Genomic DNA, 54,599 nt, shown 5'->3' with positions numbered 1-54,599 from the left:
CTACCGACTGAGCTAGCAAGACATTTGTTTAAAAAAGAATTGAGATTATACAAAAAACATTATTACATGTCAAGAAACAAGAAAAATATCTAATATTTTCTACAATAAATACTGATTATATAAGATTATTCCAAATTATAAAAAAGAATGGTGCGGATGAAAGGATTTGAACCTTCACGCCGTGGGGCACCAGATCCTAAGTCTGGCGTGTCTGCCAATTTCACCACATCCGCACAACAATAATAAAGTGGTACGCCCATCAGGATTCGAACCTGAGGCCTACGGCTTAGAAGGCCGTTGCTCTATCCAGCTGAGCTATGAGCGCATAAAGTATTTTAAGTGGCGCGCCCGATAGGAGTCGAACCCATAACCTACAGATCCGAAGTCTGTCGCTCTATCCAATTGAGCTACGAGCGCCCAAAATGGGGTGAGTGATGGGAATCGAACCCACGACCCTCAGGACCACAATCTGATGCTCTAACCAACTGAGCTACACTCACCATTTAACATGGTCGGGGTGAAAGGATTCGAACCTTCGGCCCTCTGGTCCCAAACCAGATGCGCTAACCAGACTGCGCTACACCCCGCCTGAGTCGTGTTTGTAAGTTTATGCCACTACCTCATTAAAAAGTCGCATTTTAACTTGTTTTTTTTATAAAGTCAATTAAAAAACACTTAAATTAGTAGAAATTATATATAAAAAATAATTCGATCAAAAATATTAATTAGCACTTTACTAAATACATAATCTTTTAAACGAGCTAGCTTTCTATGCTTCTATATTTTGCTATCTACTACAAATTTAACCTTTATTTCACGGATTTTTTAGTAGCTTGATAAGAATATTTTACACTGATATTACAACGAAACAAACATCAATCTATTGTCTATTATGCATTTTATGCTTATCAAAATTTTTACCTTCAAATTTCAACAGATTTATCTTTTCGGGCTAAAATTTTTTGATTAACATTTTATCCATCATATCATTAGCTTTTCATCGGCGTAAAAATATTATTTAGCTGACATTTTCTTTTTAGCATAGATATTTATACTTTCCACTGCCAATGAAAATGCCATCGCAAAATATATATATCCCTTTGGAATATGAAATCCTAATCCTTCGGCAACTAGCGTCATACCCACAAGCACCAAAAATGCAAGTGCTAAAATTTTTATAGTCGGGTTATTATCTACAAAATTAGAAATACCTTTTGATGCCACCATCATTACACCAACTGCTAAAATAACAGCTATGATCATTATCTCTATATGCTCAGCCATTCCAACAGCCGTGATAACACTATCAAGAGAAAAAACAATATCCAAAACAGCTATCTCGCTTACAATAACCAAAAAATTTGCATGTGATTTTTTGCTATTTTTATGCTCTTCACCTTCACCAGAAACACTAGAATGTATTTCAAGTGTTGATTTTACAAGTAAAAATAGACCACCTAGTATAAGCACCAAATCTCGGCCGCTTATGCTAAATTCTGCGATAGTAAAGAGTGGCTTTGTTAGCTTCATAATCCAAAACAATGAAAGCAAAAGTAAAATTCTAGTCACCATAGCTAGCCCTAAGCCAACAATCCTACCACTGCCGCGCTGCTCTGGAGGTAACTTACCTACCAAAATAGCGATAAATATAATGTTATCTATGCCTAAAACTATCTCTAAGCCAGTTAACGTAAGTAGCGATATCCACGCTTCTGGCGAACTAAACCATTCAAACATTTGCTTCCTTTGTTAAAATTTTTATTATGCTATCAGGCAAAATTTCATGCTCTATCGCATGGATTTTGCTCTCCCAATCCTCTAAACTCATATCGTCCTCTCGTTCAAACGCCCTTTGTGCGATGAGTTTACCTCCGTCAAGCTCCTCGCTCACGTAGTGCACGCTCACGCCGCCAAGCATCATGTCACTCTCAAAGCTCTCTTTTATCGCATGAGCGCCTTTAAAAAGTGGCAATATGGAAGGATGTAAATTTATGGCTTTTATCTTTGATGTAAAAACAGGAGTTAATATCCTCATAAATCCAGCAAGCACCGTTAGTTCAGCGCCACTTTTTAAAATTTGCTCCACAACTGTAGCGTCAAATTCTTCTCTATTTGCAAATTTGGCACTCTCTATTATCGTCGTATCAAGCCCAAATTTCTTAGCACGCTCTATACCGTATGCGCCTGGCTTGTTGCAGACACAAAGGCAAACTTCAATTTTTACGCCATTAAAAATTTGATTATGAACTTTTTTAAGTATCGCTTCTAAATTTGAGCCACTACCGCTAAAAAGTACGGCTATTTTTTTCGTAAGCATTTTACTCCTTTTATAATGTCTGTTGGCTCGAGCGCGTAGCTGTTTTTGCCAAAATTTCTAAGGCTAAGCGCATGAGCTAGTGTAGCCGAGATGGCAGCATCTAGAGGCTCGTAGCCTTGAGCTAAAAGGGCAAGTACGAGTCCGCTTAGCACGTCACCGCTACCACCTTTTGCAAGCGTATTTTTACCATAAGGCATGATATAAATTTCTCCATCTTTAGCGATTATCGTATTTGCGCCTTTTAGAACAAGTACTGCCTTAAATTTCTCGCTCCAAGACTTAGCATAGGCAAATCTATTTTCTTGTAATGTTTTTACGTCGATATCTGCTATATTACAAAGATTTAAAAGTGAACAAAACTCCTTTGGATGGGGCGTTAAGACACAGTTTTCATTTAGTAGATCAAGTACTTTTGGGCTGTAAAAGATATCAGCGTCAAGCACTAGCTTTTTGCCTTTTAAAATTTGCACCTCAAGCTCTTCTATACCCTTTTTGCCAAGCCCCATGCCAATGGCTCCAGCGTTCATTTTATCGCTTATCTTACTTGCTTGCATGATATGCGTTGGTAAATTTAACCCCTGCTCTCCTATCACGCTGACTAGCCCAGCCCCAAAGGCAAATGCCGCCTTTGCACAAAGCTTGCTAGCTCCTATGTGCTCGCCAGATATGATAAATGCGTGGCCAAAGTCGCCCTTATTTACGCACTCATTTTTTCTATTTGGAAGCACAAGGTCGCATTTTTCAAGCAAATGATAGTCGCTTTCGCACTCATAGTTTTGAGCACTTATGCCAAGAGTAGCGAGCTTTACCTTGCCAACAAAGTCTTTTGCCACGTCGCTATAAAGCCCAAGCTTTCTAGCTCCCATCGTGATTGTAGTATCTGCTTTTACGCAAGCACCTAGCACCTTGCCATCACTACTTAGTCCACTTGGCATATCGCAAGCGATGGTGTAGACAGAGCTTTTGTTTATCTTTGAGATAAGCTCTATGTGCTTTTTGTCTAAATTTCTATTTAAACCAGAGCCAAAAAGTCCATCTATGACACAGTTCGTTTCTTTTAAACTAATGTCTATATCATGGCTTTCGTGCACATTAGCTAGTTTTGCACGTTCAAGCTGCTTGCTCGCAAGTGGCTTTAAATTTTGGCTAACCAGGATAAATTCACACTCAAACTCACCCTCAAGCATTCTTAACGCACAAAGTACGTCAGCACCGTTATTTCCACCACCGCAAATGCCAAGCACCCTCTCGCCTTTTTTAAATTTTTTACGTACAAAATTTGCTATGCCAGCGGCGGCGTTTTCCATTAAATTTTCTTCGCTAAGGTTAAATTTCTCACTCGCCCTCTCATCCAAAACTCTCGTGTCTAAATATAAATTTTTCATTCTATGCCCTAAAACTAAGCGCCTCTAAGATGTGGGGCTTTAAAATTTGCTCGCTCTCATCAAGATCAGCAATACTTCTAGCCACTCTAAGTGTCCTTTTTATGCCTCTTTGAGAAAGATTGTATCTCGAGGCTGCCTTTTGTAAAATTTCTCTTGCTTCATTATTCAGTAGACAAAATTTTTCTACTTGTGCATCATTTAGCTTGCCGTTTAGCTCATTTTGATCGCGCTTTTTTTGAAACATAAACGCCTTTAAAACCATATCGCTCATCTGCTGCGAGCTTAAACTTGACCTATCATTTGGCGAGCTCTCGTCCATCGCTACTTTTAGGTCTATGCGGTCAAGCACTGGAGCTGAAATTCTTGATTTATAGTTTTTTATCTCGTTTTCGCTGCATTTGCAATTTAGATTGCGAGAGAATAAATGTCCACAAGGACATGGATTTTGAGCGGCTACGAAGATAAATTTAGTCTCATAAGTCACTTTTGAATTCACTCTTGAGATGTGGATTTGATTGTCCTCTAGCGGCTCTCTAAGGCTTTCAATCACCTGCTTTGAAAAGTGAGGAAACTCGTCAAAAAAAAGCACACCACCATTTGCAAGTGCGATCTCACCGATCTTTGCGACATTTGAGCCTCCTCCAAAGATAGAGCTTTTAGTCGAGGTGTGGTGCGGCGAGCGAAAGGCTCTAGTGCTTGTAAATTCGCTATCTTGCAAATTTAGCGAGCGGTAGGCGGCGGACTTTAGCACCTCTTCTAAGCTTTGTGGTGCCATGATGTAAACTAGGCGTTTTGCACACATGCTTTTGCCGCTACCTGGGCTGCCTTCAAATAAAATATTATGCATACCAACAGCTGCGATGATGCAGGCTCTTTTAGCTCTTTCTTGACCTAAAACGTCCTTAAAATCAAGCTCGAAGTTTAAATTTGGAACATATCTTTTACCAGAAATTTCTATCACGTTTGAAAACAGCTCATGCGTAGCGTTAAAACGTATGCTTTTTGCAAATTCTGCGTCATTAAAAAACCTAATCGCTTCCTCTAGAGTACTAACCGCATAAACCTCTAAATTTGGGATCATTGAAGCTTTTTGTGCTATCTCTTTTGGCACTAAGACTTTTACGTTTTTTACTTGTGTGCTTAAAAAAAGAAGGATTGAGAATAAATTTGCTGTACTTTTTACGCTTCCATCAAGCCCAAGCTCGCCAAAAACAAAAATTTTCTCTAAGCTTTTTGCCTTTTGAAGAGCTATAAGAAGAGCGATAGCTAGGTCAAAATGTGAGCCACTCTTTGGCAGATCTGAAGGGGATAAATTTATGGTTATCTTTTGTGCTGGAAAGGAAAAATCAAGTGCTAGAAGTGCTGCTTTTACGCGTTCTGTGCTCTCTTTTATACTTGTGCTTGCAAGCCCAACGATGCTAAAACCAGGAAGCCCACGAGAGAAGATAGACTCAACGTCAATTATCTTTAGTCCATCGCCGTAAGTAGCACATCTTAAAGACTTCATGAAGCTTTTTCTTTTTTTTGCTTTTTGTATTCCTTATCAAATTTTTTACGTTTATTAAAGCCGATTTTTTCTATAAAAAGATGTCCATCTAAATGATCATTTTCATGCTGGATAGCAATAGCTAAAAGCCCATCAGCCTTTAAGCTTTGCTCTTTGCCAAAGCGGTCTTGATATTTGATAGCCACAACCTCATTTCTTTTTACATCTTCATAATATCCAGGCACGCTAAGGCAACCCTCTTGATAGACACACTCACCCTCACGTAGCTCAAACTTTGGATTTATGATCTCGATTAAATTTTCTTTATCTTGCACGCCCTCGTCATTGGCTAGATTTATAATAAAAATTCTTTTTGCAACACCTATCTGAATAGCAGCAAGGCCGATGCCTTCTTTTGCAATCATCGTATCATACATATCATCAAGTAGTTTGTGAAGTTCCTCGTCAAAAATTTTAACCTCTTTTGAGACTTCATAAAGCTTTTTATTTGGATAAGATAAAACCTCTAAGATCAAGCTCAAACTCCTACTTATTCACCTAAAAATATAGGCTGCTCATCATCTTGTGTTAGTATTAGTTGATCTAACGAGTAAGAGATTAATTCTTCAGCACTTCTTGTTTTTGTTATCATGCTTGAAACCACTTGGATATCAAGCTTGCACTCTTCACCATCTATCTTCCAAGGTATAGATGAAAGCATATTTAAAATTCTGCTACCAGCTTGTTTAGTGCCATTTTCATCAGTATATTTCATAACCATAGCAAAACAGCCATCACCGTAATGAGCTACTATATCGCTTCTTCTAGAAGTTCTTAAAAGAAGCTGCGATATAGCTTTATACATATTGTTTCGCTCTTTTAAATTTTTTACACGATTTGTAAATCTGTCTTTTGCTCTTACTAGTAAAAACGATGCGTTATAGCCATATCTTTTAACGGCTTCTACTTCACTTTGCACTGTGGCTACTAAAAATTTTTTATTATAAACGTCATATGTCGTATCATAAATCGACTGCTCTTCAATAGATTTAAGCATTTTAGCTACTTCGTCATAGCTTACTTTAATGACATCAAGATGCTTATCCATAAGGCTGTTTAATTTTATTAGGTCATGATTAAATGCACTTAAAACATTTTGAAGAGCTAGGATATTTGTATTATTTTTGAGTGCATCCATGCGCTTTTGCACTAGGCCTCTCATGATGCCTAAATTTTTATAGATTAGCACCACGGCTTGAAGCATACTTTTTATCTGGATAAATCCTTGCTTTATCTCTTTTTCAATAGAGATATTACTGCCTGATGGTACTGAGATCTCGGAATTTATGACTATCATATCACCGATCTCTTTTCTAAATTCATCAGGCTGTCCATCAAGCATTTTCTCAAAATAAATAGAGTAATTGTTTGGCGTAGATGGAACATTATCGTCGCTTAATTCATGCAAAACATTTTCTGAAAATTTGTAGATATCTACCTTTTCTTTTTCTAGAATATGTTTTACCTCAACCGCTTTTTTCTTAGGGTCTGGTGCATTATCTATCTTTATCACTTTGGGCCTTATTTAAAACTTTTCTCCAAAATTTTATCAACAAGTCCGTACTCTTTGGCTTCGGCCGAACTCATAAAGAAATCACGTTCAGTATCTTTTACGATCTTACTTAGCTTCTGACCTGTATTTTTGGCCAAAATTCCATTTAAAATTTCTTTCATACGCAAAATTTCACGAGCTTGTATCTCGATATCAGTCGCTTGTCCTCTAGCACCACCAAGTGGTTGGTGTATCATGATGCGAGAATTTGGTAGTGCATATCTTTTACCAGGTGCGCCACAGCTTAATAAAAATGCACCCATACTAGCAGCTTGGCCGATGCAGATCGTGCAAACATCTGGTTTTATGTAGTTCATCGTATCATAGATGCTAAAACCACTTGTTATCACGCCACCTGGTGAGTTTATATATAGATAGATATCTTTATCTGGATCCTCAGCCTCTAAAAATAGCAGCTGAGCGACGATAGAAGCAGCCATGCCGTCTTCTATCTCGCCACTTAGCATAACGATCCTGTCTTTTAAAAGACGGGAATATATATCATAGCTTCGCTCACCTCTACTAGTTCTTTCAACTACGACAGGAACGTAATAGCTCATTACTCAGCCTTCTCTTTTTTGCTTACTTTTTTCTCGTCTTTTTCTTTGTTAAAGAGCTCGCCAAATAGCTTCTCTTCGATCATTGACATCTTTATAGCTGGAAGCATGCCTTGGTTGCGGTACATCTCAAGGTGTGCTTTTGGATCTTGACCGCTTCTATACGCCTCAAAATAGATCGCTTGAACAACCTCTTGATCGCTTACTTTTACGCCTCTTACACGAGCTAGTTCATCGATGATAAAAGTTAAACGAACACTATTTTCAGCGTCTTTTCTAAACTCGTCACGTTTTTTAGAAAGAGCATCTTTGTCCTCTCTAAATTTTTTCATATCATCTGGAGTAAATGAGCTCCATGCGTTTCTAAACTGCATATCGATCTCTTGCTCGACAATATTTTTTGGCACGTCAAATTTAAATTTCTCAACCGCAGCTTCAGCAAATTTTGGCTTAAGCTCATCATTTATAAGTTTATAAATTTTCTCTTGGCGGATTTGCTCTTTTATACGCTCATCAAGTAACTCTTCAGTTGGTTTTTCTTCATTTGGAAGTAGAGTTTTTAACATCTCTTCATCTAGTTTTTCAGGAATTTTTCTCTCTTGAATTTCATGAAGTTTGACTTTAAAGATAGCGTCTTTGCCAGCTAAATGTGCAGCGCCATAGTTTTCTGGGAATTTAACCTCGATATCTTTTTCGCCACCAGCTTTTATACCTACCATACCATCTTCAAAGCCTGGGATAAATTGATTTGAACCGATCTCAAGCACATAGTTTTCAGCTTTGCCACCATCAAATGCAACGCCATCAACAAAGCCTTCAAAGTCAAATTTAGCAAAATCGCCTACTTTTAGGCCTCTTTTGCCATCAATTTTTTCAAGTGGAGCTATCATTTTTAAAAGTTCAGTTTTCTTCTCATCGATATCTTTTTTCAAAACACGTGGATTTGAAAACTCAGGTATTAAACTCTCATAGCCGCTCACATCGACACTTGGTTTAAATGAAACTGTTAGCTCAACGTCGATCTTGCCATCTTTTCTGTCAAATTTTGAAACGATAGGCTCGCCGATAAGATCATCATTTTTCTTGCCTGCTTGTTTTATAGCCTCATCAACAACATCTCTTAAGACATCTTGCTCAGCATCGTTTGTTAGCTCTTTCTCGTAGCGTTTTAGCACAATAGCAACTGGCACATGACCTTGTCTAAAGCCATCTACTTTCATAGTTTTTGCTGCTTTTTTTGCTAGTTTCTCTACGCTAGATTTTATAGCATCTGCACTTATAGTCGTGCTTGCTAAGGTATTTACGCTATCTAGAGCTTTTGTTTTGATTTCCATCTAATTCCTTTATGAATACAAATTTTTAGCCCAAAATATAGCAGAATTTTCCTTATTTCATTGTAAATTTGTAAATTTTTATAGATATAAAAGGCGTTTTAACGTAGAATCTAGCAATAAAATTATGGAGAAAATTTATGCAAGAGAGTTTTGAAAATTCGGTTAAAAATATGCTAACGATTATAGGCGAGGATCCAAATAGAGAAGGCCTTATAAAGACGCCTGAGCGTGTCTTTAAAGCATTTAAATTTCTAACTAGCGGATATGATGAAGATCCAAAAGAGGTTCTTGGTGACGCACTTTTTACTAGCTCAAATAACGAAATGGTTCTGATGCGAAACATCGAGTTTTATAGCCTTTGCGAGCACCATTTGTTGCCTATTATCGGCCGCGTGCATGTAGCATACATCCCAAATGGCAAGGTCGTTGGCCTTAGTAAAATTCCACGTATGGTAAATATCTATGCAAGACGCCTACAAATTCAAGAGCAAATGACTGAGCAGATCGCGAAAGCACTTGAGGACGTAATCGCTCCAAAAGGCGTTGGAGTCGTCGTCGAGGCTAGACATATGTGCGTTGAGATGAGGGGTGTGCAAAAGATAAACTCAACCACTACGACCTCGGCTCTTAGGGGCTGCTTTATCAAAAACGCAGACACGAGGCGGGAGTTTTTCTCGCTTATAAATTCTCCTAGGGAAACGCATTTTTGAGCTTAGAGCATATAAATTTAAAGCTTAAAGAGGGTGTGAAACTCTCAAATACCTTTGGCATCATAACTAAAATCACAGCTACGACTATCGAGATCACTGGACTTCGTCCAAGCATTGGCGACATCGTGCGTATAGTTGCAAAAGATAAGAGCAAAAATGGTCTTGGCATGGTTACGCAAATAAAGACAGATGGCGCTTATATAAGCCCATTTGGCTTTGTAGAAGGTTTTAGGATAGGCGACTTTGTCTACGAGAGCGATCAAGGTATGAATATACCTGTGGGGCCAAATTTGCTAGGCCGAGTGGTCGATCCATTTATGAAACCCATTGATGGCAAAGGAGCGATCGATACGACCGAGTACATGCCGATCATGAGAGCGCCGATAGATGCAATGAAAAGGGGGCTCATAAATGAGCCATTTAGCGTTGGTATAAAGACGATAGATGGACTGCTTACTTGTGGTAAAGGACAAAAGCTGGGAATTTTTGCAGGCTCAGGTGTTGGCAAATCAACCCTCATGGGCATGATCGTAAAAAACACACTGGCACCAATAAAAGTAGTCGCACTAATAGGCGAGCGTGGTCGCGAGGTACCTGAATTTATAGAAAAAAACCTAGGTGGCGACCTGGAGGGCACCGTGATCATCGTAGCGACCAGTGATGACAGCTCGCTCATGCGAAAGTATGGCGCATTTTGTGCGATGAGCGTGGCTGAATACTTCAAACAACAAGGCAATGACGTGCTCTTCATCATGGATAGCGTCACACGTTTTGCGATGGCGCAGCGTGAGATCGGCCTTGCACTTGGCGAGCCACCGACCTCAAAAGGCTATCCGCCAAGTTCGCTCACACTCTTGCCTCAGCTAATGGAGCGTGCTGGTAAAGAGGAGGGCAAGGGCAGCATCACGGCATTTTTCACAGTGCTCGTCGAAGGCGATGACATGAGCGATCCGATAGCTGACCAAAGCCGCTCTATCCTAGACGGACACATCGTACTAAGCCGGGAGCTAACAGACTTTGGAATTTACCCACCCATCAATATCCAAAACTCGGCCTCTCGTGTCATGGGCGATGTGATCAGCAAAGAGCACAAGCTAAATGCGATGAAATTTAAGCGTCTTTACTCGCTTTTAAAAGAAAACGAGGTCTTGCTTCGTATCGGTGCTTATCAAAAGGGTAGCGACAAGGAGCTTGATCTTGCGATCTCAAAGAAAGAATTTATGGAAAATTTCTTGAAACAAAGCTCAGAAGAGACCTTTGCGCTCGAAGAGGTCGAAGAGCTGCTTGATAAGATCAATCAATAAATTTCTAAAATTTGCAAGCCTTTTGACAAATTTCGCTACTAAAATTTTTATAGCTTCTCGAGTCTTGCCAAAAATATAATCAATTTTTTATACTAATTGCTAAAGTGATCACGCATTACTTCTTTACTTCGGATGTAAAAATCGCACTCAAAGACCTATAAATTTCTATTTTCTCATCTCTTTTTTGATTTCAAAAAGTGCTACTACAAACATCGTGAAAGAGAAATTGAAATTTATGGGACTTTTTATTTTAAACTTAGTGAGAACGATTTTTGTGTTATACAAAACGACAAAGTATTAAAAACTATTTCTAAGCACAATACGCATCCCAAACAGCGATCACAAAGTGTGCAAATTCTAAAATTTGGGATTTTTTGACAAAAATTACTTATTTGCAAACTCTGCAGTAGTGAATTTGAGACAAGTGAGCAAGTTAAATTTATACTAAGTGATTATGCGCTGATATCTGTTTTGCTGTAAATTTTGATAGCAATCATGGCGTAAATTTAACTATGAAAGTAAAATTTTACATTTAGATCAGTAATCTCTGGCACTTTAAACTTCACCTCGCAACAAAAAGCATATGCTACATGAGATAGTAAATTTTGAAAGAGATTAAGGGCCAAGACCTATTTTTCTCATCAAAACTTGAGTTTAGCTTATACTTTCCCTGACTTTGGCGGCGGCAAACGTGTAAATTCTAATTAGGTAAAAGCAAATTTCTTGCCAATGTCAGAGGCTCTTGCTATTTTTATATTTGTTTAAATTTATACAAACAATGAAATCAAGAGAGAAGGCTTAAGAGCCAAATCCCATCTTTTTATCCTCGCCAAAGCTAGAGTTTAGCTCGCGCTCTATCGTCGTTTTGAAGTCCTCAAAGGTAAAAATTCCATCATCTTTTATAGCAACTTTTAGTGCGGTATTTTTTAGCGCAAGGACGATCTGAGCGCCGCTTAGGTTAAACTCAGCCAGCCTTTCAACGCTAAAGCCATCTTCAAAGCTCGCGTTCTCAGGCAAAATTTTACGCCAAATGGCAAGCCTGCCGTTAAAATCAGGCTTTTTAAACTCGATCTTATAATCAAACCTTCTAGAAAACGCCACATCAAGGCTTTGCAAGAAATTTGTCGTGGCGATCAGCACGCCTTCAAAACGCTCGATCTGCTCTAAGAAGATATTTTGCATTTGATTATGCATCTTTTCAGCCCCGCTCGAGCTCTCTACTCTTGTGCTTAAAAACTGATCGGCCTCGTTTAGCAAGAGCACTGGCTCACTACCACTTTTTTTGCAAATTTCTTTGTAAGTATCAAAAATTTTCCTTACATTTTGCTCGCTCTCGCCGACATATTTGCTTAAAATTTTTGAGCAGTCAAAGCTTAGAATTTGCTTCTTTAGGCTCTTTGCAAGCCCAACGGCGCTCATAGTCTTACCAGTGCCAGGCTCGCCGTAAAAGATGATCTTGGCGTCTATATTTTTCCTAGTTTTTATGCCCCAGCTGCTAAGTCTAGCAAGCACTTTTTTATCGACTTGCTTTAGTATTGTGCTTAAAAGCTGCTTTGTCTTTTCGTTTAGCACGACGTCTTCTAGGCTCGTTACTGGCTCTATTAGCTCAAAAATTTCTTGCTCTTTTACTAGGCTTTCGATCTTGATTTTTTTGCTATTTTTATCGTTTTTTGGGTGCATTATGCTTTGCAAAATTTCTTCGTTTATAAAAAAGCTCTTGCTAACGTTGCCGTAAGCATTTAAAACCTCGTCGTAGTCAATGAGTGCGCCCTCTATGAGCCTTGAGCCATCCTCTAAAAGAGTGCGATTTTTGATGCGCTCAAGCTCGTCTTTGCTTATTAGCCCAACTAGTGTGTTTAGGTCGCGACCATTTTCAAAGTCGCCCGCGTACTCCTCTTTTAAAAGGGCCAAAAATATGATCTGCTCTTTTTCATAGAGCGAGTTTTCTTTAAAAATTTGCTCTATCTTTAGGCTGATCTTACTTAGTTTTACGCGCTCATTTATGCGTTTTGTAAGCTCAGAAATTTGTTCATTTATGCGCTTTTTTGCATCACTTGAACCATCGCCAAAAATAGCAGCCTTTGAGTAAAGCTCCACCTTTAAAAACTGATCTTTTAAATACTCCAAATGATCCTCATATGGCGTAAGCTCTGGTAGGTTTATATCAGCGTTGCCATCTTCAAGAATTTTTAAAAATGTGGCTGATAGAGAAATTTCAGAATGAAGCAACGAAAGAAGCCCTTGAGCTGAAGCCCTTTGCGTGCTCTCAGGTATTTTAAAAAGACTATAATTTTGTACAATCCAACCGCTATCAAGCAAATTTTTTATAAATTTTAGATACAAAAGCTGCTTATCATTTTGTGTGCCAAAGACTGCTCCAAGTAGCTCAAAAACGCTCATATTAGCTGTTCCTTGCACATAAGCCTTACTTAGATATTTTAAAATTTCTCCCTCTTCATCGCCGCACTTTATCAGCTCGTAAATTTTGCTTTTTTTGAGGTCCTGGTTTAAAAAATCAAGCAAGTATTTCACTAAAATTTATCCTTCATCTGCTCTATTTGTTCTTTTAATACACGTTTTAGCACCTTACCAGTAGCATTTCTAGGCAACTCTTCGGCAAAATAGATACTCTTTGGTATCTTGAAATTCGCTAAATTTTTCTTTAAATGCTCTCTTACTGTCTTTTCATCAAGATCCATGCCCTCTTTTACCTGAATAAACGCCACAACCTCTTCATCTGCATGCACGTCTTTTACGCCGATTACCGCTGTTGCTTCAACTGCTTCAAGTTTGTAAATAACCTCTTCGATCTCGCGCGGATAGATGTTAATGCCCTTTGATATGATAAGATCTTTTTTACGATCAACGATATAGATAAAGCCCTCTTCATCGACTTTTCCAAGATCTCCGGTCTTTAACCAGCCGTTTATTATGGTCTCATCAGTGATGCTTGGCATACCATAATAGCCTTGCATTACGCAATCACCCTTTATGATGATCTCACCGATCTGGCCAACTGGAAGCTCCATCATCTCATCATTTACTATCTTTACCTCATAGCCATCAAGCACAGGCCCTACACTTAAAAGCTTTTGTTTATCATATAAATTTGCAGCTACGACTGGCGAGCATTCGCTAAGGCCATATCCCTCGACGAGTGTTGCACGTGGGAATTTCACTCTAAAGTCATCTATCGTCTGTTTTGCAAGCGGAGCTGCACCACTTACAAATAATCTAATGCGGTTAAACCATCTAAAATACCAAGGAATTTTTGCCTTACCAATAGCTGTATAGATGGCTGGGATTCCTAAAAATACAGTTACACGCTTTAGCAAAGTTTGCTTTAACACATTTGAAAATGGGAATACCGACTTTACAAGAACCATCGAAGCGCTCGCAAATATCGGAAGCAACACCATTGCAGTTAGCGTAAAACTATGAAACATCGGCAAAAATACAATAAACCTATCACTCGTTTTAACAATAAAACGATCATGAGCTCCAATTAAATTTGAAAAGATATTTTTATAGCTTATCATCGCACCTTTTGGCTTGCCAGTAGTGCCTGAAGTGTAAATTATATGCATTAAATCATCTATTACCGGATACTTTGTGATACTAAGAGCGTATTTGTGATTTAGAGTTTCTGTAAAATTTATATTTTTAACAAGGCCATTATTTTCATAGCCCTTGCTCATATCCTCTTTTGAAATTTGAGGTGTTGAAGTAAGATACGCGCTCTCGCCATACTCTTCGTCAGTGTCTATATATTCATCTTTTGAAGCACTTTGAAGCTTCTTTGGTATTGCTCCGATCCAGATTATCTTTCTTAAAATTTCAAGCTCATTTAATGCGATTAACTCTTTTGCAAGCGAGCTAGACGCAAAAAGCACCTTTGCACCGCAATCATTTATGATATATTTAAACTCGTTTGCTTTTAAAAAAGTATTCATAGGCACTGCGATACCGCCTATTGCAGTTATCGCAAGGTATGAGATGATAAATTCTTTCGAGTTTGTAACCGCCATAGCTACTTTATCACCAAATTTTACTCCAGCAAGTTGCAAATAAGCTGCCACTTTATCGACATTTTGCTTTAATTCGCGATATTTTAGCTTCTCTTTTTCTTCAAAAAGAACTACTTGATTTGGATTTTCCTTTGCTACTTTGGTTAAAATTTCATAAAAATTATTATAAGAGTATCGCATTATTGACCCTAACTAAAATGTATATTTAAAAGTCGTACCAAGGATTTGGATCGTACCAGTATCAAATTCCCCTGACATTTTTGTAGCAATACTGTTGGTAATACCTGTCGCACGCTTCTTATCACGGTGTTGATAAACATATCCAAGTGCCATTTCAAGATTTGGTGTAAATTTATAATTTACTCCAAAAGAATATACCTTAGATTTGGTATTTGGAAGCTCTAATCCAGTATGCTTGCTACTTGTAATGTCTTCATCATAAGCAAAGCCAGCCATTAGCCTAAATTTTTCATTTACATCATAGGCAATGCCTAGTCTATATGTATTTGTATCTTTTGCATTTTTAACAACTGGATCGTCCATAAATCTTGCAAAAGCTGGATGCGAGTGAGCTGGGCCTTTATCCATGTATTCAAAGTCATAGCCTTTAAATTTAGACCAATACGTCCTCTCAAAAGCTAGTAAAAGAGTAAAATCGCTAAATTTATAGCCAGCAGCAAGCACAAGCTGAGCAGGAAGTGGGATCTCAACTTTTGTTTTGCCATGGTAGCTTATAGGTAGGTTATAAAAATCAGCATCTGTATGGCCTTTAAGTTCTAAATTTACATTTGAGCGGTAAGTAACGGCAAAGCTTAAATCCTCAATAGGTCTATAAGTAAGTGCAACATTATAGCCATAGCCCATACCATCGCCTTTTATCTCTCTGTAGCCTATTCGTCCAAAGTCACTTGCTATCTTACCTTTGGTGTAAACACCTCTAGCACCAAGAGCAATGGCAAGTTTATCGTTTATGCGGTAAGCTACGGTTGGATTTAACTCAACAACTTGTAGCTTAAACCTTTTAGCGGTAAATGCAGTAGCTGGATCCTCCCATGATACACCAACAGCAGCAGGAACGGCAAGAGCTAAACCAAATTTCCAGTTTTCATAAATTTCTGGCGTTACAAAACTAAATGTACCAGCTAGCGAGTCAAATTTTTCTGATCTATAGCTTTTGCCACTATCACTTTTAAACTCAAGCTTATTTATATGAAACCAGCCAAGGGTACTTTCTATGTGATGGCGTCCATCTAAAAACATCATATTTGCAGGGTTAAAATACGCCGCATCAGCCCCAAAACTAAAGGCTACGTTACTAGCAGCAAGCCCTAAAGAATCAGCACTTTGCTCAGGGACCTTATAACCTCCAGCATTTAGCAAAGTAGATGCCATAATAATGCTTAATAGCACTTTTTTCATAGTTTTTCCTTTTCGAAATTTCTTAAAATTTTTATCTCGTCTTCCCAAATACTCTCGTCAATCGTCTCTAATATTAAAGGAATTTCGCCTATTTTATCATCATTTATTATATTTTTAAAAGCACTAAATCCAAGCTCACCCTTGCCAAGACTCTCGTGTCTATCTTTTTTCGAGCCAAGTCCAAATTTTGCATCATTTAAATGCATGCCGGATAAAAATTTATAGCCAATGATCGCATCAAATTCCCCCATCGTCTTGGCGTAGGCCTCTTTACTTCTTAGATCATATCCAGCAGCAAATGCGTGACAGGTATCAAAGCAAACACCAACTCTGTTCTCATCGTCTACTCGCTCTATCAAATAAGCAAGCTGCTTAAAACTAAAGCCTAAATTTGAGCCTTGTGCAGCTGTATTTTCGATGACTAGCTTTACACCGCTTGTGCGTTTAAGTGCCACGTTCATGCAGTTTGCGATATTATCTAGGCACTCTTTTTCGCTTATTTGTTTTAGATGTGAGCCTGGATGAAAATTTAAAAGCTCTAGCCCAAGCTTACTGGTGCGATCTATCTCATCTATAAAGGCTTCAAGCGACTTTGCTCTTGCCTCCTCATCTGGATGGCCTAAATTTATCAAGTAACTGCTGTGTGGCAAAACATGCTTTGTGCTTATGCCAGAAATTTTTAGATTTTCTTTAAACTGCTCTATTTCGCTAGCACTTAGCTCTTTTGCATTCCACTGGCGTTGATTTTTTGTAAAAAGCGCAAAAGCATTTGCTCCTATTTTTGCAGCATTTAACGGAGCGTTAAACACGCCTCCAGCCGCACTTACGTGAGCTCCGATGTATCTCATTTTAACTCTTTTATTATAACTCTTATTTTGTTTTTGCTATCTATAAATTTGACGTAGTTGTCGCAAACCTCGTATTTTATAAAATATGAACTTAGATCTTGACTAAAACCACACTCCGTATTTATCAAGCCTTTGCCTTCATAAATCTTTTCTTTTTGCAAAATTTCTTCAAAAAGGCTCTCATAATGCGGGGCTAGAAAAAATTTCTCATTAAACTCAGTCTTGTTAAAACAAGCGCTATTTATGCAAATTTTATCTCTTATGCTTATGTTTGCGGTGTTTACGCCAGAACTATAAATTTGCAAATTTAGCTCATTTTTATATTTATGGAAAAATCCAACGTCATTTATCTTGATCATCGGAGAAAATAAAGTAACTTGAAAAGCTTGTGAATTTTGCGGCGTTTTGGTAGCCACGCAACCTGTAAAAATAAAAACAGACAACAAAATAAATAAAATTTTTTTCAAAAATTTTTCCTTATTAATCTAAAATTAAGTATAAAAGAAATATAATCCCAACTTCATAACCGACATGTGGCCCATTCGTCTAGCGGTTAGGACATCGCCCTTTCACGGCGGTAACACGAGTTCGAGTCTCGTATGGGTCACCACTTCTAAAAATCAAAATCTTATCCATATAAGCTTTAAAATATAGTTAATCTTAAATATTATTTTTAATTGTTATTTTAAATTTTTATTGAACTGTGCCGTTCTCAATTAAATGCGTTATTAAAATTTTAAAACCTAGAAAAATTAATATCGCTCCTCCCAAAAAGAGCGCCTTTTTTTCTAAAATTTCACCCATAAATTTACCTATATAAAAAGCAATCAAACTTAATGCAAAGCAGACTACACCGATGATGAGCGAGCTTTGAAAGATATTTATCTCTTCAAAGCTAAGTGTGACGCCAACGGCAAGAGCGTCTATACTAGTGGCAAATGCCCCATACAAAATGGTCTTAAATCCTATCTTAAGATACTCACACTCCTCTTTGCTACAGGCTTCTTTAAACATTCTAAAACCAAGAAAGCAAAGTATAAAAAATGCAATGAAATGATCAACCGAGCTTATAAATTTTGCAAAACTAACACCTAAAAGATAGCCAAGAAGCGGCATAAGAAACTGAAAAAAACCAAGTATAAAAGCAATAAATAAAATTTTATTAAGAGCTAAATTTTTATACCTTGCGCCGTTTGCCATATTTAGAGCCGCGCTATCCATGCTAAGAGCGAAGCTAAGAAGTAAAAGCTGCATAAATTCCCTTTAAAAAAAGAGCAAATTTTAGTGCAAAAATATTAAATTTATTTTAAGCGTTTAGATATTTTTTGTATGATTTTGCTTTAAATTTAAAAAAGGAGAGAAGATGAAAAGATCTCTTGTTATTCTTTGTGGCGCGCTTGCTTTAAATTTACAAGCTGCAAGCATGGATGATATGATAAATAAAGGCGTTAAAATCGCCACTCACGCATCAAGCGGCGACTATAAAAGCTTAGTTAGCGAGGCACTAAATGCCGCTGTTAGCGAGCTTTCAAAAGAGGGCTTTATAAATAACGCCACAGCTAAAATCCCACTCCCAAAAAGCCTTGAGATGGCGTCAAATTTAGCCAAAAAAGTGGGCGGCGAGAAGTGGGCGCAAGACCTTAGCAAGTCGATAAACAACGCTGCAACCACGGCCGTGCCAAAGGCTGCTGAAATTTTTAGCGAGAGCATAAAAAATATGAACGAAGCAGATGTCAAAAAGCTCTTTAATGGCGGCAGCGACAGCGTTACGAAGTATTTAGAGAAAAGCTCTAGCCAAAAGCTAAAGGCGGCTTTTACTCCGATAATTGAGAAAATGATGAGTGATAATAGCTTTGCGACCGCATATAATGGGCTAAATTCTTTTATCGGCGGCTCAGCAAAAAATAACGAAACGATAAAATCAGTCAAAAGTCTAGCTAAAAATTTAGGTGCAAGCGAATATATGCCAGATGAGGGCGAGGATCTAAACGCATATATCACAAGAAAGACGTTAGATGGGCTATTTAACGTAATGAGCGAGAAAGAAAAGGGGCTAAGAAGCGGCTTTAGCCTAGATAGCGGCAAAAAGGTACTTGACTCAATCTTTAAATGAAAAATTTAAGCGCGCAAAATAGAGCCGACATCGCACTCATTGTAGTTGCCATCGTTTGGGGAGCTACGTTTTTACCTATGGCAAATGCACTAAGAACAAATAGTGTCTTTGTCATGCTCTTTTGTAGATTTTTTATTTCCGCTATCTTTATGAGCTTTGTCGTGCTTAAATTTGCTAAGAAATTTGACAAAAAGAGCGTCATTTATGGGCTTATCCTTGGTATAGTTCTCTTTAGCTCATTTGTTGCTCAAACTTACGCTCTAAAACTTACTTTTAGCTCAAGTGTTGCCTTTATTACAGGGCTTGAGTGTGTGATCGTGCCTTTTATGACAGCACTCATTTTTAAAAATAAAATAACTATTTTTGCTATTTTTGGTGCACTTATTGCTATTTTTGGGCTTTGGCTCTTAAGTGGAGCCACTCTTGCCTTAGGAGCTGGCGAGGCACTTGCCCTACTTTGTGCCATATTTTATGCACTTTACACGAGCTTAAATGGCCACTTTGTAAGAAAATGCGAGCTTTATCTACTCGTATTTGTAGTATTTCTCACTGTCTCTTTACTCTCATTTGTCTTTGCGTTTACTGAAGGTGGTGTCGTGCCAAATTACGATAGGGAATTTTTTATAGCAATTTTTATCACTGCATTTATTGGTACCATTTTTTGCTACTTTGTACAAACCATCGCTCAAAGATATACAACGGCTAGCAAAGCAGCTTTATTTTTCTGTCTTGAGCCAGTTTCTGCTGGCTTTATCGGCTATTTTTTCGCTGGTGAAAAGCTAACTCTCATACAAATTTTTGGCGCGATCTTAATAATCTTTGGAGTTATTTTTAGCGAATTTGGTAAAAAATTTTTCTCTAGATCAAAACTAGCTTAAAAGACAAAAAGCTTCATCTGCGACTCTATCTTTTCATCTATAAACTCGCCGTCAAATCTCTCTTTTAACATCGCTAAAACCGCTTTTTCATCGTAGTTTTTAGCTCCATTTATCTCAAGGTGCCAGCAGATATTTTCAGCAGCTTCTTGCACACTTCGTCTAGCGATCCTTGTTTCGTTTAAAATTTCACTCTTATAAGCGATCCCTTGCTCATTTAGCCACGCTTCAAGCCTATTTACAACATTTTTTTGAGAGAGAGTGCGTCCAAATTTTTCAAAAAATGGCTCAATCAAATCAGAGCTTCTAGGCTTATCCCAGCCAAGGTAGAGTTTTTGCTTTGCGATATTATGAAATTTAGCAAAATCTTCATCGCTAGCTATCGCTGGACTCATCGTGCAAATGGCGATATCAAAGTGCTTTGCGGGCTTAAATTCTCTCCACGAGCAAACCTTGCTAGTTAAATTTGTCACGCCAAATCTTTTGGCATCTTCATTTAAAATTTCTATCATATTTTTTGAGCTATCGATACCTGTTATATTTTTTGCAGTTTTTGACAAAAATATCGTCCAAACACCGGTGCCACAGCCTATATCTAGAATTTCTTTACCGCTAAAATCAACTCCCCAAGCTAAGGATTTAGCAAAAATTTGTTGCTGAATAGCACTTACTTTGCCATCAAACCTTTGATAATTTGACGCCTTTTTATCCCATAAATTTTGCATTTTAGCTCCTTATTTTTGGTTATAATTCTAGCAAAAAAGGCTAGAAATGAAAGATTTTATCTACAAAGTAATAATCCCACCACAAGCCATTGATATGCACGGACACATGAATAATGTCTATTATTTCACTCTTATGCAAGAGGCTGCATTTGCGCACTCTGCCGCGGTTGGCGATACGGTCGAGGCGCAGTATAAAAGAGGCGAGATCTGGCTCATTAGAAAAAATGAAGCCAAATATATAAAAAGCGCAAAATTAATGGATGAGATAGAAATTTACACTTACACACAAGCTGAGGGCAAAGCGACTTCTTGTAGATATTTTGAGTTTAAAAAAGATGACGAGCTAATAGCAACTGGCAAGACTGAGTTTGTCTATATCGATCTAAAAACGAATCGCCCAAAAGCCATTCCGGCTGAGATAATCGCTCTTTACTCGTGATCACACTCATCACAAACGCCTTTTATCACGGCGCTTTTTATATTTTTAGCGACGTTTAGATGAGGCATGTCGATGTTTGTAACTTTATGACAGACATCGCAGATAAAGTACGCTTTTGCCTCATTTGCTAGTTCGTAGTAGCTTTTATGATTATTTTCGGTTTTTATGACAAGGCCCTTTTTTTCAAAAATTTCTATGCTTCTATAAAAAGTAGTTTTATTTGCATTAAGGCTTTCTAAAATTTCATCATAGCTTAATGGAGTTTTGGCATTTTGCAAAATTTCAACGAGCTTTATGCGAAAAGTAGTTGCTTTGATACTATGCTCTTCTAAGAAATTTCTTGCATTCATCCTTGCCCTTTTTATTTTTTGTATATTAACGCTAAAAGTTTTAAATTTCATTTAAAAAGCACTATATTTAGGCTTTCGTTCTTTAAGTTGCAACCAAGTTGCAATCTGCTAAACTTCCGCAATATTTTTTCAAACAAAGGAGAGATGGTGAGAAAGATTTTTGTTTTTTTAGCAGTTTGCGCTTTGTCACTTTTTGCAAAGCCAGTTGTTACGACTAGTATATTGCCTACAAAATTTTTTGTTGAGCAAATCGCTGGTGATACACTAAGCGTAAATACAATGGTTGGCAAAGGTGCTGATCCGCACACTTATGAGCCAAAGCCAAAACAGATGAAGGAGCTTGAAAAGAGTGAGCTTTACTTTGCTATTGGCATTGAGTTTGAAGATACTTGGCTAGAGCGTTTTTCAAAATCTTTTAAAAATTTACACATTGTAAAAACACAAGAAGGCATCGAAAAGATCGCTATGAGTGATGAACACGAGCATCATGAACACCATGAACATCACGAGCACAAGCATGAGGGTGAGCATAAACATGAGCATCACGAGCACCATGACCATGACCACGAAGCTGGCGAGCATCATCACCATCATGATGGCCTTGATCCGCACATTTGGCTTGATCCAGTTTTAGTAAAAACCCAAGCTGATAATATTGCTAAGGCATTAATAGAGAAATTCCCGCAAAATGCAAAGCTCTATGAGGAAAATTTAGCTAAATTTAAAGCTAATCTTGACGAGCTTGATAGCTTTATCAAAAATACTCTAAAAGATGTTAAAACTCGCGAATTTATCGTATATCACCCATCTTGGGGATATTTTGCAAAACGTTATAATTTAGAGCAAATCGCTATCGAGATAGAGGGCAAAGAGCCAAAGCCAGCTGAGCTAAAAGAGCTCATAGAAGAAGCTAAAGAGCACGGTGTAAAGGTCATTTTCGTGGCTCCGCAGTTTCCAACAAAGGCTGCAAATTTAGTAGCAAAAGAGACTGGCTCAAAGGTCATAAGCATTGATCAGCTCCCAGAAAATTGGCTAGATGAGATGAAAAAAACAGCAGAAATTTTTGCTAAGAGTCTATAAAAAATGTTAGCACGCCTGATTGTCATTTGCTTATTTGCTATAAATGCCTTCGGGTGTGCTCTTTGCTCGCTTTATAGCCCGACCGCTCACGTGAGCGTAAAATTTGACTCAAACGAAAACAATATCACTACAATTGCTTTTTCATGGACATTTTCACAAAATTTCTCAGAGCTCATGAGGCAAAATTTTGACCTAAATCAGGATGAAAAGATAGATGAAAGCGAGATCAAAAAGATCCGCTTAAATTTACTTGATTATCTTGTGCCAAGGCACTATTTAACAAACATTGAGTACTTTTACAAAGATGAAAATGCTACAAAGCTTGAGCTAAATTTAAAAAAGTATAAACTCTATTTTGATGAGGGTAGATTAAAATTTGACGTTAGTTTTAAGACAAATTTGCTTATCAAAGATGGCTTTGTGGTGTCTGTTGAAATGGACGATAAAGAGGGATATTTTAATTTTAAATTTACACAAAACAACGCATTTTTGGTATCAGATCAGTTTTGGACGATACCAAATCCAAATGCAAATTTAATATTTTTTACATTTTCAAGTAAGACTGCAGCCAAAGCTCATAATGAAAAGCCTGCATTAAAAGAGCTTCTAAAAGAGCCAAACTCAGTAAATTTTGAAGATGAAAATTTAAGCCAGATCGATAAAATCGATGAGGCTAAGTTTGATCTTGTTTCTAAAACAAGTCTAAATATGCTTGATAGATTAAAGCAAATTCTAAGAAATTTTGATCAAAAAAGTCCGCTAACTCTGCTATTTTTAGCGCTCATATCATTTGGTTATGGCTTTTTGCACGCTGCATCTGCGGGACATGGCAAGGTGCTTACAAGCTCCTATTTTGCCGCAACTGGTGGAAGCTACGCCAAAGCCTTTTTCTTCTCTTTAAAGATCGGATTTTTACATGTTGTGGGTGCTTTTATCTTTGTGCTTGCTAGTTTTATGATATTGCGTGAGATTAGTAGCGATCTAACAAAAGATACAGCAAGCGTTATGACAGCATTTTCTGGCATTATTATCTTTTTTGTAGCGATTTTTATGCTTTATAAAAAGGTCAAAATTTATCTTTCAAGCAAAAAAGAGTTAAATAAATTTTATATTTTTAGCTCAAGTTTAAGCCAAAATTTGAGTAAAAATACAAAATTTACTAGCGACTGTGGCTGTAATATCTGTACTACAAAAAAACCAAAAAGCAAAGAAGAATGGCTAGTAGCAGCTGCTGCGGCACTTATTCCTTGTCCTGGCACAATACTTGTCTTTGTACTGGCAAATGAGCTAGGTAGCTACTTTGCAGGCGTTATAAGTGGCGTATTTATGGCGCTTGGCATGAGCGCAGTGATATTTTTAGCGGCTATTTTTGGGGCCAAGATAAACGAGAGCACAAATATTAAGCTAAAAAAGTTTAAAATCTATGCCGAATTTATGGCTCTTAGCGTTATGCTTTGGCTTGGACTTTTTATTTTTACTACGACATTTACACAAAAGAGTCTGTTTTGAAAGAAATTATAAAAATTAAAAATTTAAACTTTAGCTACGATAAGCAAGTGGTTTTAGAAGGTATCAATTTAGATTATAGTAGCGATGAGTTTTTAGCCATCATCGGTCCAAATGGTGGTGGCAAAAGCACACTTTTAAAGCTTATTTTAGGACTACTTAAGCCTCAAAGTGGCGAGATAAAACTCTTTGGAAAAGAGCCAAGCGAAGTCAGTAAATTTATAGGTTATGTGCCTCAAAATTTTCTCTCAAATCAAAGCTTTCCAATGATGGTTTTAGAAGTAGTTTTAATGGGGCTAATAGATAAAAAAATTTTTGGTTTTTACTCGCGAGATGAGAAGCAAATGGCTCTTGCTGCCCTTGAGAAAGTTGGCATGAAAGAATTTGCAAGCGCTAGAATTGGTGAGCTAAGCGGTGGCCAAAGACAGCGTGTATATATCGCAAGAGCGCTTTGTGCAAATGCAAAGGTCCTCGTTTTAGACGAGCCAACAGCCAGTATCGATACAAAGGGTCAGGCTGAAATTTATGAAATTTTAAAAAATATAAATGCAAGTGGTGTTGGTGTAGTTTTGGTAAGTCACGATCTAAATATCGTGCTAAATTATGCTACAAAAATCGCCTACGTGAGTAAAAATTTACATATCCATAAAACTCATGAAGATACTGCAAAAAGAGAATTTATAGAGCATTTAGCAAAATCTCATAGCCATTTTTGCGATGTCGAGATCGCACTTGGCGAATGTGAGTGCAAAATCAAAAGTAATGTTTTTAAGCTAAAGAGATAAAATGAGTGAAATTTTAGAGTTAAATTTTATGCAAAACGCCTTTATTGCTGGCATTTTAGTTAGTATCATTTGTGGGCTCATAGGCTCGCTCGTTGTTATAAATAAAATGACTTTTATCGCTGGCGGTATCGCGCACGGAGCATATGGCGGCATAGGACTTGCCTTTTTCTTCTCGCTCGAACCACTTCTTGGAGCTAGCATATTCTCACTCTTTTTAGCCCTTATAATCGCAACTATCACGCTAAAAGATAAAACCAACATCGACTCAGTTATCGGTGCTATTTGGGCATTTGGCATGGCTATTGGTATCATTTTTATCGATTTAACTCCAGGATACAATGCCGATCTTATGAGCTATCTTTTTGGCTCTATCTTAGCAGTGAGTGGGCAAGATATAACATTTATGAGTATTTTAGATATCTTATTTTTAGCACTCATTGCCCTTTTTTACCGTCAATTTGTAGCTATTAGCTTTGATGCAGAGTTTGCAAAGTTGCGCGGTGTAAATACAACATTTTTTCACTATTTATTAGTGTGCATGATGGCACTTTGTGTGGTGGCTACGATTCGTGTTGTTGGGCTGATTCTAGTCATCGCCCTTCTTACTATACCGCCATATTTAGCACAAATTTTTGCCAAAAGACTTGGGCTGATGATGCTAATCTCTACTATCTTTTCAGTCGTTTTTTGTTTTAGCGGTCTATTTATTAGCTTTTATTTTAACCTAACAGGCGGAGCTAGCATAATCTTAGTTGCTTCACTTTGCTTTTTTGCATTTTGTTTTAAATTTAAAAGCTTACGTCAGTAGCCATTCTTAACTGATAAAGCGTCCAAAAGACGAAACAAATGGCTGTGAGATAGACGCTAAAAAATAGGGCCAGCCATATAAATTTTATCTCAAGACCAAAATAGAAGACTACCACGTAAAAAAGTGATCCTTGAAGCACAAATTGCCTAAATCCATTTAGCAAAAAGATGGCCACTGGGCGTTTTACGGCCTGAAGAGTGCTGCCTGAGACATTTATCGTGCCATAAGCTACGTAAGCAAGAGAATTTATACCAAGATAAAGCCCTGCTATCTCCAAAACTGCCGGCGTATCATCAAAAATTCTTATCATATCTTCACTAAAAAATCTAATAAAAACGCAAGCAAATGCACAATAAATAAGTAAAAAAAGAAGCGAAATTTTATAGCATTGTTTAGCTCTTTTAAAATTTTTAGCGCCATAGTTTCTTGAAACGATACTTAAAACTGCTGCAGCCATACCAATGGTCGGCAATACCAAAATTTGCTCTATCCTTAAAGCTATACCATATCCTGCTACGGCATTTACGCCATAGTAGCTTATAAATTTTAAAAGTACAAGTGAGCCAAGCGACATCGATAGATAGTTCAAGCAAGCTGGTAGAGCTTGTTTTGTAATCTTTGCCCAAATGCTAAAATTTGGCACAAAATAGCTTAAATTTCTTGGCTCGATCATCTTAGCTTTTTTAACTTTTGCAAAAAGGTAGATCATGCCCAAAAGCTGAACACTAGCCGTTGCTAGAGCAAGTCCTTTTACGCCAAAACCCAAAATGAATGCAAAAAAGTAGCAAAAAAATGCGTTGATAAAAAGGCCATAAAATAGCCAATCGCGGTAACTTTTTGTATCTCCAAGTGCCACGAGTACGCCGTTTAGAGATTTGATAATCAAGAAAAATGGTGCAGCAAGAAAGATAACACCCGCATAATCAAGCGCCTCTTTTAAATAGTGATGATTAGCTCCTAAAAGAGTGAGCAAGTTTGGTGCTAAAAAATAGCCACAAAACCCCATAAAAATAGCAAATACTAGCACAAAGATAATTCCATTTGCCGCATAAAATTTGGCCATTTTTATCTTTCCTGCTCCAAGGCTATTGCCTATTAGCGCAGTTAGTGCTGAGCCAAAACCAAGCCCAATGCCTACGATACTTAGATAAAGCAAAAAGCTCATAGCCATACCAGCTACGGCAAGAGTAGAAATTTTTGCTGCAAAAAATGTGCCAGTAACGTTATAAAGAGTATTAAACATCATTGCGGTGCCAGCTGGAAGTGAGAGCGAGATGATGAGCTTATTTAGCGGGTCTTTTAGTAAATCCATGGTTTGATTTTACGTTTTTTATCTTTAAAATTTGTAAAGGACAAAATCAATTAAATTTAATAAAAAGCCATTGCCTATTAGTATAGTTAGGATTGATACTTTTTGGCAACGCATTAAATCTTAGAAAGCTTATTTTTATGTATATAAATTATTTGTGTAAAAATTTGTATTTCTATCAGTCTTTGTTATATTAAAAATTTAGTAAGCCAAATATCATAAAAAGCAAGGAAAAACCTTGCTAAAAATTTTATTTATATTTTATGCCCATGCCGCCAAATTTAAGCGTATTAGCTGTCTTATTGTCGCTACTTTCGATTAGAGCTTTAACATCTACTAGTCCTGGCAATCCCCAAACTTGTTCACAAAGACCACCTGTTTTTATAGTAATGCCTATTTCACCACTAGTATTATTTCCAGGACGTACCTCTAAACACTCATCATTTTTTGCTTTTACTGGTATTTTTACATTTGACATTTTTTTGACAGCTTCTTTAATATCCGAATTACTAGCAAATTCGCCTTGTGAAGTGTAGTAAGAACCCAAATCAGCAATAAGTGTTTGTATATTTGTAGCAGTTTTTGCTATCTCTGCATCATCCCTTGTTGCAGCTAGTTTTGGTATAGCAACCGCGGCTAATATACCCAATATAACGATCACGAAGATCAACTCAATCATCGTAAAGCCTTTTTTCATGACTTCTCCTCCCTGAAATATAAATATTTTCTAAATCGAGCGAATTGTATCATAAATTTCAAAAAAACAATAAAATAATGTACTATATAAAAAATCAAAAATTTGCCGATATAAAAAAGAAAATTAAAATTTAGGGGCGTTATGAAGGGCGTTATACTTTGTCTATTTATCATCACGATTTCATTTTGTAAATATGAATCCTACAAACCTCTTACGGTAGTAAAATATAATGAAGAAAAGGCTCTACTTGGCAAAAAACTCTTTTTTGACAAAAGGCTAAGCCCAAATGAAAACTACTCTTGTCAAACTTGTCACAACTTGTATTGGAATTTAAGTGGAAGCAACCAAGATAGCATGGAAAAAGGCACTTTAAATCCTCCAACCATATTAAATGCTGCAGCAAACTATCTATTTTATAGCGATGCAAAGATTAGCAATTTAAATGATCAAGTAAAAGAGTCCATAACCTCTAGAATAGAACTAAACTCAGATAACGACAAGATAGTGGACTCTGTAAATAATATCTCTGAGTACAAAATTTTATTTAAAAAAATTTATAATGACGGCATTAATTTTGATAATATTGCAGATGCAATAGCTGAGTTTGAAAAGGCTGTCTTAAGTGTTGATTCGCCATTTGATCGTTTTATATCAGGTGATAACAACGCCATAGACGATAGTGCAAAGAAAGGATTTGAGATATTTAATAATATAGGCTGTGCCGCTTGTCACAATGGTAGAAATTTAGGAGGAAATTTGACACAAGATATTGGCCGAGAAAAAATTTCTGCCTTAGATACAAGCAAAAGATTAAGAAGAGTGCCATCACTAAGAAATATTACAAAAACTGCTCCATATTTATCTCATGGAGAGATAAATGATCTAAAAGAGGCTATAAGCTTTATTGGTAACTACCAGCTAGGATACGTTCTTAGCAAAGATGAAATTGATGCTTTATACTCATTTTTTCTGACATTAAATGGTAAAAAGCCTAGGATACTAAATGAGTACTAAACGAATAAAAACCATACTTAGCGTCTTAACAGCTATATTTTTCATTAGTGCATTTTTTATATATAAAGCAAATATAGCTATTGGTGCAGCTCATAAATTTGATGATGGAATTTTAAATCTAAAATTTATAGACAATGAGATAACTTTTTCTTTAAATAATATTTATGATATCTCAAACTACGACAAACTCAATGCTGACATAAATTCTTTTGATACAAATTTGAGCAACCTATCAATGCTTAGTGATGAGATGTTGTTATTTCATCAAAATGAAATAACAAAAGATCTACAAAACATAAGAGATGTATTTAGTAAAAAAGTATTTTTTTTACAAAGATCAGCTTATGTAAACTCATCTATAGATTCTTATATCCAAATAAGTCAATATGAAATACAAAATCTCGCACTTCCAAATAAGCTTGAGCCTATATTTTATGCGATAAAAGGTGCTTTGATGCTTAGTCCTGAAGCAATAGATGATATTTCAAAGCAAATAAAAATGTATAAAAACGAGTATAAAGATAACCAAAAAGCTCAAAATGTATTAGACAAGATACTTTATGCAACTCAAGCTACAAAAACTTTACGTACAATCTCAAATAGTGTAAAAGAGCTACATCTTGATAATCTGATAGAAAATTTTAGAAACAAAATCCTAGAATTTCACTCTGATGAGGTGAATAACGCAAAAATAGCTCAAACAATTTGCTTACTTGCATTTATAATATTTTGTGCATTTGGCCTATATCAAATTAAAATGGCCTCAGAGCGTTTAAGGCAAATAAAACTCTTAAGATCCACGGTTGAAAACGATCATAGCTCTGTTGTCTATTGCGATAAATACAATAGAATTTCATATGTAAATAAAACCTTTGAAGAAAAAACTGGCTACAAGCTAAAAGAATTAATTGGCAAAAATCCTAGAATACTAAAATCATATATGCACCCACAAAGCTTTTATGAATCCATAAAAGAGGCTCTGCAAAAATCTCTACCTTGGGAGAGCGATGAGCTTATAAGCAGAACAAAAAGCGGTGATTTTTTATATGAAAAGGTAAAATTTTCGCCATTTTTCTTTAAAAATAAATTTGAGGGCTATATAGCCATAAAGCTTGATAGGACTAAAGAGACGCTGATACTAAACGAGCTGACTCAAAAAAATGAACAAATAAAAATACAATCTTCAATCGATAAGCTAACAGGCTTTGGCAACTACTTTGCTTTAACTGAAATTTTAGACGCGCAAAAAGATGGAGTACTCATTTGCTTAAGCATTAAGAATTTTAAAATTTTAAGATTCTTTTATCAAACTAAGATTATCGATGCAATGCTAAAGGCAACGGCTGATACACTAAAGCTTTGCATAGATACTTCTGAGATAAAAGCAAAGTTATTTAGATTTCAAGATGACGCATTTTATATATGGTATGAAGGCGATAATATCGTAAGAGATATTGAATATATTAGAGAATATTTTGGTTCAAATAGAATAAATGTCGCTATTGATGAAAAATTTGAAAATTTACCAGGCATAAAGATGGTATTTGGTGTTTCATTGCCAAACGATACCCCACAAACTAACCGCCTAATGCAATCAGTCCTTGCAAATCAGCTCGCAATAGAAAATGGTAGCAATATTTACTACTATCTAGAAAATGACGCCATTGAGATGAAATATCACAAAAACCAGCTGGCAGTTCAGCTAATCGAAGATGCGTTAGAAAATGATAGAGTCATAGTAGAAGCACAAGGTATCTTTAACTTAGAAGAAAATGAGACCGAAGCAAAATATTATGAAGTTTTGGTTCGTATAATCGATCAAAATGGCAAGATACACTATCCGGGCGAATTTTTAGATATTGCCATGAAGACGCAACTATATCCACAAATAACCAAAAAAGTGATAAGCCTTGCGTTTGATCTTGCCAAGAGATATCCAGATTATATGTTCTCGATAAATTTATCAATTACCGATATTGCTGATGCTAGTATGAGAGAGCTTATAGAGAGCAAGCTAAACGAGTGCAAAGATCCTAATAAAATTTGTTTTGAAATGCTAGAGAGCGAAGAGCTTAGCGACTATGTTGCGGTAAATTCTTTCATAAAACGCGTCAAAGGCTATGGATGTAAAATTTCGATTGATGACTTTGGCTCAGGATATTCAAACTATTACCGAATTTTGGAGCTTGATATAGACACCATAAAAATAGACGGCTCGATAATCAAAAAGCTTCCATTTGATGAAAATGCTAGAGTTCTAGTAGAAACCATCGTAAGCTTTGCGAAAAAACAAGGCTACAAAATAGTAGCCGAGTTTGCAAGTTCGGAAGAAATTTTAAATCAAATCAAAAATTTTGGAATACCTTACGCACAAGGTTTCTTACTAGGCAAGCCTCGCAGAATGGAATAGTGGCTAAATTTCTATATCTATCCCAACTGGGCAGTGGTCGCTGCCTATGATCTCTGGTAAGATAAATGCGTCTTTTAGCCTATCTTTTAATCCTTGTGAAATAAAGAAATAATCAATTCTCCATCCGACGTTTTTTGCCCTTGCATTAAAGCGGTAGCTCCACCACGAGTAAGCGTCCACTACATCGCCATTTATGGCTCTAAAAGTATCTATAAAACCACTTTTTAGCACCTCATCTATCCATGCTCGCTCGATAGGCAAAAAGCCTGAAGTTTTAGAGTTTGCCTTTGGATTTTTAAGGTCGATCTCACGGTGAGCAGTATTTACATCGCCACAAAATATCACCTCTTTACCGCTTTTTACAAGTTCTTTGCAGTAAGCTAGAAATTTCTCATAAAAATCCATTTTATAGGCTAGGCGCTCGTCATCCTTTTGGCCGTTTGGAAAATAGATGTTAAAAAGCACGATATCATCAAATCTATGCTCCAAAACTCGCCCCTCCGTATCGTCGAAAAAAACTGCCTTTTGTGTAGAAATGTCAAATTTTGCTAGACTCATCACGCCAGAGTATCCGGCCCTCTCGCCTGAATTTACACTTATATCTTTAAAACCAAGGTTATAAATTTCTTTTGGCACATCACTTTCTTTGACTTTAATCTCTTGAAGTGCCAAGAAATCAGGCTTTTGCTCTGTAAGCCATGCAAAACCATCTTTTGTTACAAGCGCTCTAAGGCCATTTACATTCCAGCTAATAAGTTTCAAATTTCTTCCTTTTTTTAATTATAATTATGCCAAAAATCACAAAAAGGAAAATTATGAGAAACCAGCCAGAGTATAAATTTTTTAAAAATTTTGGCTACGCAAGAGAGGGTTTGGCTGAAATTTTCAAAAACGAAAAGAGTTTTAGGATAGAAATTTGTATATTTTTATTAGCGACACTATCGCTATTTTTCTGGAATTTTGACCTTATATTTAATCTATTTTTGATCTTTAGCATGGCATTTGTGCTAGTTTGCGAGTGCCTAAACTCGGGCTTAGAGCGAGTAACTGATCTTGCAAGCCTAGACTATCACGCCCTAGCAAAGGCGGCAAAAGATGCAGGAAGTACGGCTGTGATGATCGCAAATTTCCTATGTGGCGCGCTTTGGTGCGTGGCGATAGGATATAAAATTTGGAGCTAGCATGAATGAAGAGATTTACAAGGCAATAATTGGCTAGAAAAAGGTAGAAATTATAAATTTGCTAGTTAGAAGCTGTGATGAAAATGGCTTTATCGTAGTAAAAATTTCAGAAATTTGTGAAAAGCTAGATGTGAGCAAACCAACCGTAATAAATACCTTTAAGCTGCTTGAAGAGAAGAAAATTTTTGAGAGAGTGAAAAATGGAGTTTATAGATTTAAAAATTTATAGTTAGTTTTAGCAGATAGTCTTAGCAGTGATTATGCTAAATGTCAAGCGGTCAGTTATAACGACGACCCTAGACGGCTGTGGCTCATGAACGCCACCTATATTCTCGCCAGATGCATATAGTTTGGTATAGGCATAGCCGTTTGAGAGCTTATGACTTGGGCTTTTGTGTTGATATTTAACCCGCCCATTGTATGGTGAACTTTGGTATGTCACGCTCTGCGTAAAATGACAGATAGGTTATAAAAGTAAAAAATAATATAAATTTTAGCTATAAATTTTTAAGTAAATAGCTTTAAAAATATTTACTACAACTTCTTTAAATTTATAACTTGGCTGATAATTTTTAGAGTATTTTAGATTTTAGCTTAAGAATAGAATTTAGTTTAGAAGAGCGGAGCAAAATTGCTCCATAAATTATTTAACACCAACTATGATTTGAGTTGCTTTAATGATAGCAGTTACTTTATCTCCCGCTTTTAAAGCTAGGCTGCTAACTGACTCTCTTGTGATGATAGCTGAAATTTTGCTGCCATTTACATCGATAATAACTTCAGCATTTACAGCTCCGTCTTTTATCTCGCTAACAACACCTTTGATTTGGTTTGTAGCGCTAAGCTTGATGCTATCATCTTTTGAAACGATAACGCTTGAAGCTTTGAATAAAAAGATAGCTTTTTTTCCAACTTTAAGATCAAGACCTTTTTCACTATCAACCGTAACAGTTGCTTTTAGCACCTCACCGCCTGCAAGCTTAGCAGATATTAGCGAATTTACCGCACCTGTTCTTACCTCTGTGATCTCAACATTTAGTTGATTTCTTGCACTTATTGACATTTTGTCTCCTTGTTTTGAATTAAATTATGGTGAAATTGTAAGGTAGAATTATTAAGCAAAACTTAAAAACTATTTATACAAAATTATAATATCAAAAATAAAAATTTTATACTTTTAAATGCCCTATAAATCGCTATTTAAGAAATAAAATCTAAAAATTTAATTTATATTATTTCGAAAAAAATGAGAAAAAATATTACTAACTACTACTTCTAAATATCTATTTTTGTAAAATTCTTGTAAATTTGACTTTAAAGCATGATAAATTTAAAAGTATTTTAAGCTAAAGTAATATTTTTAGGTAAAGAAATAAATTATAAAATTTGAAGTAAAAATTTGAAAGTTTAAATGCCAGCTTCTAGCATGGCTTCTGCTTGATAATGTGTAATAAGTGGCTCGATGATCTCGTCAAATAATCCCGCAGCCATAATCGCATCAAGGCGGTAAAGTGTTAAATTTATACGGTGATCGCTTATGCGGTTTTGCGGATAGTTGTATGTCCTTATCCTGCCAGAACGATCCCCAGTGCCAACTTGGCTCTTTCGCTCACTAGTTTCTTTTGCAAGTCTCTCTTGCTCTTGAAGCTCATAAAGTCTAGCCTTTAGCACCTTCATCGCAGCTTCTTTGTTTTTGTGTTGGCTCTTGCCATCTTGGTTTGTTACAACAAGGCCTGTTGGTATATGCGTGATCCTAACGGCACTATCGGTTGTATTTACCGACTGACCGCCATGACCTGAGCTTCTCATCACATCAACTCTTATATCATTTGGATTGATCTCGATCTCACTATCCTCAACCTCTGGCATAATAGCCACAGTCACAGCTGAAGTATGCACCCTACCCTGACTCTCAGTCTCTGGTACACGCTGAACTCTATGAGTGCCACCTTCAAATTTTAGCCTTGAGTAAGCACCTTTGCCTTTTATAAGCACGATGATCTCTTTAAAGCCACCAGTATTGCCTTCGCTTTGGCTAACGATCTCAAATTTATATCCTCGAAGCTCCGCATATCTAATGTAAGCATTAAAAAGATCTCCAACAAATAGCGCGGCCTCATCGCCACCAGTACCTGCACGAATTTCTAAAAATATATTTTTATCATCGTTTGGATCTTTTGGAAGAAGTAAAATTTTTATCTCTTCTTCAAGCTTCTCTCTTGAAATCTCTAAATTTTTAAGCTCGTCTTTTGCAAGCTCTCCAAGCTCAGAGTCATCTAGTAAGGCTTTATTCTCATCAATGTCGTTTAAAATTTGTAGATATTTTGTTGCAGCAGATGCAACCGGCTCGATAGATGATTGCTCTTTTGAGAGTTTTGTCATCTTTTCGATATCGTTTGCTATATTTGGATCGCTAAGAAGCGTAGAAATTTCATTATAGCGATCCAAAAATGGATAAAGTTTATCAGCAAACATTAAATTTTATAGATTAAGCAGCTTTTAGAGTATTTACTAATTGTGCAAGACGACTAACACGGCGAGCAGCAGTTTGTTTCTTCAAAAAACCCCTACTTACGAAGCTGTGGATGCTTTTGTTAGCAACTTTTAAAGCTTCATTTGCAGCATTTAGATCTTTAGCTTCTACGGCTACACGCACTGCTTTTGTGATATTTTTAAGTCTTGTGCGGTAAAATCTATTTCTTTCTGTTCTTTTTATAGTTTGTCTAGCTCTTTTTTCAGCAGATTTATGGTTTGCCATAATATACCTTTTTGAATAATTTTAGTCGGTGATTATATTAAAGATATAATAAATTTAACCTTAATTTAAGTCATCCTTAATGAAAGTAAAATTTTAGATTTTAAATTAGGTAAATTCTGATAAAATAGCACAATTTTATAATAAAAAGGATAAATTTATGAAACTATTTGGAACGGATGGAGTTCGTGGTAAGGCTGGTGAGAAGCTTTCGGCTCAAACATCTATGCGTCTTGCAATGGCAGCTGGAATCTATTTTAGAAAAACTTCAGCGACAAATGTGATTTTGGTTGGAAAAGATACTAGAAAAAGCGGTTATATGATAGAAACTGCCATCGTTGCGGGGCTGACTGCAGTTGGCTACAACGTCCTTCAAATAGGCCCTATGCCAACACCTGCAATCGCATTTTTAACAGAAAATATGCGCTGTGACGCTGGTATCATGATAAGCGCATCGCACAACCCATACTACGACAACGGCATCAAATTTTTTGATAGCTTTGGTAACAAGCTTGATGAAAAAATAGAAGCTGAGATAGAGAAAATTTTCTACGACGATGAGCTCATCGCAAACGCTCAAAAGACGATGACGGAGATCGGAGCAAACAAGAGAATTGACGACGTTATCGGCAGATATATCGTGCAGATCAAAAATTCATTCCCAAAAGAGTTAAATTTAAAGAATTTACGAGTAGTTTTAGACGTGGCAAATGGAGCTGCTTACAAGGTCGCACCAACCGTATTTAGCGAGCTTGGAGCTGATGTCATCGTCATAAACGACGAGCCAAATGGTAGCAACATTAACCAAAACTGCGGCGCACTTCACCCAGAAGATCTAGCAAGCGAGGTAAAAAGGCTTCGTGCTGACATCGGCTTTGCATTTGACGGCGATGCTGACAGGCTTGTCGTTGTCGATGAAAACGGCGAAGTTGTGCATGGAGATGCGATACTTGGCTCGTTGGCTGCATTTTTACACGAGCAAAAGGCGCTAAAAGGTGGAGCCATCGTGGCTACGGTGATGAGTAATGCCGCACTTGATGACTATCTAAAAGCTCATAAGATCAAACTACTTCGCTCAAACGTAGGCGATAAATACGTGCTTGAAATGATGAAAGAAAATGGTATAAATTTTGGTGGTGAGCAAAGCGGTCACGTGATATTTAACGACTACGCCAAGACTGGCGACGGCCTTGTTACTTCGATGCAAGTAGTTGCTATGATGCTTAAAAAAGGTAAAAAAGCTAGCGAGATTTTTGGCGAGCTAAAGCCATATCCACAAATTTTGCTAAATTTAAAGATCACAGAGAAAAAGCCGCTTGATAAGATAGAGGGACTAAAAGAGCTTGAGGCTAGCCTTGCAAAAGAGGGCATAAGATCGCTCTTTAGATACTCTGGCACTGAAAATTTGATCAGACTTTTGCTTGAAGGTAAAAATCAAACTTTAGTTGAAAAACGCATGGATGAAGTTGAGAAATTTTTTGTAAAAGCCCTAAATGCGTAAAAACTTAGTTAAATTTTTCATCGCGTTTTTTGTCATTTTTATCGTTGATCAAGCGATAAAAATGATATTTATAGATGGTTTTTCGTGGGAGGGCGAGTTTTTCTCGCTAGTTCTTACATATAATAAGGGCGTTGCATTTTCGATGTTTGCCTTTTTAGATGAGTGGCTGAAATTTATCCAGATAGCCCTCATTTTAGGCGTTTTTGTCTATCTAGTCGTTGAAAAAAAACTGCTTTGCTCGCATGCCATTTGGCTTGGAGCTTTGCTAGGAGCTGGCAGCTCAAATATCACAGATAGATTTATCCATGGCGGCGTCGTGGATTATGTCTTTTGGCATAAGTGGTTTAACTTTGCGGTCTTTAACTTCGCTGATGTGATGATCGATCTTTGCGTCGTGATGATACTTTGGCAAAGTTTTAGAAAAAGGAGAGAGAGTGGGAAATAATATCTACGTCGCATACGCGCTTTGGCTGCTTACTGGCTGGCTTGGAGCGCATAGAATTTACCTTGGTAAATTTATCACTGGCTTTTTGATGATGGGACTATTTTTTATCGGCTACTCTTTGCAAATCATCCTTGTTGGATATATATTTTTAGCTATCTGGTTTATCTGGTGGATCATCGACGCATTTTTAGTCGGCAGTGGTGTGGATAAAAATTTACAAAAGGACGAGCTAAAAGAGAGACTAAAACTAAAAGATAAAGAGGACGACTTAAAAAGACTTTATGAGCTTTTTGAGAGTGGTGTGATCAGCAAGGCTGAATTTGAAGCTAGAAAAGAGATACTTTTTAGATAAGGAGACGTTATGGCAGAATATTATCTTTACTTAAAATACCTCCACTATTTGTTTTTCATATCGTGGATGGCAGTGCTGTTTTATCAGCCAAGGCTCTACGTTTATCACGTAGAAAACATGGACAAACCTGACTTTGTAAAAGTGGTCGAAGTGATGGAGTACAAGATGTATCACTACATCGGCTGGGTCGCGCTCATTGGCTCATTTGTCACTGGCATTTTGATACTTATCGCGATGCCTGATCTTATAAAAACTGGTCACATCCATGTCAAAATTTTAGTTGTCATCTTAATGTCCATCTATCACCTAGACCTTGGACGCTACATGAAGCAGCTCAAAGAAAAACGCTGTAACAAAAGTGGCATCTTCTTTAGAGCTTACAACGAAGTGCCAACTATCGCGATGCTTATCATCATCTGGGTCATGATAGTAAATCCATTTTAAGGGAATTTGATGAAGAAATTTTTAGCATTTATCGCTTTGCCAGCGCTCTTGCTCGCGGCTACTCAGTACTTTGAGCCGGTGCAGATAAAATTTGACAACAGACTATATTCACTAGCATATTCAGCCAAGCCTGTGCCAAATTTATTCACACAGGAGTACTTACTCCCTGGCGAAAAGCTAGATAGTTTTAGCTATATGCTCTCGCTAAATACGCTTAAATTTGACGCTACGCCAGAGCAAGCAGTCGAGCAAAAGATAAATGATCTAAAAGAACTAAAAGCAAAAGGGCTAAAAGTGGCTTATAAAAAGGGCTCGCTGGCAAATGAAATTTATCTTGATATCACGATATTTTCAAACCTAAATGGTGTGCCAACAGCTGAGCACTCGATATATCGCTACACCAAACAAGGCGGAAATTTAGTCCTTTTTACCATCCAAAGGCGCGCTTATAAAAAAGAGGGCATTCAAAGATTTGCTACAAATTTCACGATCGAGTCGCAAGATTTTAGTAAAAAAGCCCTAGCCACACCTTTTCCACAAATCATCAATAGATAGAAAAATTTGAGTGTAAATTTAGCCTTTGCACTCAAATTTTAAAACCAGACTTAATAAATTTATCTAAAAATAAAACGAATAGTTATATGATAAGCAAAACTCAAAAAGGATAGCCTATGATACATAAAATTCTTATCGCAAATCGTGGTGAGATCGCAGTTAGGATAGTCAGAGCTTGTAGGGATTTACACATACAAAGCGTAGGAATTTACACAGCGCCAGACAGCGAGTGCTTGCATGTAAGGATAGCTGATGAGGCCTATCAAGTGGGCGAAGATCCGATCAAGGGCTATCTTGACGCCAAAGCTATCGTAAAGCTTGCTAAAGAGTGCGGAGCTGACGCGATACACCCAGGATACGGCTTTTTAAGCGAAAACTACGAATTTGCAAAGGCGGTCGAGGACGCTGGGCTTATCTTTATCGGTCCAAAGGCTGAAGTGATCAGAAAAATGGGTGATAAAAATATCGCAAGATACCTAATGAAGAGAAACGGCATACCAATCGTGCCTGGCACTGAAAAGCTAAATGACGAGAGCATGGACGCTATAAAAGAGCACGCTAGACGCATCGGCTACCCAGTCATCTTAAAAGCAAGTGGAGGCGGAGGCGGACGTGGCATTAGAGAGGTCTGGCAAGAAGAAGATATGCAAGATGCCTTTGAGTCGTGCACCAGAGAAGCAAAGACCTACTTTAACAACGATGAAGTTTTTATGGAGAAGCTTGTCGTAAATCCTCGCCACATCGAGTTTCAAATTTTAGGTGATAACTACGGCAATATCATCCACCTTTGCGAGCGTGACTGCTCTATCCAAAGGCGCCACCAAAAGATCATTGAGATCGCACCATGCCCATCGATCAGTGAAAATTTAAGAAAGATCATGGGTGTGACTGCGGTGGCCGCTGCAAAGGCTGTGGGCTACTCAAACGTAGGAACGATCGAGTTTTTGCTAGATGACTACAATAACTTTTACTTTATGGAGATGAACACCCGTATCCAAGTGGAGCACGGCATCACTGAAGAGATCACAGGACATGATCTTGTCGTTAGGCAGATAAGGATCGCAGCTGGCGAGATTTTAGAAATCGAGCAAAGTGATATAAAGCCACGAGGCTACGCGATAGAGGCTAGGATCACGGCTGAAAATGTCTGGGAGAATTTCATCCCAGCACCAGGCACGATCGAGGGCTACTATCCAGCTCTTGGACCATCTGTGCGTGTCGATAGTCACGTCTATAAAGACTACACTATACCGCCATTTTATGACTCATTGATCGCAAAGCTGATCGTCAAAGCGACTGACTATGACCTCGCGGTAAATAAGCTTGAAAGAGCACTTGAAGAATTTACCATTGAGGGTGTGCGAACGATCATCCCATTTTTGCTAACGATCAGCAAAAGTAAGGAGTTTAGACGAGGATTTTTCGATACTAGCTACGTTGAGAAAAACTTAAAAACTATCCTTGAAAACACCTATGATGATATGAACAAAGAGCCAAACGACGATCTAGAAGAGGTCATCGTAGAAGCGATAAAAAGATATAAAAAGAAGAGATAAATTTATCTAATTTCGGCTTTGGCGACAAATTTCGCCAAGGCTAAATTCTCGCGTAAACTGCGTGCGTCTTAGCTTTATCATTTACCATAGCATAGAGCTTGCCACCGCTTACTAGTATGATCTGATCTGTGCTAAGTCTAAATTTCTCAAACTCTATCTCTTTTAATAGCAAGCCATCTCTAGCACTCATCAAAACTGGCTTATTTTGCGGTTTGCAAGCAAAATTTGGCCATCAACTAAAGCAAAATGCTCCACGTCACTTGTTTTAAATTTAAATATCACCCCGCCACTTTTCGCCTAAACGGCATAGAGATGTCCGTTATTGCCAGCGGCGCCAAAGTAAAGCACCCCTCACGCAGGTAAACTGGCGTGTAGAGATGTGTGCCAAGCTTTAGCCACCAGATAGTTTTGCCTATCCTTGCGCTATGATCTTTAGATGGCACGCCATCATTTAAATTTTCATCTTTTGCTCCACTTTTGAATGCTGCACCGTCCAAATTTCTTTACACTCCACTATAAGTGGCGAGCTCATTCGTACGCAAAAGCCCTCAGGTTCGTATATTTTAGCATCGTCATAAATCTCTTTTATGGGCTACGCGACTTTAACAAGCTAAGTTACATCATCATTAATCTTTATAACATCTCACATTTAGTGATTGCTAGTTTTCTTAGTTATCTCTGCCAGCTTCTTAAGATTTTAAGATAGAAGTCAAGAGATTTTTAACAATTTCTTTCAAAGTGCGGAACGTCAATAAAGTTTTTAAAATTACCGCCCCAACGATTAAGAGTATTTAAACTCTCCCAATAATTGCCAATATCTTGTAATTCTAGCTTTGATTGTAACCAAACGTTATTTTTAAATATATGTAAATCTATCGCACATCTTTTTAGATGATTAGAATTCATAGTTTTACTTTTACCACTATTATAATAAATTTCTTGCTGGGCTTGTGTCCTTTCTAGTTCGCCGCCCCTTATAGAGTATCCATTAGAATGAAGATAATTTAAAAGTTTTTCAACGTCTTTCATAAAAGCTTCTTGATGTTCGCCAAGTGTCATCTTAATTCCTTTCTATCCTTTTATCTAAAGCTTTATCAATTTTTGAATATATCCAATCAGTGCCACGCCAAGTTACAAAACCAGCAAGAGCAACCGAAACCCTAATATTGTTTAGAAAGAAAAAAAATATTTCATAGCTAATCCAACACAAAAACATAGAACTTAAAAAACTAAGCAAATAAGATAAAATTTTATATTTGATTTTAGAAAAATCTTTAGTTTCAAGATTTAAAATTGATGCTATAAATCCAACAAAAAGAACCAAAATTAAATAATTATCGTCCTTGTTTAAATTGTCCATTTACACAGCCTTTTAATAAATCTTCTATTCGTATGCAGTAAATAATTAAATCTTTTAAACTTTCTGGATTTAATGGATCAAAAGCAGGCTTATCTGGAATTGTTACGTTACATTCTATAGGCATATAAGCTTCTTTAATAGCACCTTGTGAAGATTTTGCAGAACAGCCAACAAACAAAACAAGATAAGACAGCAAGAAAAAGAAAAATAGTTTATTTGGAATAATTGCCATTGCTAAACTCTAAAAGTAAAGTATCGTAAAATTTTAGCTTACTTAAGCAGTCGTCCGTTTTAGGTGTTTCGATAGTGCTAAAACGTTTTTGTAATTTTTGATTTAAAATATTATTTTCTTTAGATATTTTTTCGCTATCTATTTTTAATTGCTTAATTTTTAAATTTTGATTATCAATAATTAAAAAAGCGTTTTCAGTATTTTGTTTTTCAATTGCTAAATTAGTTTTTAATGTAGTAGTTTCAGAGATAAGATCTTTAATATCATCTTTTAAAATAAAAATATAAAGGAATAAAGCAAGATAATTAAAAAGGTGGATAATTAGCCCCCCATTAAATAGGGAGCTCAATTTTAACATTGAAAACATTATTTTGCTTTTTTAGCACTGATAACGTAAATTTCATCAAATTTAACACCATTAAATGTTTTACCAGCTAAAGCGGTTTTAATCTGAGCTTCATCAACGCTAGGCTTAGTATAAAAGCTAAAAGTAGTTTTATTGCCAGCCGCATTTTTACCAGTAATAGTATATTCAATAACGCTTGCTTCGCTTGAATTACCTTGCTCATTAGCACGAGAAAGTATTACATAAGTTCCTTCAAGAGCATTATCACAAAATGCTTTAGCTTCAGCACCACCGCACGGCAAAGCAAAGCCATAAGTTCTATTATTTATTGTATTTTTAACTAAACATTTAGACATCTCTTACTCCTTAAAGTCTATCAAATTTCAAAGTTACATAATCGCATTTAACAGCAGTATCATAATTTGCATCTAATTTGCCAGTAAAATCAGAAAGAAAATTTTGAAACATATAACTTTGTTTAACGTGTGGGATAGTTACCATAGTAGAAATTCTACCAGTCGCAGTTTTAGCACCAACGATCACATTTTTACGATTAAGTGGATCAGGTGTTGAAGCTAAAGCAGTGCCACCATCGCCAAAGACTGAATAACTTTCAACTTTGCCAGCTAAAAGCGGAAGTAAAGCGTCTTCATCACTACCACTAGAAAAAGTAAGACTTTTTGCATAAAGTCCGTCTATTGTTTGTCTTAACATTTTTTTTATCCTTTCTTTTGTCATTCGACATTTTTAAATTTGCTTGTTTTTGTTAAAACGTTTTAAACAAGAGAATATTAAGCAAAAAAGAGAAAGTTAAATAATTAAGGTTAGATTAAGGACGCTTCAGCACGCTCAAAACGCTTTCGCGTTTTTCGTCCGCGTAGTGTTTGCGTGGCGATAGCTAGCAAAAAGACATAATTATAAGTTTTAAGATATTCGAGCAATCGCAGAAACTATCGCCACAACGCAAACAAAAAAACAACTAAAAAAGATAAAAAGATCGAGAAAGAAAAAAGATAATAAAAAGAGAATAAACTAAAAGGGGAGAAAAGAAAACACGGCACACACCGCAGAGCGGTGGGGCGCCGTGTTTGGGAGGGGGGACAATATCTATCAAGAAGAACACAGAAAAAAAATTTAAAATTTTATCAAAGAACAAGGGATACGTGAAACTTTATTATAGCGGATAGTTTTGAGTAAATTTTTATTTGATCCATAAAATTTAACTTCTAAAGAGCCTTTAGAGTGTAAAAATGCTTTCAACTCATCATAATTACAAAATTTATAATTTAAAACGTTTTCAGCTTCAGCCAATTTTTTATCATCATAAAGAGAATAATCGACATAACAAATAGACCCCTTAAGATAAGAACGACCAGAAGCCATAACAACATAAGGATAATTTTTACAAATAAATTCAGATGCTTCAACATCTGACATATTAATAAAAGACTCTTTTAAATTATCAAAATAATTAGATCCGAAAGAAATATTAAAAAACAAACAAAAAGCAACAATTTTTCTAATCATAAGCAACTCCTTTTTATGTAAAGAAATAATTATAAAGACAAATTATTAAATTTTTACTTATCCATAAAGAGTGAACAAGAAACACCCTTTACAGCAAGTCCGCCTACTTCTAAATGTGTTTTAATTAAAGCAGATATTTCAGCTTCGTTTTTAGTCTTTTTTACGTTATGAATTAAAATTTGCTTGCACATACGATTTTTATTAGATACAAAAGCTTTAAATTGCTTATTGTAATTGAAGTCATCAGACGGAAAATTAGTTTTTTGAGTTTCAAACTCGACTTTATAAATATACTTAATTTCAGCAGTAGAAACAGCATCTAAAAAAGCAATTAGATCGGAAACACTTTTGGCTTCAAGCGTTGAAGTGATAACCCTATTGCCTTGCTGTTGTGTAATTTTGTAGATAGGCATAATACTCCTTTTTTGAAAATCGATAAACTGATAAATAGCGGTGTTGTAAATTAAAGTTAGTTACATCGCTATAAAATTGAGAATAAAAAGAAGAGAGAGAATTTTCAAATACATTAATAAAATCAGAAAATTCATAAACAAAAGATTTATTAACAAAACTAGAAAAAAGAGAAAAAAGATTAAAAGCTTCAGTATGAATACCAGTATAGTCACAATCCAAAAGACCAAGATGAAGATCACTTCTAAAAAAAGGGCTAGAAGATGAATAACAAGAAAAATCAGAAAAAGATAGACGGCTGGTATATTTTGCATAATTAAAAGATGCAGGAATACAAAAATAAAAGTAATCAGATCGATCACTAAAAGAAAAGAATAAATTACTATCAAAATAAGAAGAAATTTCAGAAGAGCTAGGCAAATCCATAATATTGATCTTGCCAGATGGAGTTAAAAAATCAGTGCCTACCCTATATTCATAATCATCAGCATCATCGCTATTATAATGCATATGTAAAGGGACATTAGCCTTTTTAATGCTAGAATTAGTATAAGCAGAAAAATAAAAGCCAAGACCAAAAAGAGAAGAAATACGCTTATCACGAATACAACTATTACCAAAAAAACCGCAATCAAAAAGCGCATCTTTCTTATCATATTCTTCATCAATACTAGCATTTAAATTTTCAGTACTAGAACGAAAAAATAATACTCTCTCAATATAAAAAGTAAAATCTTTTTTCTTATTACAGCAACCACACAGCAAAGAAACCATTATTCTTTACCTACAAGATCGTGGCAAAGAATTTTTAAAAGACGATTTGTTTCATCCAAAGATGCTAAACCGCTTTTATCATCTTTTTTATCTTTTAATTTGTCAGTTAATATTTTTTCAATACGAGCAAGACAAGCACCAATACTATCAAACTTTTTCATTTCTTCTTCAAAAGCTTTTTCACAATCAAGAGCCATGCTTTTTATCCTTTCCATTAAAATAGCCTAGTCCATTCATCATAGTAATAAACATTTCACTAAGCCCCAAAACGTTACCAGCATCATCAGTAACAAACATAAAATCAGCAACGTGATTTAAAGCGTCAATATCAATCTTATCACTTCCAGTTATACGCCTAAGAATTTCTTTATCTTGCGGAGTAAAGCGAGAACTAAAAAGCTTAAAAAGTAGTGTTTGATTTATATTATCAACCTTTGCTTTTGCATAATTAAATTCTTGATTTTTAGTTTCTAAAATATGCTGACGTTGATTAATAACGGTATTGACATTTTGGAGTGCTGAACTATTAGAATTATTAGCGTTAATTACTTGATTACCACATTCGACCAACACTTTAGCAACACCAACACGATCAGAAAAATTACCAGTTAAAAAACCAAGCATCCTATTAAGTTTAGTGCCTTTTATATTGCTAAGCTTATTTTTAGCGTATTTACCTAAAGGAGATAGTAAAGCTACAACACCAGCATAAACAACACTCATAATCTTATCAACGACTTTTTCTTGTAGCTGAATATATTTGACTAAAGCAGCACTAAACATAATAGTAATACCACTATTTATTGCATCCTTTAAAATTCCATCGTCCATACCACTATTTTTAAGCCTACTTAAAACTTGATCGTAAGCAACGCTATAGGTTAAGTCTTCAAACATTTCATCAATGCCAAGCTTTAAAATTCTTCCAGCTTCAGAACGTTTATCAGCCATTATTTTAAATCCTTAAGTAAAGTTTTACTAGGTAATTCAGTATCAAACAGATCTTTAAAATTTGGGATAGGTATATCAAATAAATTTAAAGCGTCACTATCTAATTCAAAATTATTTTCATCAGTTAAAACACGAGTTTGAACAGCTTGACGAGATAAAGCAATAGCACGTGGCGAAGTAGTTGCAACAATATTACCATCAAGGTCTTTAATCGCAACATCAGTTTTATCAAAATCAGCTTTTTCTTTATAAATTTCAAGCGTTTTAGTTGAATTATCACTAAGTATTTTTTGATTATCGACATAAGAACTAGGTAAAGTAATTTCAACTGGCTTATTAATAGCCAAAGAAGCGTTTAAATTATTATCGACAGCAACACTGGCTTTAAGCTTAACACCAGCCAAACCATCTTTCATAGCTTGCGAATACTCTTTAGAATTAACAACAAGCTTTTCTAAATTTTGATTATATACTTTTTGATTTTCGCCAATAGTTGAGATATATTTAGAAATTTCACTATTAATTTTTTCTTGAGATTTTAACACTTCTTTAAAATCTACACCAGTAGAAACAGCGGAATTACTGCCAGTATTTGACGAAGCATTATCGTATATACGATCGCCAGTATAAGGATTATAAAGCGTCTTAGTAGTAGGATCAACCCAATACCCAGTTTTTCTATCAAATGTAACACGCCCTTGAATTTCTGGAGATTGATTATATAAATTGTCTTTTTTAACGCTAGCTTGTTTATCAAAAGCATTATTTTTCACAGCACCTAAAACAGCTAAATTTAAAGACATAAGCTTTAATATATGATTTTGCTGATCTAAAACACCAAGTAAAGTTAAGGGGACACTACTAGGCTTATCGTTATCAGATGGCTTAGGTAAATTATCTTCTTTAGGCTTTTCTTTTTCTTTTTGTGCGTCTATTGCTTTAGCTTCACGTTGTTTAGCATAATATTCACTAAGCTCTTTTATATTTTTATCAACATCAACACTTTCTTTTTTATCAAAAAAACTATTATAAACATTTTTTAAGCCCCAAATACCAAGAGCAGTTATATCAGTAACAGAGTTATCTTTTAAATCAAAATTAGCACCAGCACCAATAGCACCAGCAACCCCACCAGCTTTTAAAGCGCTATTAACTTGACTAACTTTACTAATAGCTTGAGTAATACCAGAATACATTATTTAAAATCCCTTTCTTTATAAATAAATAGGTGGCTCGTTACTTTCGGATTTAGCTTGCTTTTCAACAGCTTCATTACGTAATCTTAAAAATAAACTAAATAAATCTTCTTCGCCAGAATATTCAAAAATTTGTTTAACAACATCAGATAAATCAAGAGAATTAACGGCAGAACTCTTAAAAATATAAGCATATAAAGCAATCACATACTTATAAAATGTTTTATCAAACTTAAATGGTCTAACTAAACCAGCTGGAACAAAAATTCGGCGAACACTAAAAACACCAAGTTTTACTAATTCATAATCAAGGCAAAAAACATCATAAAAAAGAATAAATTTATTAAGACCAAGTTGTAATAAAGAGCAACCTAAAACATAAAAAGGCAAGCTAAAATCTTTAATTTGAACGATTTGACCTTTAGAAAAAGCTCCTAAAGTAATATCACTTTGTATAGTTGAAAATGGCAAATCAAGAAGAGCAGAAGAAAAAATATTAGCTAGATTAAAGTCAGAAGAGAGAAACTTATGCCCCTTTGGTATATCTTTCTTTTCAATTTCAACATAAAGACCAGAGATAGCAAAACGTATATCAGAAACATCTAAAGGATTTAAAATACAATCACAAATAAAAAATTCATCATCGCCACCATAAACCAAAAAATCAAACAATTTAACGAAAATTTGATTAGAATAAATATCTTTAAGATATATCGGATCATTAGCATTACAACGATGAATAGTTTTAATATCATCTAAAGAATAATTACAAGGCTGATACTGACTAAGACTATTTATTAAAGAACCACTATCACTTAAAGAGAAAGCACCTAAATTTTTAATAATATTTAACATTTCATAACCCTTTTTTAAAATAAATCTAATCTAGGCTGTTTAACAGCAAAAATATATTTACGACCATTTCGCAAAGAATAACCTTTGCTATCTAATAGCTTTTTCAAATTTGTTTGAATAAAAAGAATATTTAATTCATCAAGAGCCGAGAAAAAAGCCTTTCTACTACCAATAACAATATCAGCCCAAATAAAACCAAGCTTTTTGGCATAAAGCCTTTTAACGATAGGACATTTAATATCAATACAAATAACATCCTTGCCACTATCTAATAATTCACACACCAAAAGACCATAAGCGTTTAATTTTTGCATTGAAACCCCTTTAAAGCATTCGTTATAGGATGGATATAATCATCATTTCTTATTTTGCTAATGGCAACAAAAAAATCATTTAAAGAAGCGTTAAAAACATCAAAAAGGGGATTATCTATATCTAAATTTTGATTTTTTATAGTTTTTTCATTTTTCAAAAAATTGCCTGCAAGCTTTGATAAGCCGTATTCGTGAAGAGTTAAGCCATCATTTTCAAGATCTTTAAGCGTTTCAGTAAAAACATATAAAAAATTCTCACCGCTAACACCCAAATTAGTATAAACAGCACTTACAAAGGCTTTTAAAGCCATTTTTGCTTTTTTAATATCCTTTGACTGAATAAGATCGTGCATAGTAAGAGCTTTAAATTTATCATCGCCCCAAGGCAAGAGCATATCCCAAAATTTAAGCCTATTATCATCAAAATCGCATCTTTGATAAATTTTTCTTGCACTATCACTTTGAATAATGCCAGCAGTTAAACGATTAATTTCATCATCAGTTAGATCATACCATTTACAAATACTAAGCCCTTGCGACCAAAAAGCCCCCAAATGATTAAAAATATAAGTAATTTCATCACTTTCATTAATAGGGATTAATCTTTTTATTGCAGATCGCCCAAACTCCGCTTCGTGTCTAAATACAAACATATCAACAGCAGGATTAAAGCCATTTATTTCCCATTTTGTGAAAATTAAAGTTGAAATATTTTTGCTTTGAACTTGTTTTATTTTGTCATAAACCCTGAACATATGTGGATTTTTTCCAAAGCTTACACCTTCAAAGCGAGTAAAACGCATAAAATTATTGACATTAATTTCGGTTATATCATTAAAAACTGGCGAATTTTCATCAATTATTAAATCATCGTCATCTTTTTTATATTGATCTGAATAGTTAGAAACTCTTTTTAAACTTCTAAATTGTAAAAAATCTTGTGGAGTATATTTTATGCCAGTTACATCGGTTGCAAGATCGAGCCTTAAAACACTTACCTTAAAATGCTCTTTAAATATATCACTTAAAAATTTATTTACAAGCTCATAGGCTCTAACGTGTCCATATTTAAGTAAAAATATGCTTCTAAATTGAATTTTTAAATGATATAGCCCTTTTGGCTTAAATTTAGTATCTGAAATGGTGCAAAATATATCATCGTTTGAAAAATATCCAAAATATTGACCTAAGCCTTTACTTGATACTTTAAATTTTCCGTAATCAAAGCCCAAATCATCCAAAATATACTTTTCGCCAAATGTGCGTAAATTTTGTGCTTGTTGTTTTAGTGTAGCGATCTTACGAATAAAGCTTGAAAAAGTTGTATTAAAAAATTTTTCATCAATACAATTTACGCCTATAACTAAAGTATCGATACCTTGATGAAGTATTTTAAATCTATCGTCTTTATATATCATTTTTAAACCTTTAATAAAACCCAGCTTGTCCCGCCTAACCTTGCTGATAGTCTAGGCACGGGGCTAAGGTTTAGCCCCTATTTTTCAAGCATTCGAGCCATTTTTAAGTGCTTCCATTTTTAGCATCGCTGTGACAAAACTATCAATCGCAGGGACAAATTTATTAAAAACAATAACTGGAGTTGAATTATAAGCGTCCTTATAAAGCCTATATTCGATCTTACCGCTAGCAATATATACTTCATCTTCTTTTAAATCTAGATATTGTTCTTGTGTTATTCTTGTAGAATGTTCTCCGCCACTATTAAGAGCTACAAAAGTTATCATATAACTATCATCCCACTTTTCAAACTCTCCAAACTCGTTTATAATGGGATTGTTATCTTTATCTAGCTTTTGCTTACCATCGATCTTTTTAGTCTTTAAGACTTTAATCTTTTGCTCGAAATAATCTAAATTTTGGTTGAGAGATTGATAAATTTCTCTATAAAGATTTTCGCTTGTGCTGTCCATTAATGGAGCTGTTGCATTTTTTGCCATTGTTTTATCCTTTTTGAAAAAATTTGATTTTTTATTAAATATCTATTACTAATAATTTGAGAAAGATAAGCTTTGCTAATCTTTAAATGATCGCATATATCAGCCCTTGTTAAAGAATTTTTAGATGATAGGATTTCAAGAACTGAAAAGATTAGCTTATAATGAATTTTTTTCATTAAATAGCCTTTATTTCTGGATTAAATGGGAATAAGCTTTTTAAATAACGGACTATCGCACACATAACAGCAACAATAGCAGTCATCTTCTTTTTGCCGTTAGCTAATAAACGCTCATAGCGTAACTTAAATTTAGCGTTAAAACGAATTGCACATAATGCAGTCATAAAAAGAATACGCCTTATATTAGAATTACCCATTTTATTTATCTTTTGGCTTTTATGAACGCTTGAACCACTTTGAAAAATTCTAGGACTAAGACCAATAAAGCTTATAAATTGTTTTTCAGATTTATCCCTATTAAAGTGTAATTGTGGAAATAAATTTAAAGCGAGATCAATGCCAAAACCTTTATTTTCTTTAATGATCTCTTCGGTTTCTGGAATAGCTTTTTTAACAAGATCAAAAGCTAGTTTTTGAAGCATAGCTTGAAGTTTTGCAATCTCTTTTATAAGATTTGCGATAACATCATCAATTACTTTATTATTTAAAGTTTTTTGAGAGCTTTTAAAATTTTTAAGTTGAGTATTTATTTTTTGGAGCAAATTTAAGGTTGAATTGTAACTTTTTATCTCTAAATACTCGGCATTATACTTATCAGGCGCGATCTCGCTTTTAAAAGTCCTAGCATAAACAGCCAAGCCATAACTATCGCTTGTATCAGTTTTTATAGTGCTAAGATGTTTTAAAAATAAAGATGATTTATAGGGGTTTGTAACACAATATCTAATACCTAAATCAGATAAAGCCTTTTGAAGTGCCAAATGATAATTTGAAGTTGCTTCAAAAACAACTAAAATTTCATCATTTTTAAAACTATCAAAATAAACTTTGATAAGCTCATAGTTATTAGGCAATGTTTCAAATTTAGCTTTTTCACTCGTGATAGAAGTTAAAAAACAAACGTCGATTTTATCTTTAGAAACATCAACACCACAAAAAAACGCTTTTTTCATTTTTGATACTCCTGAATAAAATTTAGGTTATGTTTCTTTCTTGTATTCAGTGTCAAGCACTAAGATTTTTAATCGAAACATTAACCCATAAGCCCTAAATCTTAAGAACAGTGTAAAACACTTTTTTATGAAGCAGGGGCTTATGGAAATTTTATAAAATCAAAAGAGAAAAACGAAACAAGACAAGGTAAATTCTCTTTGATTTTATGGAAGTATCATACAAATTTATGAAGATCGTGGTCTAAATTTGGCGACAAATGGGTCAAATTTAAAAGTGCGCTGAAATAAATTTGATAAAATTTGCCAAAATTTAGCAGATTAAAGGACTGATATGTTTTTAAAGTTAAATCAGATCGCTCAAAAGTTAGATCAAATTTTCTTGCCACTAGAGCAAGAGGGTATGACTGGCATGAGACTCTTGCTTCAAAATGATGTTAAAGCCACCGCACAAACACTTAAAAACGTAGAAAAGGCTCTTGGCGTAAATTTCCCAGCTAAATTTACAAAGCTTTTAAGCAAATTTGACCTTGGAAATTTTGAAATTTGCAATGTCAAATTTGGCTCTAGAGGCGACTACGCGAGTGAGCTAGTACGGCTAAATAGCATAGATGAGTTTGGTGGCAAATGGTGGCAAGGTGAAGCTCGCCCTTTAAATTTGATAGTTTTTGCCGTGGGTGATCCGTGGATATTTTTGCTTGATTGCACGAGTGGCGCGGTCTATGCATGGCTGCTTGGAGATAAGGAGCTTTGCAGCAGGTGCGTCGCAAGCGATTTTGAGAAATTTTTCATAGCGCTTGCTAGCATCGATATAGCAAGGCTAAATGATGAAGCTATGCCATCAACCGAGCAAATCCTAAAATTTGTCCAAGCAGATGATAAAGCACCTCTTTTCTGGCAAGAGATGGCATATGAAATTTAGCAAAATTAGGCTTCTTAGCTTAAAATCTCTTTTATAAATTTATCCTAGTGATCGAAACGAAAATCACATTTTATAAATTTAGTTTCGATATGTAACGCTCATCGCCTAAAATAAAAATATAAAAATAAATTTAAATAAAAATTTTTTCTAGGAGAGTTAATATTCAACTACGAAAATTTGACGAATAGGAGCCAAAATGAGCGAGTACATCGAAAAAACGATGGAGTGGATAAAAAAGACCAATCCGGGTCAAGGCGTCTTTGTCCAGGCTGCGACCGAGGTGCTAAACAGCCTCGAGCCGCTTATAAAAAGAGAGAGCAAGTACCAAAAACACGCGATCCTAGAGCGTATCGTGATACCAGAACGAACTGTGATCTTTCGCGTCACGTACACGGGCGACGACGGTAGACCGCAGGTAAATAACGGCTACCGCGTACAGTTTAACTCAGCCGTGGGCCCCTATAAAGGCGGCATCAGACTGCATCCTAGTGTTGATCTTGGAGTGCTAAAATTTCTAGGATTTGAGCAAATTTTTAAAAACTCGCTCACGGGCGTAAATATAGGCGGCGCAAAAGGCGGCAGCACCTTTGATCCAAAAGGCAAGAGCGAGGGCGAGATAATGCGCTTTTGCCAAGCGTTTATGAGCGAGCTATACCGCCACATCGGCAACACCGTAGACGTACCGGCAGGCGATATCGGCGTGGGGGCGCGCGAGATCGGCTATATGTTTGGGCAGTATAAAAAACTCACGGGCAGATTTGACGGGATACTAACGGGCAAGGGGCTAAACTGGGGCGGCAGCCTAGCGCGCACGGAGGCGACCGGATACGGACTGGTCTATTTTACGCAAAATATGCTACAAAAAGCGGGCCTTGGCCTCGAGGGCAAAAAGTGCAGCATAAGCGGTAGCGGAAACGTCGCCATATACACGGTAGAAAAGCTCTATCAAGTAGGCGCGCTACCTATCACGGTTTCTGATTCAAACGGATACGTTTACGACGCAGAGGGCATCGATCTAGCGGTGCTTAAAGAGCTAAAAGAAGTCAAACGCGCGCGCCTTAGCGAATACGTCAAATTTAGACCGAACGCAAAATACGTAAGCGTAAGCGAGTACAAAGAGGGCAGAAACGGCGTCTGGGACGTGCCGTGCGACGGGGCATTTCCGTGCGCGACGCAAAACGAGCTTCACCTAGCCGATATCAAGACGCTTTATGCTAACGGCTGTCGCTTCGTGGCTGAGGGCGCAAATATGCCAAGCACGCTTGATGCGATAAATTTCATGCTCGCGCAAAAGGATTTTTACTTCGCTCCGGCAAAGGCGGCAAACGCAGGCGGCGTGGGCACGTCGGGCCTTGAGATGATGCAAAACGCCGGCATGACCGCGTGGAGCTTTGAAAAGGTAGATCATAGGCTGCACGGTATAATGAATCATATCTTTGAGCTTAGTTACGAGACTAGCAAGGAGTTTGGCGACGAGGGAAATCTGGTACTTGGCTCAAATATCGCGGGCTTTAGAAAAGTGGCTGATGCGATGATAGATCAGGGATATGTATAGGGCTGATTTTAGCTCTTGCTCTATAAATTTACGTCCAAGCTAAATTTGGACGTAAATCAATATGAAATAAGTTTGGGTTTTTAGCTAAAAGATAGTTTGCCTTTTGTATAGCAAATTTTACTGACAAACTATCAAATTTACGCTAGTTTGAAGTATTTTATACAGCGTTCGTTTTGACAAATTCGTGGTGGTGTGATAGATGTGGATTTGAAGCTCGCCTAAATTTAAAATATTGATACTAAGGTGGCGAGCAGATTACTATTTTTAGAGCATTTAATAGAAATTTTGTCAAAAAAGCTGGCGTGGTAGCAAATGGTGGAGTCGCGAGGTTTGTGCAACAAATTTGAAAGTTTTTGCCATGGATACTTTTGCTTGATTGCACGAGTGGTATGTTTATGTGTGGCTGTTTAAAGATGAAGAAATTTGTAGCGGGCGCGTTGCGATCGAGAAATTTTTATAGTGTTAGCTGGCATCGATATAGCAAGGCAAAATGAAGAAGTCCTGACAGAGAATGAGCAAACACTAAATTTTATCCAAGTAGATTATAGGACATTTGATTTTTACCAAGAAATAGCTTATAAAATTTAGTAAATTTATGCTCACCTAGTCTAAATTCTCTTTTATAAATTTAAGCTACAAACAAGCGAATTTTTTAGCAAATTTATACAGCTACTAGGCGAAATTTAGCTTATAACACTCGCACAGGTACCATGAATTTACAACTCAAAAGAAGTTATCAAATTTACTCTTTCAGGTGAGCTCTTGCCTAGTCGAATTTCAGCAAAGTACCCATGTAATGGTTGGCAGAAAAAGGATGAAGCAAATTCTAGTAAGCAAAAATTAAAATTTGCTCCATTTAATCCACGAACAATCAAATTTCTCGTCAAATTTGGTCGCCACATAAAACCAAGAGTAGTCAAAGCTTTTTGTAAAAAGTATTATTAAAGCGATATCCCATTACCAAATTTAGCTAGATATTAGGCAAAATTTAGCTTAAAAATACTCACGCAAGCACTCAAATTTTGTAAGCTCACAAGAAATATTTTCAGCACAACATCCATACGAGCGATAACAAAGCGGGTAAATTCCAGCAAGTAAAGACCAAAATTTACTAAATTTAAACCACATCCAAATTTTGCCTATCAAATTTAACCATAAGGTATATCAAC

General features: G+C 36.0%; 65 protein-coding genes and 6 tRNA genes. 22 read left to right on the top strand and 49 right to left on the bottom strand.

Annotated features, from left to right (window positions below):
* Positions 1–148: 148 nt before the first annotated feature.
* From CVS97_RS08520 to tig, 13 genes are all read right to left on the bottom strand, one after another.
* Positions 149–233: transfer RNA gene (locus CVS97_RS08520), tRNA-Leu, on the bottom strand.
* A gap of 15 nt (positions 234–248) precedes the next feature.
* Positions 249–325, bottom strand: a tRNA-Arg gene (locus tag CVS97_RS08515).
* A gap of 15 nt (positions 326–340) precedes the next feature.
* Positions 341–417 (bottom strand) — tRNA-Arg (locus CVS97_RS08510).
* A gap of 6 nt (positions 418–423) precedes the next feature.
* A tRNA-His gene (locus CVS97_RS08505) sits at positions 424–500 on the bottom strand.
* Between the two features lie 9 nt (positions 501–509).
* Positions 510–587: transfer RNA gene (locus tag CVS97_RS08500), tRNA-Pro, on the bottom strand.
* Positions 588–1,014: 427 nt separating this feature from the next.
* Entirely contained in the window at positions 1,015–1,737 is a 723-nt protein-coding gene (locus tag CVS97_RS08495; protein ID WP_107785765.1) for a TerC family protein, read from the bottom strand.
* Entirely contained in the window at positions 1,730–2,317 is a 588-nt protein-coding gene (gene purN / locus CVS97_RS08490) for a phosphoribosylglycinamide formyltransferase (protein ID WP_107785764.1), read from the bottom strand. Before purN ends, CVS97_RS08495 begins: the two co-directional genes overlap by 8 nt.
* Positions 2,299–3,702: an NAD(P)H-hydrate dehydratase gene (locus tag CVS97_RS08485; RefSeq protein WP_107785763.1), complete on the bottom strand. Its 1,404-nt coding sequence runs from the start codon at positions 3,700–3,702 to the stop codon at positions 2,299–2,301. Before CVS97_RS08485 ends, purN begins: the two co-directional genes overlap by 19 nt.
* A gap of 1 nt (position 3,703) precedes the next feature.
* Complete coding sequence (locus CVS97_RS08480) at positions 3,704–5,209, bottom strand: YifB family Mg chelatase-like AAA ATPase (RefSeq protein ID WP_107785762.1); 1,506 nt, start codon at positions 5,207–5,209, stop codon at positions 3,704–3,706.
* A complete protein-coding gene (def, locus tag CVS97_RS08475) occupies positions 5,206–5,724 on the bottom strand; it encodes a peptide deformylase (protein WP_103600693.1) in 519 nt (172 codons plus the stop codon). The genes CVS97_RS08480 and def overlap by 4 nt, the downstream gene beginning before the upstream one ends.
* Before the next feature lie 14 nt (positions 5,725–5,738).
* On the bottom strand, positions 5,739–6,761 hold the full coding sequence (locus tag CVS97_RS08470; RefSeq protein ID WP_085657935.1) for a GGDEF domain-containing protein: 1,023 nt from the start codon (positions 6,759–6,761) through the stop codon (positions 5,739–5,741).
* Positions 6,762–6,769: 8 nt separating this feature from the next.
* Positions 6,770–7,360: an ATP-dependent Clp endopeptidase proteolytic subunit ClpP gene (gene clpP / locus CVS97_RS08465; protein ID WP_054196008.1), complete on the bottom strand. Its 591-nt coding sequence runs from the start codon at positions 7,358–7,360 to the stop codon at positions 6,770–6,772.
* Positions 7,360–8,691 carry a trigger factor gene (gene tig, locus CVS97_RS08460; protein WP_107785761.1) on the bottom strand — a complete coding sequence of 444 codons (1,332 nt, stop codon included), beginning with the start codon at positions 8,689–8,691 and terminating at the stop codon, positions 7,360–7,362. The genes clpP and tig overlap by 1 nt, the downstream gene beginning before the upstream one ends.
* Before the next feature lie 137 nt (positions 8,692–8,828).
* Here tig and folE point away from each other — a divergent pair, with 137 nt between their 5' ends.
* A complete protein-coding gene (gene folE, locus CVS97_RS08455; protein ID WP_021090409.1) occupies positions 8,829–9,401 on the top strand; it encodes a GTP cyclohydrolase I FolE in 573 nt (190 codons plus the stop codon).
* Between the two features lie 11 nt (positions 9,402–9,412).
* A complete protein-coding gene (gene fliI, locus CVS97_RS08450; RefSeq protein ID WP_413784189.1) occupies positions 9,413–10,705 on the top strand; it encodes a flagellar protein export ATPase FliI in 1,293 nt (430 codons plus the stop codon).
* A gap of 798 nt (positions 10,706–11,503) precedes the next feature.
* Here the strand turns inward: fliI and CVS97_RS08445 are convergent.
* Genes CVS97_RS08445 through CVS97_RS08425 form a run of 5 tightly spaced genes read right to left on the bottom strand, consistent with a single transcriptional unit; the run spans position 11,504 to position 17,467 of the window.
* Positions 11,504–13,237 (bottom strand): ATP-binding protein, encoded by a 1,734-nt coding sequence (locus CVS97_RS08445; RefSeq protein WP_107785760.1) that lies wholly within the window; start codon positions 13,235–13,237, stop codon positions 11,504–11,506.
* Positions 13,237–14,913, bottom strand: coding sequence for a fatty acid--CoA ligase (locus CVS97_RS08440; RefSeq protein WP_107785759.1), 1,677 nt, complete (start codon positions 14,911–14,913; stop codon positions 13,237–13,239). Before CVS97_RS08440 ends, CVS97_RS08445 begins: the two co-directional genes overlap by 1 nt.
* Before the next feature lie 12 nt (positions 14,914–14,925).
* A complete protein-coding gene (locus CVS97_RS08435) occupies positions 14,926–16,152 on the bottom strand; it encodes an OmpP1/FadL family transporter (RefSeq protein WP_107785758.1) in 1,227 nt (408 codons plus the stop codon).
* Positions 16,149–17,000, bottom strand: coding sequence for a deoxyribonuclease IV (gene nfo, locus CVS97_RS08430; protein ID WP_107785757.1), 852 nt, complete (start codon positions 16,998–17,000; stop codon positions 16,149–16,151). The genes CVS97_RS08435 and nfo overlap by 4 nt, the downstream gene beginning before the upstream one ends.
* Positions 16,997–17,467: a hypothetical protein gene (locus CVS97_RS08425; RefSeq protein WP_107785756.1), complete on the bottom strand. Its 471-nt coding sequence runs from the start codon at positions 17,465–17,467 to the stop codon at positions 16,997–16,999. The genes nfo and CVS97_RS08425 overlap by 4 nt, the downstream gene beginning before the upstream one ends.
* Before the next feature lie 68 nt (positions 17,468–17,535).
* Between CVS97_RS08425 and CVS97_RS08420 the strand changes: the two genes are divergently transcribed.
* Positions 17,536–17,610, top strand: a tRNA-Glu gene (locus tag CVS97_RS08420).
* Between the two features lie 83 nt (positions 17,611–17,693).
* Here the strand turns inward: CVS97_RS08420 and CVS97_RS08415 are convergent.
* A complete protein-coding gene (locus CVS97_RS08415; protein WP_103628885.1) occupies positions 17,694–18,254 on the bottom strand; it encodes a manganese efflux pump MntP family protein in 561 nt (186 codons plus the stop codon).
* Between the two features lie 109 nt (positions 18,255–18,363).
* Between CVS97_RS08415 and CVS97_RS08410 the strand changes: the two genes are divergently transcribed.
* Together CVS97_RS08410 and CVS97_RS08405 are read left to right on the top strand one after the other, a co-directional pair.
* Positions 18,364–19,113 (top strand): DUF4197 domain-containing protein, encoded by a 750-nt coding sequence (locus CVS97_RS08410; RefSeq protein WP_107785755.1) that lies wholly within the window; start codon positions 18,364–18,366, stop codon positions 19,111–19,113.
* Complete coding sequence (locus tag CVS97_RS08405) at positions 19,110–19,991, top strand: DMT family transporter (protein ID WP_107785754.1); 882 nt, start codon at positions 19,110–19,112, stop codon at positions 19,989–19,991. The genes CVS97_RS08410 and CVS97_RS08405 overlap by 4 nt, the downstream gene beginning before the upstream one ends.
* Here CVS97_RS08405 and CVS97_RS08400 read toward each other — a convergent pair.
* Positions 19,988–20,713 carry a class I SAM-dependent methyltransferase gene (locus tag CVS97_RS08400; protein WP_103628882.1) on the bottom strand — a complete coding sequence of 242 codons (726 nt, stop codon included), beginning with the start codon at positions 20,711–20,713 and terminating at the stop codon, positions 19,988–19,990. The genes CVS97_RS08405 and CVS97_RS08400 overlap by 4 nt on opposite strands.
* A gap of 46 nt (positions 20,714–20,759) precedes the next feature.
* On the opposite strand from CVS97_RS08400, the gene CVS97_RS08395 reads away from it, so the two are divergent.
* Positions 20,760–21,152: an acyl-CoA thioesterase gene (locus CVS97_RS08395; protein ID WP_103628881.1), complete on the top strand. Its 393-nt coding sequence runs from the start codon at positions 20,760–20,762 to the stop codon at positions 21,150–21,152.
* Here CVS97_RS08395 and CVS97_RS08390 read toward each other — a convergent pair.
* Complete coding sequence (locus tag CVS97_RS08390) at positions 21,143–21,502, bottom strand: Fur family transcriptional regulator (protein ID WP_084109795.1); 360 nt, start codon at positions 21,500–21,502, stop codon at positions 21,143–21,145. The genes CVS97_RS08395 and CVS97_RS08390 overlap by 10 nt on opposite strands.
* Positions 21,503–21,649: 147 nt before the next feature.
* Between CVS97_RS08390 and CVS97_RS08385 the strand changes: the two genes are divergently transcribed.
* Genes CVS97_RS08385 through CVS97_RS08370 form a run of 4 tightly spaced genes read left to right on the top strand, consistent with a single transcriptional unit; the run spans position 21,650 to position 25,681 of the window.
* Entirely contained in the window at positions 21,650–22,582 is a 933-nt protein-coding gene (locus tag CVS97_RS08385; RefSeq protein ID WP_107785753.1) for a metal ABC transporter solute-binding protein, Zn/Mn family, read from the top strand.
* Between the two features lie 3 nt (positions 22,583–22,585).
* Positions 22,586–24,091 carry a nickel/cobalt transporter gene (locus CVS97_RS08380; protein ID WP_107785752.1) on the top strand — a complete coding sequence of 502 codons (1,506 nt, stop codon included), beginning with the start codon at positions 22,586–22,588 and terminating at the stop codon, positions 24,089–24,091.
* Positions 24,088–24,873 carry a metal ABC transporter ATP-binding protein gene (locus CVS97_RS08375; protein WP_103628879.1) on the top strand — a complete coding sequence of 262 codons (786 nt, stop codon included), beginning with the start codon at positions 24,088–24,090 and terminating at the stop codon, positions 24,871–24,873. The genes CVS97_RS08380 and CVS97_RS08375 overlap by 4 nt, the downstream gene beginning before the upstream one ends.
* 1 nt (position 24,874) lies before the next feature.
* Positions 24,875–25,681 (top strand): metal ABC transporter permease, encoded by an 807-nt coding sequence (locus CVS97_RS08370; RefSeq protein WP_054195991.1) that lies wholly within the window; start codon positions 24,875–24,877, stop codon positions 25,679–25,681.
* Here CVS97_RS08370 and CVS97_RS08365 read toward each other — a convergent pair.
* Positions 25,662–26,993 (bottom strand): MATE family efflux transporter, encoded by a 1,332-nt coding sequence (locus CVS97_RS08365; RefSeq protein ID WP_107785751.1) that lies wholly within the window; start codon positions 26,991–26,993, stop codon positions 25,662–25,664. The two genes, CVS97_RS08370 and CVS97_RS08365, sit on opposite strands and share 20 nt — an antisense overlap.
* Positions 26,994–27,240: 247 nt before the next feature.
* Entirely contained in the window at positions 27,241–27,687 is a 447-nt protein-coding gene (locus tag CVS97_RS08360; protein ID WP_054195989.1) for a type II secretion system protein, read from the bottom strand.
* 141 nt (positions 27,688–27,828) lie between these two features.
* On the opposite strand from CVS97_RS08360, the gene CVS97_RS08355 reads away from it, so the two are divergent.
* Positions 27,829–28,701, top strand: coding sequence for a cytochrome-c peroxidase (locus CVS97_RS08355; protein WP_107785750.1), 873 nt, complete (start codon positions 27,829–27,831; stop codon positions 28,699–28,701).
* Positions 28,691–31,111, top strand: coding sequence for a GGDEF domain-containing phosphodiesterase (locus CVS97_RS08350; RefSeq protein WP_107785749.1), 2,421 nt, complete (start codon positions 28,691–28,693; stop codon positions 31,109–31,111). The genes CVS97_RS08355 and CVS97_RS08350 overlap by 11 nt, the downstream gene beginning before the upstream one ends.
* A 3-nt stretch (positions 31,112–31,114) precedes the next feature.
* On the opposite strand, the gene CVS97_RS08345 is transcribed toward CVS97_RS08350, so the two are convergent.
* The gene (locus tag CVS97_RS08345) at positions 31,115–31,873 is read right to left on the bottom strand and encodes an exodeoxyribonuclease III (RefSeq protein WP_107785748.1); all 759 of its coding nucleotides are present in this window, start codon (positions 31,871–31,873) and stop codon (positions 31,115–31,117) included.
* Positions 31,874–31,926: 53 nt separating this feature from the next.
* Between CVS97_RS08345 and CVS97_RS08340 the strand changes: the two genes are divergently transcribed.
* Together CVS97_RS08340 and CVS97_RS08335 are read left to right on the top strand one after the other, a co-directional pair.
* Positions 31,927–32,292, top strand: coding sequence for a diacylglycerol kinase (locus CVS97_RS08340; RefSeq protein ID WP_107785747.1), 366 nt, complete (start codon positions 31,927–31,929; stop codon positions 32,290–32,292).
* Positions 32,293–32,341: 49 nt separating this feature from the next.
* Positions 32,342–32,521, top strand: a complete 180-nt coding sequence (locus tag CVS97_RS08335) for a replication/maintenance protein RepL (RefSeq protein ID WP_234401433.1) — start codon at positions 32,342–32,344, stop codon at positions 32,519–32,521.
* Positions 32,522–32,527: 6 nt separating this feature from the next.
* Here CVS97_RS08335 and CVS97_RS09470 read toward each other — a convergent pair whose 3' ends face one another.
* The 4 genes from CVS97_RS09470 to rpsT all read right to left on the bottom strand — a co-directional run bounded on the left by CVS97_RS09470 (position 32,528) and on the right by rpsT (position 35,050).
* Positions 32,528–32,734: a hypothetical protein gene (locus CVS97_RS09470; protein ID WP_234399725.1), complete on the bottom strand. Its 207-nt coding sequence runs from the start codon at positions 32,732–32,734 to the stop codon at positions 32,528–32,530.
* Between the two features lie 201 nt (positions 32,735–32,935).
* A complete protein-coding gene (locus tag CVS97_RS08330; protein ID WP_054195983.1) occupies positions 32,936–33,355 on the bottom strand; it encodes a TOBE domain-containing protein in 420 nt (139 codons plus the stop codon).
* A 344-nt stretch (positions 33,356–33,699) separates the two neighbouring features.
* On the bottom strand, positions 33,700–34,767 hold the full coding sequence (gene prfA / locus CVS97_RS08325; RefSeq protein ID WP_107785746.1) for a peptide chain release factor 1: 1,068 nt from the start codon (positions 34,765–34,767) through the stop codon (positions 33,700–33,702).
* 13 nt (positions 34,768–34,780) lie between these two features.
* Positions 34,781–35,050 carry a 30S ribosomal protein S20 gene (gene rpsT / locus CVS97_RS08320; protein WP_004317319.1) on the bottom strand — a complete coding sequence of 90 codons (270 nt, stop codon included), beginning with the start codon at positions 35,048–35,050 and terminating at the stop codon, positions 34,781–34,783.
* Positions 35,051–35,207: 157 nt separating this feature from the next.
* Between rpsT and glmM the strand changes: the two genes are divergently transcribed.
* From glmM to CVS97_RS08290, 6 genes are all read left to right on the top strand, one after another.
* On the top strand, positions 35,208–36,548 hold the full coding sequence (glmM, locus tag CVS97_RS08315; protein ID WP_087578184.1) for a phosphoglucosamine mutase: 1,341 nt from the start codon (positions 35,208–35,210) through the stop codon (positions 36,546–36,548).
* The gene (gene lspA / locus CVS97_RS08310; RefSeq protein WP_107785745.1) at positions 36,541–36,993 is read left to right on the top strand and encodes a signal peptidase II; all 453 of its coding nucleotides are present in this window, start codon (positions 36,541–36,543) and stop codon (positions 36,991–36,993) included. Before glmM ends, lspA begins: the two co-directional genes overlap by 8 nt.
* Positions 36,983–37,345: an NINE protein gene (locus CVS97_RS08305; protein ID WP_107785744.1), complete on the top strand. Its 363-nt coding sequence runs from the start codon at positions 36,983–36,985 to the stop codon at positions 37,343–37,345. Before lspA ends, CVS97_RS08305 begins: the two co-directional genes overlap by 11 nt.
* 9 nt (positions 37,346–37,354) lie before the next feature.
* The gene (locus tag CVS97_RS08300; protein WP_084109736.1) at positions 37,355–37,789 is read left to right on the top strand and encodes a CopD family protein; all 435 of its coding nucleotides are present in this window, start codon (positions 37,355–37,357) and stop codon (positions 37,787–37,789) included.
* Between the two features lie 9 nt (positions 37,790–37,798).
* Positions 37,799–38,344 (top strand): hypothetical protein, encoded by a 546-nt coding sequence (locus CVS97_RS08295; protein ID WP_084109737.1) that lies wholly within the window; start codon positions 37,799–37,801, stop codon positions 38,342–38,344.
* A gap of 116 nt (positions 38,345–38,460) precedes the next feature.
* Complete coding sequence (locus CVS97_RS08290) at positions 38,461–39,900, top strand: acetyl-CoA carboxylase subunit A (protein WP_054195976.1); 1,440 nt, start codon at positions 38,461–38,463, stop codon at positions 39,898–39,900.
* A 40-nt stretch (positions 39,901–39,940) separates the two neighbouring features.
* On the opposite strand, the gene CVS97_RS09355 is transcribed toward CVS97_RS08290, so the two are convergent.
* The 20 genes from CVS97_RS09355 to CVS97_RS08195 all read right to left on the bottom strand — a co-directional run bounded on the left by CVS97_RS09355 (position 39,941) and on the right by CVS97_RS08195 (position 50,956).
* A complete protein-coding gene (locus tag CVS97_RS09355; protein ID WP_199905988.1) occupies positions 39,941–40,090 on the bottom strand; it encodes a hypothetical protein in 150 nt (49 codons plus the stop codon).
* 88 nt (positions 40,091–40,178) lie between these two features.
* Positions 40,179–40,397, bottom strand: a complete 219-nt coding sequence (locus CVS97_RS09350) for a hypothetical protein (RefSeq protein ID WP_199905989.1) — start codon at positions 40,395–40,397, stop codon at positions 40,179–40,181.
* 223 nt (positions 40,398–40,620) lie between these two features.
* Positions 40,621–40,959, bottom strand: coding sequence for a M15 family metallopeptidase (locus CVS97_RS08280; RefSeq protein ID WP_107785743.1), 339 nt, complete (start codon positions 40,957–40,959; stop codon positions 40,621–40,623).
* 1 nt (position 40,960) lies between these two features.
* A complete protein-coding gene (locus CVS97_RS08275; protein WP_107785742.1) occupies positions 40,961–41,260 on the bottom strand; it encodes a hypothetical protein in 300 nt (99 codons plus the stop codon).
* Entirely contained in the window at positions 41,235–41,492 is a 258-nt protein-coding gene (locus CVS97_RS08270) for a hypothetical protein (RefSeq protein ID WP_103580282.1), read from the bottom strand. The genes CVS97_RS08275 and CVS97_RS08270 overlap by 26 nt, the downstream gene beginning before the upstream one ends.
* Positions 41,473–41,859, bottom strand: a complete 387-nt coding sequence (locus CVS97_RS08265) for a hypothetical protein (RefSeq protein WP_103644413.1) — start codon at positions 41,857–41,859, stop codon at positions 41,473–41,475. Before CVS97_RS08265 ends, CVS97_RS08270 begins: the two co-directional genes overlap by 20 nt.
* Complete coding sequence (locus CVS97_RS08260) at positions 41,859–42,194, bottom strand: hypothetical protein (protein ID WP_107785741.1); 336 nt, start codon at positions 42,192–42,194, stop codon at positions 41,859–41,861. The genes CVS97_RS08265 and CVS97_RS08260 overlap by 1 nt, the downstream gene beginning before the upstream one ends.
* Positions 42,195–42,204: 10 nt before the next feature.
* The gene (locus CVS97_RS08255) at positions 42,205–42,552 is read right to left on the bottom strand and encodes a hypothetical protein (RefSeq protein ID WP_085658459.1); all 348 of its coding nucleotides are present in this window, start codon (positions 42,550–42,552) and stop codon (positions 42,205–42,207) included.
* Between the two features lie 420 nt (positions 42,553–42,972).
* Positions 42,973–43,365 carry a hypothetical protein gene (locus tag CVS97_RS08250; protein ID WP_072594640.1) on the bottom strand — a complete coding sequence of 131 codons (393 nt, stop codon included), beginning with the start codon at positions 43,363–43,365 and terminating at the stop codon, positions 42,973–42,975.
* Positions 43,366–43,418: 53 nt separating this feature from the next.
* Positions 43,419–43,778, bottom strand: coding sequence for a hypothetical protein (locus CVS97_RS08245; RefSeq protein WP_072594639.1), 360 nt, complete (start codon positions 43,776–43,778; stop codon positions 43,419–43,421).
* Complete coding sequence (locus tag CVS97_RS08240) at positions 43,741–44,550, bottom strand: hypothetical protein (RefSeq protein WP_107785740.1); 810 nt, start codon at positions 44,548–44,550, stop codon at positions 43,741–43,743. The genes CVS97_RS08245 and CVS97_RS08240 overlap by 38 nt, the downstream gene beginning before the upstream one ends.
* On the bottom strand, positions 44,550–44,747 hold the full coding sequence (locus CVS97_RS08235; RefSeq protein ID WP_103577382.1) for a hypothetical protein: 198 nt from the start codon (positions 44,745–44,747) through the stop codon (positions 44,550–44,552). Before CVS97_RS08235 ends, CVS97_RS08240 begins: the two co-directional genes overlap by 1 nt.
* Positions 44,737–45,501, bottom strand: a complete 765-nt coding sequence (locus CVS97_RS08230; RefSeq protein ID WP_107785739.1) for a hypothetical protein — start codon at positions 45,499–45,501, stop codon at positions 44,737–44,739. Before CVS97_RS08230 ends, CVS97_RS08235 begins: the two co-directional genes overlap by 11 nt.
* On the bottom strand, positions 45,501–46,697 hold the full coding sequence (locus tag CVS97_RS08225) for a hypothetical protein (protein ID WP_107785738.1): 1,197 nt from the start codon (positions 46,695–46,697) through the stop codon (positions 45,501–45,503). The genes CVS97_RS08230 and CVS97_RS08225 overlap by 1 nt, the downstream gene beginning before the upstream one ends.
* Before the next feature lie 18 nt (positions 46,698–46,715).
* Positions 46,716–47,552, bottom strand: coding sequence for a hypothetical protein (locus tag CVS97_RS08220; RefSeq protein ID WP_107785737.1), 837 nt, complete (start codon positions 47,550–47,552; stop codon positions 46,716–46,718).
* A gap of 14 nt (positions 47,553–47,566) precedes the next feature.
* Entirely contained in the window at positions 47,567–47,866 is a 300-nt protein-coding gene (locus tag CVS97_RS08215) for a hypothetical protein (protein WP_107785736.1), read from the bottom strand.
* Complete coding sequence (locus CVS97_RS08210; RefSeq protein WP_107785735.1) at positions 47,854–49,284, bottom strand: hypothetical protein; 1,431 nt, start codon at positions 49,282–49,284, stop codon at positions 47,854–47,856. Before CVS97_RS08210 ends, CVS97_RS08215 begins: the two co-directional genes overlap by 13 nt.
* Before the next feature lie 84 nt (positions 49,285–49,368).
* On the bottom strand, positions 49,369–49,824 hold the full coding sequence (locus CVS97_RS08205; RefSeq protein ID WP_103560109.1) for a hypothetical protein: 456 nt from the start codon (positions 49,822–49,824) through the stop codon (positions 49,369–49,371).
* Positions 49,797–50,000 (bottom strand): MarR family transcriptional regulator, encoded by a 204-nt coding sequence (locus CVS97_RS08200; RefSeq protein ID WP_084041358.1) that lies wholly within the window; start codon positions 49,998–50,000, stop codon positions 49,797–49,799. Before CVS97_RS08200 ends, CVS97_RS08205 begins: the two co-directional genes overlap by 28 nt.
* A complete protein-coding gene (locus CVS97_RS08195) occupies positions 50,000–50,956 on the bottom strand; it encodes a transposase (protein WP_107785734.1) in 957 nt (318 codons plus the stop codon). Before CVS97_RS08195 ends, CVS97_RS08200 begins: the two co-directional genes overlap by 1 nt.
* A 331-nt stretch (positions 50,957–51,287) precedes the next feature.
* Here CVS97_RS08195 and CVS97_RS08190 point away from each other — a divergent pair, with 331 nt between their 5' ends.
* Both CVS97_RS08190 and gdhA read left to right on the top strand, forming a co-directional pair.
* Positions 51,288–51,875 carry an SMI1/KNR4 family protein gene (locus CVS97_RS08190; RefSeq protein ID WP_107785733.1) on the top strand — a complete coding sequence of 196 codons (588 nt, stop codon included), beginning with the start codon at positions 51,288–51,290 and terminating at the stop codon, positions 51,873–51,875.
* A gap of 196 nt (positions 51,876–52,071) precedes the next feature.
* On the top strand, positions 52,072–53,430 hold the full coding sequence (gene gdhA / locus CVS97_RS08185) for an NADP-specific glutamate dehydrogenase (RefSeq protein WP_103588547.1): 1,359 nt from the start codon (positions 52,072–52,074) through the stop codon (positions 53,428–53,430).
* Positions 53,431–54,423: 993 nt separating this feature from the next.
* Here the strand turns inward: gdhA and CVS97_RS09255 are convergent.
* Positions 54,424–54,576 (bottom strand): hypothetical protein, encoded by a 153-nt coding sequence (locus tag CVS97_RS09255; protein WP_159070044.1) that lies wholly within the window; start codon positions 54,574–54,576, stop codon positions 54,424–54,426.
* Between the last annotated feature and the right edge of the window lie 23 nt (positions 54,577–54,599).

Origin of the sequence: Campylobacter concisus, from assembly GCF_003049735.1 — a bacterium.
Classification (GTDB): Bacteria; Campylobacterota; Campylobacteria; order Campylobacterales; family Campylobacteraceae; genus Campylobacter_A; species Campylobacter_A concisus_AN.
This window is presented reverse-complemented; position numbering and strand designations above follow the sequence as displayed.

Coding starts and splice junctions, on each gene's coding strand:
- CVS97_RS08495 (WP_107785765.1), bottom strand. CDS start 1,737: ATGTTTGAATGGTTTAGTTCGCCAGAAGCGTGGATATCGCTACTTACG.
- purN (WP_107785764.1), bottom strand. CDS start 2,317: ATGCTTACGAAAAAAATAGCCGTACTTTTTAGCGGTAGTGGCTCAAAT.
- CVS97_RS08485 (WP_107785763.1), bottom strand. CDS start 3,702: ATGAAAAATTTATATTTAGACACGAGAGTTTTGGATGAGAGGGCGAGT.
- CVS97_RS08480 (WP_107785762.1), bottom strand. CDS start 5,209: ATGAAGTCTTTAAGATGTGCTACTTACGGCGATGGACTAAAGATAATT.
- clpP (WP_054196008.1), bottom strand. CDS start 7,360: ATGAGCTATTACGTTCCTGTCGTAGTTGAAAGAACTAGTAGAGGTGAG.
- tig (WP_107785761.1), bottom strand. CDS start 8,691: ATGGAAATCAAAACAAAAGCTCTAGATAGCGTAAATACCTTAGCAAGC.
- folE (WP_021090409.1), top strand. CDS start 8,829: ATGCAAGAGAGTTTTGAAAATTCGGTTAAAAATATGCTAACGATTATA.
- CVS97_RS08440 (WP_107785759.1), bottom strand. CDS start 14,913: ATGCGATACTCTTATAATAATTTTTATGAAATTTTAACCAAAGTAGCA.
- CVS97_RS08435 (WP_107785758.1), bottom strand. CDS start 16,152: ATGAAAAAAGTGCTATTAAGCATTATTATGGCATCTACTTTGCTAAAT.
- nfo (WP_107785757.1), bottom strand. CDS start 17,000: ATGAGATACATCGGAGCTCACGTAAGTGCGGCTGGAGGCGTGTTTAAC.
- CVS97_RS08415 (WP_103628885.1), bottom strand. CDS start 18,254: ATGCAGCTTTTACTTCTTAGCTTCGCTCTTAGCATGGATAGCGCGGCT.
- CVS97_RS08410 (WP_107785755.1), top strand. CDS start 18,364: ATGAAAAGATCTCTTGTTATTCTTTGTGGCGCGCTTGCTTTAAATTTA.
- CVS97_RS08405 (WP_107785754.1), top strand. CDS start 19,110: ATGAAAAATTTAAGCGCGCAAAATAGAGCCGACATCGCACTCATTGTA.
- CVS97_RS08400 (WP_103628882.1), bottom strand. CDS start 20,713: ATGCAAAATTTATGGGATAAAAAGGCGTCAAATTATCAAAGGTTTGAT.
- CVS97_RS08395 (WP_103628881.1), top strand. CDS start 20,760: ATGAAAGATTTTATCTACAAAGTAATAATCCCACCACAAGCCATTGAT.
- CVS97_RS08390 (WP_084109795.1), bottom strand. CDS start 21,502: ATGAATGCAAGAAATTTCTTAGAAGAGCATAGTATCAAAGCAACTACT.
- CVS97_RS08380 (WP_107785752.1), top strand. CDS start 22,586: ATGTTAGCACGCCTGATTGTCATTTGCTTATTTGCTATAAATGCCTTC.
- CVS97_RS08370 (WP_054195991.1), top strand. CDS start 24,875: ATGAGTGAAATTTTAGAGTTAAATTTTATGCAAAACGCCTTTATTGCT.
- CVS97_RS08365 (WP_107785751.1), bottom strand. CDS start 26,993: ATGGATTTACTAAAAGACCCGCTAAATAAGCTCATCATCTCGCTCTCA.
- CVS97_RS08360 (WP_054195989.1), bottom strand. CDS start 27,687: ATGAAAAAAGGCTTTACGATGATTGAGTTGATCTTCGTGATCGTTATA.
- CVS97_RS08355 (WP_107785750.1), top strand. CDS start 27,829: ATGAAGGGCGTTATACTTTGTCTATTTATCATCACGATTTCATTTTGT.
- CVS97_RS08350 (WP_107785749.1), top strand. CDS start 28,691: ATGAGTACTAAACGAATAAAAACCATACTTAGCGTCTTAACAGCTATA.
- CVS97_RS08340 (WP_107785747.1), top strand. CDS start 31,927: ATGAGAAACCAGCCAGAGTATAAATTTTTTAAAAATTTTGGCTACGCA.
- CVS97_RS08330 (WP_054195983.1), bottom strand. CDS start 33,355: ATGTCAATAAGTGCAAGAAATCAACTAAATGTTGAGATCACAGAGGTA.
- prfA (WP_107785746.1), bottom strand. CDS start 34,767: ATGTTTGCTGATAAACTTTATCCATTTTTGGATCGCTATAATGAAATT.
- rpsT (WP_004317319.1), bottom strand. CDS start 35,050: ATGGCAAACCATAAATCTGCTGAAAAAAGAGCTAGACAAACTATAAAA.
- glmM (WP_087578184.1), top strand. CDS start 35,208: ATGAAACTATTTGGAACGGATGGAGTTCGTGGTAAGGCTGGTGAGAAG.
- lspA (WP_107785745.1), top strand. CDS start 36,541: ATGCGTAAAAACTTAGTTAAATTTTTCATCGCGTTTTTTGTCATTTTT.
- CVS97_RS08300 (WP_084109736.1), top strand. CDS start 37,355: ATGGCAGAATATTATCTTTACTTAAAATACCTCCACTATTTGTTTTTC.
- CVS97_RS08295 (WP_084109737.1), top strand. CDS start 37,799: ATGAAGAAATTTTTAGCATTTATCGCTTTGCCAGCGCTCTTGCTCGCG.
- CVS97_RS08290 (WP_054195976.1), top strand. CDS start 38,461: ATGATACATAAAATTCTTATCGCAAATCGTGGTGAGATCGCAGTTAGG.
- CVS97_RS09355 (WP_199905988.1), bottom strand. CDS start 40,090: ATGAGTGCTAGAGATGGCTTGCTATTAAAAGAGATAGAGTTTGAGAAA.
- CVS97_RS08280 (WP_107785743.1), bottom strand. CDS start 40,959: ATGACACTTGGCGAACATCAAGAAGCTTTTATGAAAGACGTTGAAAAA.
- CVS97_RS08275 (WP_107785742.1), bottom strand. CDS start 41,260: ATGGACAATTTAAACAAGGACGATAATTATTTAATTTTGGTTCTTTTT.
- CVS97_RS08270 (WP_103580282.1), bottom strand. CDS start 41,492: ATGGCAATTATTCCAAATAAACTATTTTTCTTTTTCTTGCTGTCTTAT.
- CVS97_RS08265 (WP_103644413.1), bottom strand. CDS start 41,859: ATGTTTTCAATGTTAAAATTGAGCTCCCTATTTAATGGGGGGCTAATT.
- CVS97_RS08260 (WP_107785741.1), bottom strand. CDS start 42,194: ATGTCTAAATGTTTAGTTAAAAATACAATAAATAATAGAACTTATGGC.
- CVS97_RS08255 (WP_085658459.1), bottom strand. CDS start 42,552: ATGTTAAGACAAACAATAGACGGACTTTATGCAAAAAGTCTTACTTTT.
- CVS97_RS08250 (WP_072594640.1), bottom strand. CDS start 43,365: ATGATTAGAAAAATTGTTGCTTTTTGTTTGTTTTTTAATATTTCTTTC.
- CVS97_RS08245 (WP_072594639.1), bottom strand. CDS start 43,778: ATGCCTATCTACAAAATTACACAACAGCAAGGCAATAGGGTTATCACT.
- CVS97_RS08240 (WP_107785740.1), bottom strand. CDS start 44,550: ATGGTTTCTTTGCTGTGTGGTTGCTGTAATAAGAAAAAAGATTTTACT.
- CVS97_RS08235 (WP_103577382.1), bottom strand. CDS start 44,747: ATGGCTCTTGATTGTGAAAAAGCTTTTGAAGAAGAAATGAAAAAGTTT.
- CVS97_RS08230 (WP_107785739.1), bottom strand. CDS start 45,501: ATGGCTGATAAACGTTCTGAAGCTGGAAGAATTTTAAAGCTTGGCATT.
- CVS97_RS08225 (WP_107785738.1), bottom strand. CDS start 46,697: ATGTATTCTGGTATTACTCAAGCTATTAGTAAAGTTAGTCAAGTTAAT.
- CVS97_RS08220 (WP_107785737.1), bottom strand. CDS start 47,552: ATGTTAAATATTATTAAAAATTTAGGTGCTTTCTCTTTAAGTGATAGT.
- CVS97_RS08215 (WP_107785736.1), bottom strand. CDS start 47,866: ATGCAAAAATTAAACGCTTATGGTCTTTTGGTGTGTGAATTATTAGAT.
- CVS97_RS08210 (WP_107785735.1), bottom strand. CDS start 49,284: ATGATATATAAAGACGATAGATTTAAAATACTTCATCAAGGTATCGAT.
- CVS97_RS08205 (WP_103560109.1), bottom strand. CDS start 49,824: ATGGCAAAAAATGCAACAGCTCCATTAATGGACAGCACAAGCGAAAAT.
- CVS97_RS08200 (WP_084041358.1), bottom strand. CDS start 50,000: ATGAAAAAAATTCATTATAAGCTAATCTTTTCAGTTCTTGAAATCCTA.
- CVS97_RS08195 (WP_107785734.1), bottom strand. CDS start 50,956: ATGAAAAAAGCGTTTTTTTGTGGTGTTGATGTTTCTAAAGATAAAATC.
- CVS97_RS08190 (WP_107785733.1), top strand. CDS start 51,288: ATGTTTTTAAAGTTAAATCAGATCGCTCAAAAGTTAGATCAAATTTTC.
- gdhA (WP_103588547.1), top strand. CDS start 52,072: ATGAGCGAGTACATCGAAAAAACGATGGAGTGGATAAAAAAGACCAAT.